General features: G+C 66.9%; 48 protein-coding genes (2 of these 48 running past the window's edge). 28 read left to right on the top strand and 20 right to left on the bottom strand.

Annotated elements, in window-relative coordinates; all coding sequences use genetic code 11:
• Nucleotides 1–316: the final stretch of a response regulator transcription factor gene (locus AC3WMR_RS20315; protein ID WP_492264587.1), read on the top strand. Its footprint begins 434 nt before the window's first position; only the last 316 of its 750 coding nucleotides appear in the window; its start codon lies off the left edge, out of view; the stop codon is at nt 314–316.
• Nucleotides 317–662: 346 nt separating this feature from the next.
• The gene (locus AC3WMR_RS20310) at nt 663–1,337 is read left to right on the top strand and encodes a response regulator transcription factor (protein WP_492264588.1); all 675 of its coding nucleotides are present in this window, start codon (nt 663–665) and stop codon (nt 1,335–1,337) included.
• Here AC3WMR_RS20310 and AC3WMR_RS20305 read toward each other — a convergent pair.
• From AC3WMR_RS20305 to AC3WMR_RS20245, 13 genes are read right to left on the bottom strand one after another with little or no spacing between them, the layout of a single operon-like run.
• Nucleotides 1,315–2,565, bottom strand: a complete 1,251-nt coding sequence (locus AC3WMR_RS20305; protein WP_492264589.1) for a glycosyltransferase WbuB — start codon at nt 2,563–2,565, stop codon at nt 1,315–1,317. The two genes, AC3WMR_RS20310 and AC3WMR_RS20305, sit on opposite strands and share 23 nt — an antisense overlap.
• A complete protein-coding gene (locus tag AC3WMR_RS20300) occupies nt 2,562–3,122 on the bottom strand; it encodes a putative colanic acid biosynthesis acetyltransferase (protein WP_492264590.1) in 561 nt (186 codons plus the stop codon). Before AC3WMR_RS20300 ends, AC3WMR_RS20305 begins: the two co-directional genes overlap by 4 nt.
• Complete coding sequence (locus tag AC3WMR_RS20295) at nt 3,119–4,006, bottom strand: glycosyltransferase family 2 protein (protein ID WP_492264591.1); 888 nt, start codon at nt 4,004–4,006, stop codon at nt 3,119–3,121. The genes AC3WMR_RS20300 and AC3WMR_RS20295 overlap by 4 nt, the downstream gene beginning before the upstream one ends.
• 13 nt (nt 4,007–4,019) lie before the next feature.
• Entirely contained in the window at nt 4,020–5,159 is a 1,140-nt protein-coding gene (locus AC3WMR_RS20290; RefSeq protein ID WP_492264592.1) for a glycosyltransferase, read from the bottom strand.
• Nucleotides 5,152–6,444: an O-antigen ligase family protein gene (locus AC3WMR_RS20285; RefSeq protein WP_492264593.1), complete on the bottom strand. Its 1,293-nt coding sequence runs from the start codon at nt 6,442–6,444 to the stop codon at nt 5,152–5,154. Before AC3WMR_RS20285 ends, AC3WMR_RS20290 begins: the two co-directional genes overlap by 8 nt.
• Before the next feature lie 26 nt (nt 6,445–6,470).
• Nucleotides 6,471–7,373, bottom strand: a complete 903-nt coding sequence (locus AC3WMR_RS20280) for a glycosyltransferase family 2 protein (protein WP_025140079.1) — start codon at nt 7,371–7,373, stop codon at nt 6,471–6,473.
• 20 nt (nt 7,374–7,393) lie between these two features.
• Nucleotides 7,394–8,710: a lipopolysaccharide biosynthesis protein gene (locus AC3WMR_RS20275; protein ID WP_492264594.1), complete on the bottom strand. Its 1,317-nt coding sequence runs from the start codon at nt 8,708–8,710 to the stop codon at nt 7,394–7,396.
• A 30-nt stretch (nt 8,711–8,740) separates the two neighbouring features.
• A complete protein-coding gene (locus AC3WMR_RS20270) occupies nt 8,741–9,694 on the bottom strand; it encodes a GDP-L-fucose synthase family protein (protein WP_492264595.1) in 954 nt (317 codons plus the stop codon).
• A 6-nt stretch (nt 9,695–9,700) separates the two neighbouring features.
• Nucleotides 9,701–10,810: a GDP-mannose 4,6-dehydratase gene (gene gmd / locus AC3WMR_RS20265; protein ID WP_025140082.1), complete on the bottom strand. Its 1,110-nt coding sequence runs from the start codon at nt 10,808–10,810 to the stop codon at nt 9,701–9,703.
• A gap of 10 nt (nt 10,811–10,820) precedes the next feature.
• Entirely contained in the window at nt 10,821–11,234 is a 414-nt protein-coding gene (locus AC3WMR_RS20260; protein ID WP_492264596.1) for a VanZ family protein, read from the bottom strand.
• A complete protein-coding gene (locus AC3WMR_RS20255; protein WP_492264597.1) occupies nt 11,221–12,651 on the bottom strand; it encodes a mannose-1-phosphate guanylyltransferase/mannose-6-phosphate isomerase in 1,431 nt (476 codons plus the stop codon). The genes AC3WMR_RS20260 and AC3WMR_RS20255 overlap by 14 nt, the downstream gene beginning before the upstream one ends.
• Entirely contained in the window at nt 12,648–13,184 is a 537-nt protein-coding gene (locus AC3WMR_RS20250) for a GDP-mannose mannosyl hydrolase (RefSeq protein WP_492264598.1), read from the bottom strand. The genes AC3WMR_RS20255 and AC3WMR_RS20250 overlap by 4 nt, the downstream gene beginning before the upstream one ends.
• Nucleotides 13,174–14,583 carry an undecaprenyl-phosphate glucose phosphotransferase gene (locus tag AC3WMR_RS20245; RefSeq protein ID WP_492264599.1) on the bottom strand — a complete coding sequence of 470 codons (1,410 nt, stop codon included), beginning with the start codon at nt 14,581–14,583 and terminating at the stop codon, nt 13,174–13,176. Before AC3WMR_RS20245 ends, AC3WMR_RS20250 begins: the two co-directional genes overlap by 11 nt.
• Nucleotides 14,584–14,830: 247 nt before the next feature.
• Between AC3WMR_RS20245 and AC3WMR_RS20240 the strand changes: the two genes are divergently transcribed.
• From AC3WMR_RS20240 to AC3WMR_RS20210, 7 genes are all read left to right on the top strand, one after another.
• Nucleotides 14,831–15,967 (top strand): polysaccharide biosynthesis/export family protein, encoded by a 1,137-nt coding sequence (locus AC3WMR_RS20240; protein ID WP_175196201.1) that lies wholly within the window; start codon nt 14,831–14,833, stop codon nt 15,965–15,967.
• A gap of 100 nt (nt 15,968–16,067) precedes the next feature.
• Nucleotides 16,068–18,329 (top strand): GNVR domain-containing protein, encoded by a 2,262-nt coding sequence (locus tag AC3WMR_RS20235; RefSeq protein ID WP_492264600.1) that lies wholly within the window; start codon nt 16,068–16,070, stop codon nt 18,327–18,329.
• Nucleotides 18,330–18,347: 18 nt separating this feature from the next.
• A complete protein-coding gene (locus tag AC3WMR_RS20230) occupies nt 18,348–19,751 on the top strand; it encodes a phosphomannomutase/phosphoglucomutase (RefSeq protein ID WP_175196203.1) in 1,404 nt (467 codons plus the stop codon).
• Nucleotides 19,752–19,764: 13 nt separating this feature from the next.
• A complete protein-coding gene (gene pgi, locus AC3WMR_RS20225; protein ID WP_492264601.1) occupies nt 19,765–21,438 on the top strand; it encodes a glucose-6-phosphate isomerase in 1,674 nt (557 codons plus the stop codon).
• A gap of 12 nt (nt 21,439–21,450) precedes the next feature.
• Nucleotides 21,451–22,503 carry a UDP-glucose 4-epimerase GalE gene (gene galE, locus AC3WMR_RS20220; protein WP_492264602.1) on the top strand — a complete coding sequence of 351 codons (1,053 nt, stop codon included), beginning with the start codon at nt 21,451–21,453 and terminating at the stop codon, nt 22,501–22,503.
• Nucleotides 22,504–22,697: 194 nt separating this feature from the next.
• Nucleotides 22,698–23,645, top strand: a complete 948-nt coding sequence (gene epsC / locus AC3WMR_RS20215; RefSeq protein ID WP_025140092.1) for a serine O-acetyltransferase EpsC — start codon at nt 22,698–22,700, stop codon at nt 23,643–23,645.
• Between the two features lie 33 nt (nt 23,646–23,678).
• A complete protein-coding gene (locus AC3WMR_RS20210) occupies nt 23,679–24,497 on the top strand; it encodes an NAD-dependent protein deacetylase (protein ID WP_492264603.1) in 819 nt (272 codons plus the stop codon).
• Nucleotides 24,498–24,665: 168 nt separating this feature from the next.
• On the opposite strand, the gene AC3WMR_RS20205 is transcribed toward AC3WMR_RS20210, so the two are convergent.
• The 3 genes from AC3WMR_RS20205 to gabT all read right to left on the bottom strand — a co-directional run bounded on the left by AC3WMR_RS20205 (nt 24,666) and on the right by gabT (nt 28,580).
• Nucleotides 24,666–25,520 (bottom strand): inositol monophosphatase family protein, encoded by an 855-nt coding sequence (locus AC3WMR_RS20205; RefSeq protein ID WP_492264604.1) that lies wholly within the window; start codon nt 25,518–25,520, stop codon nt 24,666–24,668.
• Nucleotides 25,521–25,724: 204 nt separating this feature from the next.
• Nucleotides 25,725–27,194 (bottom strand): NAD-dependent succinate-semialdehyde dehydrogenase, encoded by a 1,470-nt coding sequence (locus tag AC3WMR_RS20200; protein ID WP_492264605.1) that lies wholly within the window; start codon nt 27,192–27,194, stop codon nt 25,725–25,727.
• A 123-nt stretch (nt 27,195–27,317) separates the two neighbouring features.
• A complete protein-coding gene (gabT, locus tag AC3WMR_RS20195; protein ID WP_175196213.1) occupies nt 27,318–28,580 on the bottom strand; it encodes a 4-aminobutyrate--2-oxoglutarate transaminase in 1,263 nt (420 codons plus the stop codon).
• Between the two features lie 94 nt (nt 28,581–28,674).
• On the opposite strand from gabT, the gene pdxR reads away from it, so the two are divergent.
• Nucleotides 28,675–30,204 (top strand): MocR-like pyridoxine biosynthesis transcription factor PdxR, encoded by a 1,530-nt coding sequence (pdxR, locus tag AC3WMR_RS20190; protein ID WP_492264606.1) that lies wholly within the window; start codon nt 28,675–28,677, stop codon nt 30,202–30,204.
• 43 nt (nt 30,205–30,247) lie between these two features.
• Here the strand turns inward: pdxR and AC3WMR_RS20185 are convergent, their stop codons facing one another.
• The gene (locus AC3WMR_RS20185; protein ID WP_492264607.1) at nt 30,248–31,165 is read right to left on the bottom strand and encodes a DUF72 domain-containing protein; all 918 of its coding nucleotides are present in this window, start codon (nt 31,163–31,165) and stop codon (nt 30,248–30,250) included.
• Nucleotides 31,166–31,425: 260 nt separating this feature from the next.
• Here AC3WMR_RS20185 and AC3WMR_RS20180 point away from each other — a divergent pair, with 260 nt between their 5' ends.
• From AC3WMR_RS20180 to AC3WMR_RS20125, 12 genes are all read left to right on the top strand, one after another.
• Nucleotides 31,426–34,314 (top strand): type VI secretion system Vgr family protein, encoded by a 2,889-nt coding sequence (locus tag AC3WMR_RS20180; protein WP_492264608.1) that lies wholly within the window; start codon nt 31,426–31,428, stop codon nt 34,312–34,314.
• On the top strand, nt 34,307–35,173 hold the full coding sequence (locus AC3WMR_RS20175; RefSeq protein ID WP_492264609.1) for a DUF4123 domain-containing protein: 867 nt from the start codon (nt 34,307–34,309) through the stop codon (nt 35,171–35,173). Before AC3WMR_RS20180 ends, AC3WMR_RS20175 begins: the two co-directional genes overlap by 8 nt.
• On the top strand, nt 35,170–37,323 hold the full coding sequence (locus AC3WMR_RS20170) for a T6SS phospholipase effector Tle1-like catalytic domain-containing protein (protein WP_492264610.1): 2,154 nt from the start codon (nt 35,170–35,172) through the stop codon (nt 37,321–37,323). Before AC3WMR_RS20175 ends, AC3WMR_RS20170 begins: the two co-directional genes overlap by 4 nt.
• A 2-nt stretch (nt 37,324–37,325) precedes the next feature.
• Nucleotides 37,326–37,877: a DUF3304 domain-containing protein gene (locus AC3WMR_RS20165; RefSeq protein ID WP_492264611.1), complete on the top strand. Its 552-nt coding sequence runs from the start codon at nt 37,326–37,328 to the stop codon at nt 37,875–37,877.
• Between the two features lie 148 nt (nt 37,878–38,025).
• Nucleotides 38,026–40,122, top strand: coding sequence for an ATP-dependent helicase (locus AC3WMR_RS20160; protein WP_492264612.1), 2,097 nt, complete (start codon nt 38,026–38,028; stop codon nt 40,120–40,122).
• A gap of 118 nt (nt 40,123–40,240) precedes the next feature.
• A complete protein-coding gene (locus tag AC3WMR_RS20155) occupies nt 40,241–41,248 on the top strand; it encodes a magnesium and cobalt transport protein CorA (protein WP_492264613.1) in 1,008 nt (335 codons plus the stop codon).
• An 87-nt stretch (nt 41,249–41,335) separates the two neighbouring features.
• Complete coding sequence (locus AC3WMR_RS20150) at nt 41,336–41,992, top strand: thermonuclease family protein (RefSeq protein ID WP_492264614.1); 657 nt, start codon at nt 41,336–41,338, stop codon at nt 41,990–41,992.
• An 87-nt stretch (nt 41,993–42,079) separates the two neighbouring features.
• The gene (locus AC3WMR_RS20145; protein WP_492264615.1) at nt 42,080–44,317 is read left to right on the top strand and encodes an ABC transporter substrate-binding protein; all 2,238 of its coding nucleotides are present in this window, start codon (nt 42,080–42,082) and stop codon (nt 44,315–44,317) included.
• Nucleotides 44,314–45,291, top strand: coding sequence for an ABC transporter permease (locus AC3WMR_RS20140; RefSeq protein WP_492264616.1), 978 nt, complete (start codon nt 44,314–44,316; stop codon nt 45,289–45,291). The genes AC3WMR_RS20145 and AC3WMR_RS20140 overlap by 4 nt, the downstream gene beginning before the upstream one ends.
• Nucleotides 45,292–45,296: 5 nt before the next feature.
• On the top strand, nt 45,297–46,805 hold the full coding sequence (locus tag AC3WMR_RS20135; protein WP_492264617.1) for an ABC transporter permease: 1,509 nt from the start codon (nt 45,297–45,299) through the stop codon (nt 46,803–46,805).
• Nucleotides 46,805–48,496 carry an ABC transporter ATP-binding protein gene (locus AC3WMR_RS20130; RefSeq protein ID WP_492264618.1) on the top strand — a complete coding sequence of 564 codons (1,692 nt, stop codon included), beginning with the start codon at nt 46,805–46,807 and terminating at the stop codon, nt 48,494–48,496. Before AC3WMR_RS20135 ends, AC3WMR_RS20130 begins: the two co-directional genes overlap by 1 nt.
• 236 nt (nt 48,497–48,732) lie before the next feature.
• Nucleotides 48,733–49,890: an FAD-dependent oxidoreductase gene (locus AC3WMR_RS20125; RefSeq protein WP_492264619.1), complete on the top strand. Its 1,158-nt coding sequence runs from the start codon at nt 48,733–48,735 to the stop codon at nt 49,888–49,890.
• 120 nt (nt 49,891–50,010) lie between these two features.
• Here the strand turns inward: AC3WMR_RS20125 and AC3WMR_RS20120 are convergent, their stop codons facing one another.
• The 3 genes from AC3WMR_RS20120 to AC3WMR_RS20110 all read right to left on the bottom strand — a co-directional run bounded on the left by AC3WMR_RS20120 (nt 50,011) and on the right by AC3WMR_RS20110 (nt 54,258).
• Nucleotides 50,011–50,550, bottom strand: coding sequence for a MarR family winged helix-turn-helix transcriptional regulator (locus AC3WMR_RS20120; RefSeq protein ID WP_025140514.1), 540 nt, complete (start codon nt 50,548–50,550; stop codon nt 50,011–50,013).
• 28 nt (nt 50,551–50,578) lie between these two features.
• A complete protein-coding gene (locus tag AC3WMR_RS20115; protein WP_492264620.1) occupies nt 50,579–52,300 on the bottom strand; it encodes a collagen-like triple helix repeat-containing protein in 1,722 nt (573 codons plus the stop codon).
• A gap of 359 nt (nt 52,301–52,659) precedes the next feature.
• On the bottom strand, nt 52,660–54,258 hold the full coding sequence (locus AC3WMR_RS20110; protein ID WP_492264621.1) for a ShlB/FhaC/HecB family hemolysin secretion/activation protein: 1,599 nt from the start codon (nt 54,256–54,258) through the stop codon (nt 52,660–52,662).
• 600 nt (nt 54,259–54,858) lie between these two features.
• On the opposite strand from AC3WMR_RS20110, the gene AC3WMR_RS20105 reads away from it, so the two are divergent.
• The 6 genes from AC3WMR_RS20105 to cpaB form a co-directional block, all read left to right on the top strand.
• Nucleotides 54,859–55,689, top strand: coding sequence for an MHYT domain-containing protein (locus tag AC3WMR_RS20105; RefSeq protein ID WP_492264622.1), 831 nt, complete (start codon nt 54,859–54,861; stop codon nt 55,687–55,689).
• Between the two features lie 120 nt (nt 55,690–55,809).
• On the top strand, nt 55,810–55,986 hold the full coding sequence (locus tag AC3WMR_RS20100; protein ID WP_006390266.1) for a Flp family type IVb pilin: 177 nt from the start codon (nt 55,810–55,812) through the stop codon (nt 55,984–55,986).
• Nucleotides 55,987–56,147: 161 nt separating this feature from the next.
• Nucleotides 56,148–56,669, top strand: a complete 522-nt coding sequence (locus AC3WMR_RS20095; protein ID WP_492264623.1) for an A24 family peptidase — start codon at nt 56,148–56,150, stop codon at nt 56,667–56,669.
• Entirely contained in the window at nt 56,636–57,076 is a 441-nt protein-coding gene (locus AC3WMR_RS20090; protein WP_492264624.1) for a TadE/TadG family type IV pilus assembly protein, read from the top strand. Before AC3WMR_RS20095 ends, AC3WMR_RS20090 begins: the two co-directional genes overlap by 34 nt.
• A 1-nt stretch (nt 57,077) precedes the next feature.
• Nucleotides 57,078–57,569 (top strand): TadE family protein, encoded by a 492-nt coding sequence (locus AC3WMR_RS20085; RefSeq protein ID WP_492264625.1) that lies wholly within the window; start codon nt 57,078–57,080, stop codon nt 57,567–57,569.
• Nucleotides 57,566–57,671: the beginning of a Flp pilus assembly protein CpaB gene (gene cpaB, locus AC3WMR_RS20080; protein WP_492264626.1), read on the top strand. 851 nt of this gene lie beyond the right edge of the window; the window shows 106 of its 957 coding nt (coding positions 1–106); its start codon is at nt 57,566–57,568; its stop codon lies beyond the right edge, outside the window. The genes AC3WMR_RS20085 and cpaB overlap by 4 nt, the downstream gene beginning before the upstream one ends.

The raw sequence follows: 57,671 nt of genomic DNA, 5'->3' as shown, positions 1-57,671 counted from the left end.
TGAGCTGGACGATGGCGCCGCCAGGGGCTCGATGCCCATGAGCGCGGGGGCGCAGCTGTTGCAGATCACGCCGCGCCAATACGAGGTGCTGGTGCTGCTGGCCAGGGGCTATCCGATCAAGACCGTCAGCCGGATGCTCAACATCTCGGTGGCTACGGCCAAGACGCATGCCTGCACGCTGTACCAACGTCTGCACGTCAAGAACAAGGGTGAGGCGGTCTACGCGGCCTTGCAGCGCGGCGCGACGTTGGAATGGCATGAACCGAACGGCCGCGACGTGGATGCCGGTCAGCTTTACGGACGCAAGCTCGGATAGCGCAAGGGCGTATCGGCACCCCGGCCCGGCAGCCGGCCGCCCGCTATCTTTTTGCACCCGGCCATCCCGCCTAGGGCATCCAACGCAGCATCGGCGGTCGCCGTGCCGCGCCCTTCCTCCTCCAATCATCCTCCTGCACGAGATTCAGCGAACGTAGCCGCTGATAGCATGGGTTGTGTCCGCAAGCATGGGTTGAGATGGCGAATCACAATGCCCGCCAGAGCGATGCCACGCAGTGGACGAGATTCCCGTGAGTCTGGCAACGCACTAGAACCGCCGTTGCAGCGTGGCGCAGCCTGGTCATGGGAACCGTGTCTGGGCTCCGCGTCACAAGGTTCCCCCCGGGATGACAACCGTTCTAATCGAAGACTACGCTCTGCTTCGTGTCGCCATCCAGCATGTGCTGGAGCGTGTCCGGAACGCCGAGGAAATCCTGGCCATTTCGCCAGCCCATCTCCTTAATATGTCCAGTTCGATCAACCGGCCCGTGGAATTGCTGGTGGTCGGTTGCAGCGGCGTGGCCGAGCCGGACATCGGGCTGCTGTCGCAGGCCATGGCGCTGTTCATGCCGCGCCTGGTGCTGGTGCTGTATTCGGTGCTGGACCCGCACGTGATGGCCGCCTGCGCCCGCGCAGGCGTGGCGGGCTACCTGCCCAAGGCGTCCAGCCCGGATGCGCTGGCCGCGGCCGTGAGCCTGGTGCTGGCGGGTGGCGAATGCTATCCCCAGCCCAGCGGCCGGCCCATGGCGTCATCGACCGCGCCGCTACAGGAACTGCGGGAACTGACCCAGCGCCAGGAAGAGATCCTGCAGTTGTTGGTGCAGGGCAAGACCATGCGTGAGATCGGTCAGCAGGTCGGTATCTCGGTGGCCACCGTCAAGAGCCATGCCCGCACGCTGTACTGGAAGCTGAACGCACGCAATCAGGCCGAGGCGGCCTACATTGCGGTGCAGATGGGATTGGTGCGTAGCGGCAGCGCGCCCGCGCTGCCGGTGGGGGTCAAGGGCGGCGACGTGGAATGAGGCGGGCGGGGCCGCCGGCCACGGCGGCGAATTCCCGCTCGGCCGCGGCCAGCACGGCATCCACGTGCAGATGGTCCTGCGCATAGCGGCGCGCAGCGACGCCCAGCGTTTCCCGGATCTGCCCATTGCTGGCCAGCTTGCGCACGGCCTCGGCCATGGCGGGGGCGTCTTCGGGCGGCGTCACCAGCCCGCAGCGCGCCACCACCCCGGCCAGCTCGGTGCCGCGCGCCGCGCCGCAGACGACTGGGCGGCCGCTGGCCAGCATGCCGGTCAACTTCGACGGCATGACCAGGTCGGCCGCGCCGGCGCGCTGCGGCAGCAGATGGATATCCGCCGTGTTCAGCAGGGCGCCCAGCCGGTCGGCTGGCTGCAGGTCCAGGAAGCGTACGCGCGCCAGGCCCTCGCATTGGGCTTGCAGCGGGGCTTTTTCGGGACCCTGGCCGCAAAAGACGAACCAGAGCCTGTCTTCCTGCTCAAGCAGCCGCGCGACCTGCGCCAGCGTGCCCAGGCCCTGTTTGCCGCCCATGTTGCCCGAGTACAGCGCCACGATGGCGTCTTCGGGGATACCCAGCTCGGCGCGCAGGTGGTTGGCGGGGTCGGGCGTGATAGCGTTGACGTCGATCCAGTTGGGCAGCAGCACCGCGCGATCGGGGTCCACGCCCTTGTACAGCGCCAGGTCCAGCATGCGGCCGGAGATGGTCGAGACCCGGTCGAAGCGCCGCATCAGCCAGCGTTCGGCGCGCAGCACCGCGGCGCGCAGCCCGGCGCCCTTGAGCAGGCCCAGGTCGAAGGCCGCATCCACTTCGTAGTCCTGGATGTGCAGCCAGGCCTTGGCGCCGCACAGCCGCGCGGCCAGCCACGCGGCGGGCGCGCAGAACAGGGCGGGCTCGACCACCACGATCAGGTCGGGCCGGCCGGCCGCGGCGCGCAGCAGCGAGGGCAGGCTGGACAGCGCGAAGCTGGCCAGGTGCAGCAGGCGCTTGGCGCCGCCGGGCCGCTTAGGCACCCACAGCGGGGCGCGCCGTACGGTAACGCCGGCACGCGTTTCCTTGTGGTAGCGGCCGGCGCGATAGCCCTCGTGCACCTGCCATTGCGGATAGTAGGGGGGCGCGGTGACCACGCTGACCTCGTGGCCGCGGGCGGCCAGCCATTCGGCCAGCTCGGCGCTGTATTTGCCGATGCCGGTCAGTTCCGGCGCGTAGTTGATGCCGTACAGAAGGATCTTCATGCCGGCGGCGCCACGCGGGGCCTGACGGGCCGGCAGGGGTTGCCGTGGCACACCATGGCGGGCGGCAGGCTGCGAAACACGGAACTGCGCGCGCCCACCACGGCTTCGCGGCCGACGGTGACGCCGGGGCCGACGAACACGTCGGTGGCGACCCAGGCGCCGTCCTCGATGCGCACGGCGCGCTCGCGTAGCGGAAAGTCGGGCTGCGCCGCGTCATGATCGGCGGCGCACAGGTAGCTGCGTTGCGACACCACGGCATGCGCGCCGATATGCACCGGGCCCAGGCTGTATATCACCGCATCGTCTCCGATCCAGGCGTAGTCGCCGATGTCCACCTTCCAGGGGTAGGTCACCGTGACGCTGGGGCGGATCAGCACCTTCTTGCCCACCCGCGCGCCAAAGCGGCGCAGCAGCCAGCGGCGAAAGCCATAGGCCACCTGCGGCGACCAGCGAAACAGGGACCCCTGCACCAGCCACCACAGCTGCACGGTCAGCGCCGAACGGCCGCGTTGGCCGGGGGCAAGCGCGAACTGGTCCAGCCGTTGCAGCGCGCTCATTTGGCGGCCCCCGGCAGGGCGTCGCTGCGTGCCTGCCCGGCATCGGCCTGGCGGGCCTTGCGGATCTCTTCGGTCTTGATGCGGATCTGCCAGTAATACATGGCGCGGGCCACGGCATAGTCAAAGCCCGCGCGCCCGTCCAGGAAGCCCAGCCGCAGCACGTAGGAATGCAGGAACGAAATGGGCGCCTTGAACGGCATGGCCTGGAAGACGCGCTTGAGCAATGCGCGCGCGCCCACGTTGGCTTCGCGCGGGTCGTTCATCAGGCCCTTGATGCGCAGGTTGGCTTCCCAGTCGGAATAGCGGTTGTGCTTGTCGAAGTAGTGGTAGAGCGAATCGTGGTCGTTGTGCACCATGCGGGCGCGCAGCGCGAAGGTGTCGCCCTGCACCTGGGGCTGGTAGTGGCCTTCCACCTCCCACATGTGGGCCACGTCCAGGTCGTCGTAATCCAGGAAGCGCGAACGATCTCGGGCCAGCAGCGCCAGCTTGTAGACGCGGTGGCCATGCAGCAGCTTCTTGCCGCAGAACACGTAGTCGAACGGCACGAAGGCGCCGCCTGCGCCGGCCGCGAAGCGCGGCAACGCGGCCCGGATCTCGTCGGCCAGCGCCGGCGTCATTTCCTCGTCGGCGTCCACGTACAGCACCACGGGATGGCTGAAGGGCAGCTGTTCCAGGCACCACTGCTTTTTCTTGGGGTACTTGCCGTTCCACTGGAAGTTGGACACCTTGGCGCCCAGCGCCGTGGCCATGGCGCAGGTGGCGTCGGTGCTGTTGGAGTCGACCACGAAGACTTCGTCGAAGTCGGCCAGCGCCTTCAGGCACTTGGCAATGTTGCGTTCCTCGTTTTTCGTCATGACGACGACGGATACCGGTATCTTGGACATGGTGCTTTCCTGTTCAGGGCGCGCCGCGCCGCAGCAGCGGCTGGAACAGCGCGATGACATCGTGGCAATGCCGTTCGAGTGAAAAGGCGTCGGCGCGTTCGGGGCCCTGGGCGGCCAGCCGTTCGCGCATCTCGCCGTCGTAGGCCAGGCGGCGCACCGCAGCGGCCAGCGCCGCTGCGTCGCCCACCGGCACCAACAGACCGTAGCGGCCCGAGTCCAGGATCTCGGCCGGGCCATGCGGGCAATCGGTGGAAATCACCGGCACGCCCAGGCACAGGGCTTCGACCAGCACGTTGCCGAAGCTCTCGCGCAGCGAGGTCAGGGCAAAGGCGCCGGCGCCGGCGATCACGGGAAAGGGGTTGTCGATGTGGCCGGCCAGCGTGACCGGGCTGCGCGATGCACGGGCGTCGATGCGTTTTTGCAACGCCGCGTGCTCGGACCCTTCGCCCAGGATGGTGAAACGGATGCCCGGGTCGTCCAGCAGGGCGGCCGCGTCGATCAGGGTCGCGTAGTCCTTGACGGCTTCCAGGCGCCCCACGGCGACCACGTGGTACGGGGCCGCGGCGCCGTCGGGCGGCGTCGGCGCAGGCCAGGCAGCGCTTTGCTCGCGCACATCTTCCAGCGGCACGCCGTTGTAGATCGTGAGGACCTTGCCGCGAAGCGGCGGGAACATGCTGACCAGGTCTTCCTTGACCCCGCGCGACACGCCGACCACGGCGTCATGGCGGCGGTAGGTCTGGCTGACCAGCCAGCACTTCAGGCGCCGCATGCGCGAGGCGCCGTAATGAATGGCCGGGCTGCTGTGTTCGAAGGCTACCGTCGCGAACTGGCCGCGCAGCACCTTCTTGGCCAGCACCACCAGCATGTTGCACAAGAGGCCGTGCGAACACACCACCGCGGGCTTGTCGCGCCGGATCTGCGCGACCAGGCGCGCAAATGCCAGCGGCAGCTGCAGCCGCAGCGCGCCGGGCGATTCCAGCACCGGCAGCGCCCGCGTCACCCGCGGATTGGCGACCGGGTATTCGCGGTTGCGCGAACGCAGCAGGAACAGCGCGGCCGGCACGCCGCGCTGGGGCAGGGCATCGGCGATGAAGGCAACGCATCTTCCGACGCCGCCGTGCAGATCGGGCGCCACGAACAGGACATCAGGCATGGGGCATGACTCGCGGTAGCGCCCGGCGCTCGGTGTCCGGGCGGGGGCTGGGAACCACGGCGGCGGGCCGTGGCACGGGCATGGCGCGGGCATTGCGCATCAGCGACAGGCAATAGCACAGCAGGAAACCGGTGAAGGCGGTCTTGGGCGCATACGCCAGGCCACCGGAGAGCGAATCGACGAAGATGTACATCGGCGCGGTGGCCAGCAGGTAGCGCCGGTGCAGCTCCAGTCCGGGATGCGCATAGCGCCGGAACAGCGTCAGCAGCAGGATCAACAGCGGCGGCAGCATGATCATGATGGTGCCGACAATGCCGAACTTCATCAGGTAGAAGGCCCAGGAATTGTGGGCGAAGGTGCTGAGCTCGAAGCCGTTCTCGCCCATGACCCAGCTGCGAAAGCCCGCGCCCTTGCCGAACACGGGGCTTTCGGCGAACGAATCCATCTGGCCCTGCATCTCCTGGATGCGGGCGCCGTAGCTGGAATCTTCGTCCAGCCGTTCGACGCTGAAGACGCGATTGGTCAGGACGTCGAGGTAGCCGATGCTGGCGAACACCAGCAGCCCGGCCACCGCGGCCGGCGCGAAGATCATCACCACGCGGCGCCGGATGTCCGAGCCGGACGCGAGCATCACGGCCAGCAGCACGGATACCGCCAATTGCAGGTACTGGCTGCGGTTCAGCGAAAACACCAGCGCCAGCAGCATGTACAGCGTCAGCATATAGGCCTTGGGGCCCGTCACGTTCAACGTCTTGCGGAAGTACAGCAGCGACACCACGCCGAACGGAATCGCCCAGACGCCCAGCCGTACGTTGCGCAGCGGATTGGCGACGTTGAAGCCTTGCAGCTGTTCCAGCAGCATCAGCGTGGCAACGGCCAGGCAAGCCGCCACGATGTACTTCTGCAGCAGGGCGTACGCCGCGGGGCTGTCGATGTCCTTGTAGCAAAGGAACGGTGTGCACAGGAAGTAGAAGACGATGCGCAGGTCGCGGGCCACGTCGCCGGTTTCGATGCCTGGATGATGCAACGACACCAGCAGCAGGTAGATCACCGACAGGGTCTGCAAGCCCAGCAGCATGCCCAGCGCGCCGCGCGGCAAGGCGTAGGCGCCGGCGTCCGCCAGTCGCAGCATCTTGACGAACACGATGGCCACGAACAGCACGTCAAAGGGCGACAGCTTGAAGCTGCCCACGCCCAGGATGAAACGGTCATCGTTCAGGGCCAGCGCGGTGAACGCGAACAGCCCCAGCAGATGCAAGGTGGAAAGGCGGCGGTGCGGTTGCATGGCGTCTCCATGGCGGGTGGCAGGCGTCAATGCGCGGCCCAGTCGTCGCGCCCCAACAGCTTGGTGGTCAGCTTCTCGAACAGGTACGACAGGTCACCCTGGCGGGCGTGGGCGGCCACCTTGGACGCGCGGCACGACAGTTCGAACAGCTTGCCCAGGCCGGGTTCGGTGCGGCGGATGCGATCCACGATCTGAGAACGTTCTTCCAGCAGCACGTCCTGCATCAGCGCGGTCTTGGTTTCGTCGTGCGTGGTGTAGACGCCCATCGCGTCGGGCACGATCAGGTTCTTGCCGTCGCGCAGCAGCCGGCTCCAGAGCTCCAGGTCCATGCAGTAGCGCATGCTTTCCTGCAGCAATCCATGCTTGCGCAAGAGGTCGCGGCGGAAGATGGCGGCCTGGTTCGGAATCGACGCCTTCACCACTGTCAGCGTGCCGCGGTTGACGGGGGTGTAGTGGATCTTGCGGAAGATGCGGTTGTTGGCGTCGGCCACGAACAGGTTGCCGCTGACGATCGGCGCGCGTCCCTTGGCGGCTGCCGCGCCCAGCTTGCGCAGGGCGCCCGGGTAATACAGGTCGTCGGAATTCTGCCAGCCGACATAGTCGCCGGTGGCCCGTTCGAAGCCCTTGTTGATGGCGTGCGATTGGCCGCGGTCCGGCGCGCTTTCCCAATAGGTCAGGTAGCGCTCGTATTTGCGGATGATGTCCACGCTGCCGTCGGTGGAGCCGCCGTCGATGATGATGTATTCCAGGCGCGGATAGCCCTGGTTCAGCACCGAGATGATGGTGCGTTCCAGGAAGCGGGCCTGGTTGAACGAGGGCGTCACGATGGTCACCTTGGGCAACAGGCCCCCGGCGATCGGCGCGGGCGGGCGCAGCTCGCTGACGAAGTCGATGAGCTGACGCGAAAACTCGTTGTTACGCTTGCGCATATAAGACCTCAACATGATGGCTACCGGGTTGCCGCAGGCAATGCGCCCGGGTAGTCTGGTCGGGATTGACGGATGGCGAGGGCCACGCCGGCCAGCGTGATCGCCGCGTAAGCCATGCGGCCCCAGGCCGCGGCATGTTCTCCGGCGGCCTGCACCAGGGCCGCCATGACGCACAGCATGGCCAGGCCGCCCAGGCCATTGAGAATGGCCACCGCGCGGGAATTGCCCAGCCCGAGCAGCGAGAAGTGGGCGGCCGCATTCAGCGACAGCAGGCCCGACGCCACGATCAGCAGCCGGAACGTGCTCAGGTGGCCGTGAGCGACGGCATCGCCCAGCAACAGGTCCAGCAGCGGCTGGCTGACCGCCAGCACCGCCAGCGTGGCGCTGGCTGACAACGCCAGGTTCCACAGCATCATGCGGCGGATTTCGGCCTCGGCCGCGCCGGGGTAGGGCGGCGACACCGACAGGCGGCTGACGCGCGGCATGGCCTTCTGGAAGATCGCCACCGATGCGGTGTGGATCATCTGGCCCACCTGCACGCCGACGGTATAGATCGCCAGCGCCGCCGGCCCCATCAGGCTGCCCACCAGCACCCGGTCGACCGAGCCGAAGGCCAGCGCGCTCAGGCTGTTCAGCCACGACCAGCGCGAAAACCGGAAGGCATCGGCCATGGCGCCGCGATCGCGCACCGGGCGCACCAGCACGCGGCCGTAGCGGCGGGCGAATACGCGCATCTTCACCGAACCGGCCAGCAGCAACCCCACGGCCTGGGCCAGTCCGGTCCAGGTGGGCGAGGCGGTCAGCCAGGCCGTGGCGCAGGCCAGCGCCATCGTGCCGCTGCGGCTGACGACCTCGCACAGCGCCGTGGCGCGAAAGTCTTCCCGGCCCTTCAGGCAGCCGGACATCAATTGGTCGTACTGCTGGGTCAGGTAGATGGCCAGCGCCGGCATCGCCAGCAGCGTCACCGCCACGCCGCCAAAGGTGGCCGCCGGCCAGCCCAGGTCCACCGCCAGCCACAGCACCATGGCCACCAGCGTCACCACGCCCAGCGCGCAGCCGATCAGCGACATGGCCACGCCGGCCGCGCGCAGCGCGCCGCCCGGTTCGTGCATGCGTTCGGACACCAGCTTGGTGGCGGTGACCGCGGCGCCCAGATTGGCGGCGTTGCCGAAGCCGGCCAGCGCGATGATCATGGAATACTGGCCGAAGCCCACCGTGCCCAGCTGGCGAAACAGCAAGGGCAAGGCCACCAGCGCCGCGACCGGGCCGATGCCGTATTCCACCAGCCCCCAGAACGAGGCATTGCCGGCGATGTGCTTCCTGATGAATCGGACCATCGGATAGCCTGTCTTCTGTGGGCGTGGCGCTCAGGCCACGGGCAGCGGATGGCGTGCCTGCTCGCGCAGGAAATGGCCATAGGCCAACGTCACGCCATGGTGCAGCGAAATTTCCGGCTTCCAGCCCAGCGCCCGCACCCGTGACGAATCCAGCAGCTTGCGCGGGGTGCCGTCGGGCTTGCTGGTGTCGTACACGACGGCGCCCTGGAAGCCCACCACCTGCGCCACTACCCGGGCCAGGTCGGCGATGGACAGGTCCTGCCCGGCGCCGATGTTGTAGATGCCCTCGGCGGACGGCGATTCCATCAGCATCAGGCAGGCCTGCGCCAGATCGTCCACGTACAGGAATTCGCGCAGCGGCGTGCCGGTGCCCCACAGGGTCACGCTGTCCTGGCCGGCCTCGCGGCCTTCATGGAACTTGCGGATCAGCGCGGGCAGCACGTGGCTGCTGTGCAGGTCGTAGTTGTCATGCGGGCCGTACAGGTTGGTCGGCATGGCGCAGATGAAGCGGGCGCCATGCTCGCGCTGGTAGGCCTCGCACAGCTTCAGGCCGGCGATCTTGGCAATGGCGTAGGGCTCATTGGTGGCTTCCAGCGGGCCGGTCAGCAGCGCGTCTTCGCGGATCGGCTGCGGCGCCTCGCGCGGATAGATGCACGAGGACCCCAGGAACAGCAGCTTGCGCACCCCGGCCGCGTAGGCGGCCCTGATCACGTTGCACTGGATCATCAGGTTGCGGTACAGGAAGTCCACCGGGTGGTTCTGGTTGGCCAGGATGCCGCCGACCTTGGCCGCCGCCAGGTACACCACGTCCACTGGGGTGGTGGAAAAGAAGCGGTGCACCTGGTTCTGGTTTTCCAGGTCCAGCTCGGTGTGGCTGCGCGTCAGCACGTTGCGGTAGCCGCGTCGTTGCAGCTCGCGCACCAGCGCGGCCCCCACCATGCCGCGGTGGCCCGCCACGAACACGCGTTGGTCCAGGTTGGTCATGGCGCACTACTCCTTGTAGGCGTAGATTTCGTAGCCGTTCTGTTCCACCAGCGCATCGCGCCGGGCGTCCTTCAGGTCGCTCTCGACCATTTCCTTGACCAGCTGCGCGAAGGTGGTGCGGGGCGACCAGCCCAGCTTTTCGCGCGCCTTGGTCGGGTCGCCCAGCAGGGTCTCGACCTCGGTCGGGCGGAAATAGCGCGGGTCGACGCGCACGATGACCTGGCCAGGCTTGATGTCGTGCACCGGGCTGAACAGCACCGTCGCCGTCTCTTCCAGCCCTTCGCCTTCCCAGGCGAGCAGGATGCCCAGCTCGCGCGCCGCCGTATTGATGAACTCGCGCACGCTGTACTGCATGCCGGTGGCGATCACATAGTCTTCCGGCGTGTCCTGCTGCAACATCAGCCACTGCATCTCGACGTAGTCGCGGGCGTGGCCCCAGTCGCGCAGCGCCGACAGGTTGCCCAGGTACAGGCATTCCTGCAGTCCCAGCACGATGCGCGCCAGGCCGCGGGTGATCTTGCGGGTCACGAAGGTTTCGCCGCGCTTGGGCGATTCGTGGTTGAACAGAATGCCGTTGCAGGCATACATGCCATAGGCTTCGCGGTAGTTCACGCTGATCCAGTAGGCGTACAGCTTCGCGGCGGCGTAGGGGCTGCGCGGATAGAAGGGGGTGGTTTCCTTCTGCGGCGTTTCCTGCACCAGGCCGTACAGCTCCGACGTCGACGCCTGGTAGAAGCGGGCCTTGTCTTCGAGCTTCAGGATGCGGATCGCCTCCAGCAGGCGCAGTGTGCCCAGGCCGTCGGCGTTGGCAGTGTACTCAGGCTCTTCGAACGACACCCCGACGTGGCTCTGCGCGGCCAGGTTGTAGATCTCGTCGGGTTGCACCGACTGCACGATACGGATCAGGCTGCACGAGTCCGTCATGTCGCCATGGTGCAGCACGAAGTTGCGCGGCTGGTCGTGGGGGTCCTGGTACAGGTGGTCGATGCGCGCGGTGTTGAACAGCGAGGCGCGCCGCTTGATGCCATGGACTTCATAGCCCTTGGCCAGCAGGAACTCGGCCAGGTATGCGCCGTCTTGCCCGGTAACGCCGGTAATCAGTGCCCGTTTTGGCATGGTTTTATCCTTAAGACTTAGTCATTGCACGAAAAGAGCCGAAGGCTGCGGAACCGATGTTCAACGAGATTACTGTCGCACCCGCCGCAGAGATATCGGCCAAAAGGTCTAAGAGTTCAGCTTGGCGATAGGCAAAAAAGGATTGGATCCATTCGTCCAGCGCACCCAGCGCCGTCACCACCAGCAGGGCCGTCAGCCCGGGCCGGCGCTGCACCGAGGCATAGATCAGCAGGGTCAGAAAGGCGTAGGCGGCCAGGTGCAGCCGCTTGTCGCCGAAGGTGTCCGACATCTGGGCCGCCAGGCCCGGCAGGTTGCCCACCGTGATCAGCACGCCGAAGAACGCAGCGGCGGCAGGCAGGCAGTAGCGGGCCACGCCCGGACGCCAAAAGGATGAGGCCGCGTCCCGCGCGTCATACCCGGCCATACATGTCCTGGAAACGCACGATGTCGTCTTCTCCCAGGTAGGCGCCGGATTGCACCTCGATGATTTCGAGCGGGATCTTGCCGGGATTCTCCAGGCTGTGGACCTCGCCCAGCGGGATGTAGGTCGACTGGTTCTCGGTCAGCAGGTACTGCTTGTCGCCGTTGTAGATGCGGGCGGTGCCCGACACGACGACCCAGTGCTCGGCGCGGTGGTGGTGCATCTGCGACGACAGCCGGGCGCCAGGCTTGACCGTGATGCGCTTGACTTGATAACGGGGGCCGTGGCCCACCGAGTCGTACGAGCCCCAGGGGCGCTGCACTTCGCGGTGATGGTTCATTTCCGACCGATGCTGGGTCTTGAAGACTTCGACCAGCCGCTTGACGTCCTGCGACCGCGTCTTGTGGGCCACCAGCACGGCGTCGGCCGTCTCGATCACCACGATGTCGTCCAGCCCCACCGAGGCCACCAGGCGGCTGGTCGAATGGATGAGGCAGTTGCGCGAGTCCTCGACCATGACGTCGCCGGTGGTGGAATTGCCTTCCGCCGTCTTCTGGGCAATGCCCCAGACCGCGTCCCAGGCGCCGACGTCGCTCCAGGAGGCCGCCAGCGGAATGACCACGGCGCTGTCGGTGCGTTCCATGATGGCGTAGTCCATCGAGTCGCTGGGGCAGGCCTCGAAGGCAGGGCCGTCCAGCTGGAACAGCGCGCTTTCGCCGTGGCCGGCGCTGACGGCCAGGCGCACCTGGGCCAGGATCTTGGGCGCCAGCCGTTCCATTTCTGCCAGGAAGACCGAGGCCTGGAAGGCGAACATGCCGCTGTTCCAGTAATAGCCGCCGTCTTCGATGAAGCGCTGGGCGACTTCCGGCGACGGCTTCTCGACAAAGCGGCGCACCCGGCGGGCAGGGGCCAGGTCATCGGGTTCGGCGGATTGAATGTAGCCATAGCCGCTCAGCGGCGCCGTGGGGGTGATGCCGAAGGTCACCAGCGCGCCCTGGCGAGCCGCCTGGTAAGCCTGGGCAAAGGCCTCGGCCAGCACCGGGCCGTCTTCCAGCACGTGGTCCGACGGCATGATCAGCATCACCGGGTCTTCGCCGTCGCGCATCGCCCGCAGGGTGGCCGCGGCAATGGCCGGGGCGGTGTTGCGGGCAAAGGGTTCCAGCACGATCTCGGCGTCCTGGATGTCCAGCTCCAGCGCCTGTTCGGCAGCGATGTAGCGGTGCGCCTCGTTGCAGACCAGCATCGGCCGAGCCTGGGCGCCGGCCGACCCCAGCCGCCGCAGGGTGTTCTGCAGCAGGCTGCGGTCATCGGTCAAACGGATGAATTGCTTGGGCAACAGCTCCCGCGACAACGGCCACAGGCGCGAGCCCGAGCCGCCGCAAAGGATGACAGCCCGGTACGGGGGATGGGGGTTGGTCATGGCGCTGACTCCTTGAAGTAGGCCTGGGTGTACGGGTGCGCGCCGGGATCGGCGGCAATCGCCGCCGGCGGCTGCCAGCGGTAGCGTCGGTGCTGCCCCAGCGGCAGGCTGGCGGTATCCAGCGCCAGCTGGGCTTCGTAGGCGAGAACGATGTAATGGGTGGAGCGGCCGTTCTCGCCGGCAAAATTGGTGCCATAGAAGTGTTCGTACACGCCGCGTGGCCGCCAGGCCTGCGGCGGCAGCGTCAGGCCCAGTTCTTCGCGGGCCAGCCGGCGTAGCGCCTGGGCTAGCGTTTCGTCCTTGCGCACGCGTCCGCCCGGCACGAACCAGGCGCCCTGGGCGGGCGGATTGCAGCGCAGGCCGGTCAGGTAGCGCCCGGCGGGGTCGCGCAGCAAGAGGTCGATGGACACCAGCGGCAGCATCTGCACCGCCCGGCGAAAGTCATCCTCGGGCAACAGGCCAGGGGCGGGACGTGGGGCAGGGCGGGCGCGCACGCCGGCCAGGGGGGGCCAGCCCAGCGGTTCAGTAGACATTTCGGCCCGTCCATCCGGAGATCGCCGTGCGGGCGATGATCATCAGGTCCATCCGGAACGTCCAGTGCTGGATGTAGTAGATGTCGTGCTCGACCCGGTCGCTCATCTTGCGCAGCGTGTCGGTCTGGCCGCGCAGGCCGTTGACCTGCGCCCAGCCGGTGATGCCCGGCTTGACGCGATGCCGCATCATGTAGCGCTGCACCAGGTCCTTGTACAGCTCGTTGTGCTCCAGCGCGTGCGGGCGCGGGCCGACCACCGACATGTCGCCGCGCAGCACGTTCAAAAACTGCGGCAGCTCGTCCAGGCTGGTGCGGCGCAGGAAGCCGCCGATGCGGGTGATGCGGGCATCGTTGCGTGTGGCCTGGGTGACCACGCCGTGTTCCTGGTGCACGGTCATGGTGCGGAACTTGTAGACATGGAAGACCTTGCCGTCCACGCCCAGGCGCGGCTGGGTGAACAGTACCGGCCCGCGCGACGTCAGCTTGACCAGGCACGCCACGCCCAGCATCAGGGGCGACAGGCCGATCAGGGCGCAGAAGGCAAAGCTGCGGTCGAAGGCCTCCTTGGCCAGGCCGCGCACGCCAGCGGCCGGCAGGCTGTTCAGCTGAATGGCGGGCAAGCCGAGGAACTCGCCGATGCGGTGCCCCAGCAACTGAATCGACATCACGTCGGGAATCCAGCGGATGTCCACCAGGTCGTTGCGCAGGTGATACAGCACTTCGCGCAGTTCCTGGCCGGCCTCCATCGGCAGCACGATCCACACTTCGCGCACGTTGTGTTCGCGCACGAAGCCGTGCAGGGCGTCCAGTTGATGCAGCCGCCGCACCTGCGGGGGGAGGCTTTCGTGCGGTTCGGCGTAGATGCCCGCCACTTCGTAGCCGGCCTCGCGATAGCGTTCGACCCGGCGCCAGAGGTCATGGCCCAGCGCGCCGAAGCCCACCAGCAGCACGCGCTTGCGGTTCAACCCGCGATCGCGCGCCGCGCCCAGCACGGCGTAGACCGCCAGGCGTACGCCGGCCAGCGCCAGGGCGGCCGTGCCGAACCAGGTAGCCGCCCACATGCGCGATACCGCGGCGCTCTGATGCATGAGAAAACTGACCAGGATGCCCAGTGCGAACACGGTGGCCCACGCCGCCAGGCTGCGCACCACCAGGTCGGTCAGCATCCGTCCGCGCCACGATACGTACAGGCGGAAGGCGGGAAAGAGCGCGATGACGCCCAGGCCGCACAGATAGATCAGGAACAGGTGGATCTGCGGCGGGTCCGCCAGCGTCTCGTCCGCGAACTTCAGTTCGGTGACGGCCAGGCCGCAGATGACGACGATTGCGGCGTCCAGCATGCGGTACAGATAGCTGGAACGATTGAATCTTGCCGACGTGTCCGATTGGGACGAATCCATCGCGAACTCCTGGGTGGGGGGAGTCGCCCTGCGGCCGCAAGGAAAACAACGGTGCACCGCCGCAAAGCATGTGGCTACCGTGGGAATCTTATTGAGTGCAAGGGCCACCCGAAACCTCCAAACGATGTAGGAGAAGGCTTAGGGCATCCGTCGAATGTGCGGGGCTTGGAAAAGAGAGTGGAATGTCGCAACCCGTTACGCATCGGGCTCCTTTCCAAGCAACGAAGTCATTCACTGTGGATTTGCCATGACGACATTTTTCGGAACGTTGAGCCGAGCCATTGCTGCCATCGCGCTCGTGTCCTCGCTGGGCGCTTGCGCCCTTTCTCCCGGCATGACCTTCGACGCCAAGCATCGCGTCGACCCGCTCGACCCGAATTCGGTGGCGGAAATCCGGGAAATCACGCCCAGCCTTGTGCTGGCCGACAACCGCGCCCGCCAGGCGCTGCTGGATAACGACGGCGTTTCCAAGCTGGTCGACAAGACCGAGCCGTACCGCATCGGGCCCGGCGACATCCTTTCGATCGTCGTGTGGGATCACCCCGAGCTCGTCCTTCCGACGCAAACCTACGCCATCGGGACTGGGGTGACCGAACTAGCCTTCGGGGATACCGCATCGGGCATTCCGGGCTATACGGTCTCATCCACTGGATATATCCAATTTCCCTATACAGGACTGCTGAAAGTGGCGGGCTTGACGGAACTTCAGGCGCGCAATCTCATAGTGAACAGTTCGGGTAAATACATCCAGGATCCGCAGATCACCGTTCGGGTGCTGGGCTACCGCAGCAAGCGAGTCTACGTCGAGGGTGAAGTCAAGACGCCGGGCACCGTCGCGATCAACGACATTCCCATGACCCTGTTGGAAGCGATCAATCGCGCGGGAGGCATCCTGCCCACGGGCGATCGCAGCAGCGTCTATGTCATTCGCGAAGGCAAGCCGACCCGCGTCAACCTGCCTGCCCTGATCGACCGTGGGCAAGACCTGAACCAGGTCATGCTCAAGTCGGGCGACATCGTCCGGGTGACGCCGCGAGACGACAGCAAAGTGTTCGTGACGGGGGAAGTGACTACGCCCGCCTCGATTGTGATGAGGGATGGAAGGCTGACGCTGAACGAAGCGCTGGGTGTGGCCGGAGGACCCAACCAGCTGACTGCGGACTCGTCACAGGTGTTTGTGGTGCGCAGTACCGAGCAGGCGACGCCGCTGGTGTTCCATCTGAACGCCGCTTCGCCGCAGGCTTACGCGGTGGCGGAGAAGTTCGAGTTGCAACCCAAAGACGTCGTGTTCGTGGATACAGCGGCCCTGGTGCGGTGGAACCGCTTCATCAGCAACCTGTTCCCAAGCGCGCAAACGGTGCAGACCGTGCATTCCATCAAGTAATCGACCCGGGGCCCGCCCGGCGCCGCTGGGCGCGCGCGGGCCCCGACCCACGCCTTTGGGGGCGCCGCGACCGCGGCGGCGCCTATTCTTGGAGAGCTGCATGTCGTTGCCTATCGAATCGTTCGAGCCCTCCGTCCCGGCTCGCCAGCAGGAAACCCCGCTGTCCTCGCACGTGGACGCCATCTTTTCCAACCGATGGCTGATCATCGCCATGACGCTGATCGCGCTGTTGGGCGCCGTTGCCTACGTCATGGTGACGCCATCGGTCTACCAGGCCGACATCATCGTCCAGGTGGAGGAGGAACTGCCGCAAGGCCAGAGCCGTAGCCTGTTGGGCGACGTCTCGGCCATTTTCGACACCAAGGCCGAGACCTCCGGCGAAATGGAAGTGCTGCGTTCGCGCATGGTGGTGGGGCCGGCCGTCGACAAGTTCATGCTGTACATCCATGCCAAGCCGCGCTACTTCCCGGTGGTGGGCGAATGGCTGGCGCAGCGCCATGAAAGCCTGCCGTATCCGTCCAGCCTGCCGCGCGGCGGCTATGCCTGGGGCGGTGAAGCCATCTCGATTTCGCAGCTGGACGTACCCAATGAATGGCTGGGCAAACCGTTACGCGTGACGACCCAGGGCGAGGGGGCCTACACGCTGTTCGACAAGGTCACCGGGTCGACCTTCAAGGGCACGGTGGGCAAGCCGGAACATTTCCTCTTGCCGGGTGGCGGGGCGATGGATGTGCACATCGACGCGCTCAGCGGCCGCCCGGGCACGGAATTCACCGTGTCGCGCAGTTCGCGCCTGGCGGCCATCGAGGACGTGCAGTCGCGCCTGGGCATCTTTGAACGCGGCCGCACGTCGGGCGTGATCGGGGTCACGATGGAAGGCAATGATCCCATGCTGACCACCGCCGTGCTGAACCAGATCGGCCAGGAATACGTGCAGCAGAACGTCAACCGCAAGTCGGCCCAGGCCGAGAAGTCGCTGGCGTTCCTGGACAAGCAATTGCCGCAGCTCAAGCAGGAACTGGATGCGGCCGAAACCAAGTACAACTCGCTGCGCAACAAACGCGGCACCATCGATCTGAGCGAAGAGGCCAAGCTGATCCTGGCGCAATCGGTCGACGCCCAGACCAAGGTGATGGAACTGCGCGCCAAGCGCCAGGAACTGATCACCCGGTTCGCGCCGACCCACCCCAGCATCGTGGCCATCGACCGCCAGATCGCCTCCTTGACAGGTGACGTCAACCGCATCGGCAACAACATCAAGCAGTTGCCCGACCTGGAGCAGGACGTGGTGCGTCTGGTGCGCGACGTCCGCGTCAACACCGAGCTGTACACGGGGCTGCTGAACAACGCCCAGCAACTGCGCCTGATCCGCGCGGGCAAGGTCGGCAACGTGCGCATCCTGGATGCCGCGGTGCAGCCGGACAAACCGGTGCGCCCCAAGGCCGCCATCATCATCGGCGTGGCCACGGCCATCGGCCTGATCTTCGGCGTGCTGTGCGCCTTCGTGCGCAACGCGCTGTTCGGCGGCCTGTCCGAGCCGGACGACGTGGAACGCTACACCGGCCTGCCGGTGCTGGCCGCCATTCCCCATAGCGACCTGCAGGACAAGCTGTGGCGCCGCAGCCGGCGCAAGAACGCCATGGTGCCGGCGCTGCTGGCGCAAAGCCAGGGCAATGCGCCGCCCATCGAAAGCCTGCGGTCGTTCCGCAACGTGTTGCAGGCGTCGCTGCGCCAGTCGGCCAACAACATGGTCATGTTCACCGGCCCGGTGGCGGGCGTGGGCAAGTCGTTCCTGTCGGCCAACTTCGCCTTCATCCAGGGCGGCGTGGGCAAGCGCGTGCTGCTGATCGATGCCGACTTCCGCAAGGGCCAGCTGAACCGCTATTTCGGCGTGCCCAAGGAAGACGGCCTGTTCGAAGTGCTGTCGGGCACCATCCCGCTCGAACGCGTGCGCAAGCACAGCGTGTCCGAAGGCGTGGACTTCATCGCCACGGGCGCCGTCACCTTCGATCCGTCGGAATTGCTGGCGTCGCCGATCTTCGGCCAGACGCTGCGCGAGCTGTCCAGCCAGTACGACATGGTGATCCTGGACACCGCGCCGGTGTTGTCCTCGCCGGATGCGGCCGTGGTCGGCACGCATGCGGCGGCGGTCATGGTGGTGGTGCGGTCGGGCATGAATACCGTGGGCGAAATCCGCGAGACGGCCAAGCGGCTGATCCAGGCGGGGGCGCCGGTGGACGGGGTGCTGTTCAACGGCCTGAAGTTGATGCCCGAGCGGTTCGGCTTCCGGTCCAAGTACGGCGGCTACCGCTATTCGCGGGCGGCGTACTACGGCGATTTCAAGCAGAACGGCCCCAAGTAACCTCCGCGGAGAACTGGCATGCATGGAACTTTTGGCTGGGAATCCCCGCAGATCCTGGATGCGGTCTTCAAGGCTTACGACATACGCGGCACGGTGCCGGACGAGATCGACGCGCGCTTCGCCCATAGCCTGGGCATGGCGGTGGGCGTGCGGGCGCGTGATCTGGGCGCGCGCGCCGTGGTGGTGGGGCGCGATGGCCGCCTGAGCAGTGTGGAACTGGCGGCGGCGCTGCAGGCCGGGCTGCGCTCGGCCGGCATGCACGTCATCGACATCGGCATGGCGACCACGCCGATGGTCTATTTCGCCGCGCGGCTGATGGACACCGGCGCCGGCATCGCCATCACCGGCAGCCACAACCCGCCGGCCTACAACGGCTTCAAGATCGTGCTGGATGGCGCGTCGCTGTATGGCGAGGGCATCACGGCGCTGCGCGACGCCATGCGCCTGCCGATCGAATCGGCCAGCGTGGCGGGCGGGCGCACCCAGATGCAGATGCAGCCTTGCTATGCGGCGCGGCTGCTGGGCGACATCCGCATGACGCGGCCGATGAAGATCGCCATCGACTGCGGCAGCGGCGTGGCCGGCGCGGTGGCGCCGGCGCTGTTCCGCGCGCTGGGCTGCGAGGTCACCGAGCTGTTCTGCGAGGTCGACGGCTCGTTTCCCGGCCACCATCCGGACCCGGCCGACCCGCAAAATCTGCAGGACCTGATCTATTGCCTGCGCTATTCCGATTGCGAGGTCGGCCTGGCGTTCGACGGCGACGGCGACCGGCTGGGCGTGGTCAGCAAGTCCGGCCAGATCATCTGGCCCGACCGGCAACTGATCCTGTTCGCCCGCGACGTGCTGGCGCGCAACCCGGGCGCCGAGATCCTGTACGACGTCAAATGCAGCCGGCACGTGGCCCGCGCCGTGGTCGAAGCGGGCGGCAAGGCCACCATGTGCCGCACTGGCCATTCGCTGGTCAAGGCGAAGATGCGCGAAACCGGTGCGCTGCTGGCCGGCGAGATGAGCGGCCACATCTTCTTCAAGGAACGCTGGTACGGCTTTGACGACGGCTTGTATGCCGCCGCCCGGCTGCTGGAGATCCTGTCCGCGGCGCCGGACCCCTCGGCGCTGCTCGAAAGCCTGCCGCAGTCCTGCGCCACCCCCGAAATCAAGCTGGAAACCGCCGAAGGCGAACACGTCGAACTGGTGGAGGCATTGCGTGCCAACGGGGAATTCCCCGGCGCACTGTCCATCAACGACATGGATGGTGTGCGGGTCGACTACGCCGACGGCTTCGGCCTGGCGCGGCCGTCCAACACCACGTCGACGGTGGTGCTGCGTTTTGAAGGAGACACCGTGGCCGCCCTGGCCCGCATCGAGGAGGACTTTCGCAATGCGTTCCGGCGCATTGCACCTCATATCCGTTTACCGTTCTAAGGAGCATCACGCGATGGGAAAGGCGAATTTTGCGATAGAGGCCCCGGCCGATAGCGAGATGGCAGGGCTGGCCGACAGCCCCGAATGGCAGGCGTACGCGCAGGCGGCGGTCGACGCGCCGCTGGATGCGAGCGCGCTCAAGGTGATCGAGGCCGCGGGCCTGTGCGTGGACCTGACCATGCAACGGCAATCGCCGGCGCTGGACGCGGCCGCCCTGGCGCTGCTGCGCGCCCGCGGGCTGGACGCGGCTCGCCAGGCGCTGTTCGCGGGTGGCCCGGTCAACTGGACTGAAGACAAGCCCGCCTGGCACACGGCGCTGCGAGCCGGCCGCACCCGCGAGCAACCGGATGGGCAGGACGAAGATTCGGTCTGCGAATACGCGCGCATGGCCGACTTCGTGCGCCGCACCGACCAGACGGCCGATTTCTCGACCGTGCTGCACATTGGCATCGGCGGCAGCGACTGGGGGCCGCGCCTGGCCATCCAGGCCTTTGGCGGCGCGGGCCAGCGCCGCCAGATCCGCTTCGTGTCCAATATCGACGGCCATGCCTTCCATGACGCGGTGGCCGGGCTGGACCCGCGCCGCTGCCTGGTGGTGGTGTCGTCCAAATCCTTCACTACCACCGAGACGCTGCACAACGCCCGCGCCGCCATCGCCTGGCTCAAGCAGGGTGGCGTGGCCGACGTGTCCACGCACCTGGCGGCGGTGACCGCCAACGTGCCCGCGGCCCGCGCGCTGGGCGTGCCGTCCAGCCAGGTATTTCGCATGTGCGACTGGGTCGGCGGACGCTATTCCGTCTGGTCGGTCGCCGGCCTGTCCATTGCGCTGACGGTCGGCGCCGAGGTGCTGATCGGCATGCGCGCCGGCGCCGAAGCCATGGACCAGCACTTCCAGCAGGCGCCGCTGGCGTCCAACGCGCCGGTGCAGCTGGCGCTGGCCGGGCTGGTCAACTGCAGCGTGCTGGGCCATACCTCGCTGAACATCGCCGCCTACAGCGCCCGGTTGCTGCACCTGGTGACCTACCTGCAGCAGCTGGAAATGGAATCGCTGGGCAAGCGCGTCGCCGGAGACGGCTTTGATGTCGGCGTGCCCACGGCTCCCATCATCTGGGGCATGCCGGGCACCGACGGCCAGCACACCTTCTTCCAGTGGCTGCACCAGAGCGCCGAGGGCGCGCCGGTGGATTTCATCGCCAGCCTGCAAGGGCATGCCGATAGCCCGGACGCCCATCGCATGCTGCTGGCCAACTGCCTGGCGCAGCGCCAGGCGCTCTTGCGCGGCAAGTCGCTGGAACAGGCGCTGCTGGACGTCGCCCATGTCGACGACCCGGACAAGGCGCTGAGCCTGGCCCGCCACCAGGTGCATCCGGGCGGGCGGCCGTCCACGCTGATCGTGCTGCGCCAGCTGGATCCGCGCGGCCTGGGCGCGCTGCTGGCGCTGTACGAGCACAAGGTGTTCGTGCAGAGCGTGGTCTGGGGCATCAACCCCTTCGATCAATGGGGCGTGGAACTGGGCAAGCGGCTGGCCACCGGCATCGAGCGCGAACTGGCGGTGCCTGTGTCGGCCGGCGTGGTCGACTGGGGCCATGATGCCTCGACCTCGTACTGGATCGACCGCTACCGCGGCCATGCGCAGGCGCCGCGTCCGCGCCATGCCTGGGTGCCCGGCGTGGCTGCCCATCTCTGACGGAGCCTGGCGATGGCGGACATGCGGGTATTGGTCACCGGCGGCGCGGGCTACATCGGCGCCCACACGCTGGTGGCGATGCTGGCCGCGGGCCAGCGGCCGCTGGTGCTGGACAACTTCAGCAACGGCAGCCCCGAGGCGGTGCGGCGGGTCGAACGCCTGTGCGGCGCGCGGATTCCCCTGATCGAAGGGGACATCCGCCAGCCCGGCCGGGTGCAGGGCTTGCTGGCACAGGCGGCGGCCGACGGCGACCCGGTGCAGGCCGTGCTGCATCTGGCCGGCTGCAAGGCGGTGGGCGAATCGGTGGCCGACCCGCTGAAGTACTACGACAACAACGTGGCGGGCTCGCTGGCGCTGCTGCGCGCCATGCGCGAAACCGGCGTGGCGCGGCTGGTGTTCAGCTCGTCCGCCACGGTCTACGGCGAACCCCAGTCGCTGCCGTTCACCGAAGCGCACCCCCTGGCCCCCGCCAACCCCTACGGCCGTACCAAGCTGATGGTCGAGCAGATGCTGCGCGACCTGTGCGCGGCCGAGCCCGCTTTCGGCGCGGTGACCTTGCGCTACTTCAACCCGATCGGCGCGCATCCCAGCGGCCAGATCGGCGAAAGCCCGCGCGACGTGCCCAACAACCTGTTCCCCTTCATCACCCAGGTGGCGGTGGGGCGGCGGCCCTTCCTGAGCGTGTTCGGCGACGACTACGCCACTGCGGATGGCACCGGCGTGCGCGATTACCTGCACGTCATGGACCTGGCCCAGGGGCACGTGCGGGCCCTGGCCTATGCGGCCGGCCATCCTGGCTTTGTCGCGGTCAACCTGGGCACGGGGCAGGGCACCAGCGTGCTGGAACTGGTGCGCGCGTTCGAACGGGTCAACCAGTGCCGCATTCCGCTGCGCACCGTGGCCCGCCGGCCGGGCGACATCGAGCGTATGTGGGCCGACCCGGCGCTGGCCGCCTCGCTGCTGGGCTGGCGCAGCCGCCATGGCGTGGACGCCATGTGCGCCGACGGCTGGCGCTGGCAGCAGGGCAACCCCGAAGGCTACGACGCCGATCCCCCTGCGGCATAACCCCAACAGCCTGTCGGACGAATTCCGCGAATGCCGCGCAAGCGGTTACAGTTGACGGATATATTGCGAAGCAGCATCGCCGCGCGGCCCGGCCGTCATCCGGCGATGCACCGTCAGCGAGGCACCCTCATGTTCGATTTCCATCCCTTGGCCGGCCTGCGCGCCGGCTTGTCCACCCCGGCGGGGCGGCCCCTATGAGCGGCCCGACCTATCTGCCGCCCGCCCACTGGAACCTGGACAGCATCGTGTCCGGCCTGCGCGAGGCCCGCGTCGCCTGGCGCGGCCCCCGCGGCCGCCTGCGCGAAGACGCCGGCCTGCGTGAATTCCCGTCCCAGGAAAGCCTGCGCCAGATCATCAAGGACCTCTGTGGCGCCTTGTTCCCGATGCGCCTGGGCCCCATCGACCTGCGCGAGGAAGTCGAAGACTTCTACGTCGGCCACACCATCGGCGCGGCGCTGGATGCCTTGCTGCACCAGGTCGGGCTGGAGCTGCAATACGTCGGGCGCCACGATCCGGCGTTGCAGGCCGATACCCAGCAACGCGCCATCGAGATCGTGCGCCAGTTCGGCGCCGAGCTGCCGCGCGTGCGCGCCGCGCTGGACCTGGACGTGACCGCCGCCTACCAGGGCGACCCGGCCGCGCACAGCGTCGACGAAGTGCTGCTGTGCTATCCCGGCGTGGCCGCCATGATCCACCACCGCCTGGCCAACGTGCTGTACCGCCTGGGGGTGCCCATGCTGGCGCGCATCGTGGCCGAGATCGCCCATGCCGACACCGGCATCGACATCCACCCTGGCGCCACCATCGGCCGCAGCTTCTTCATCGACCACGGCACCGGTGTCGTGATCGGCGAAACCGCCATCATCGGCGACCGCGTGCGGCTCTACCAGATGGTCACGCTGGGCGCCAAGCGCTTCCCGCCGGGCGAAAACGGCGAGCTCAAGAAAGGCCTGGCGCGCCATCCGCTGATCGAAGATGATGTCGTGATCTACGCGGGCGCCACCATTCTGGGGCGCGTCACCATCGGCAAGGGGTCGACCATTGGCGGCAACGTCTGGCTTACGCGCAGCGTGCCGCCGGGCAGCAACGTCACCCAGGCCAGCCTGGTCAGCGACATGCCGGATTGCGGCCTGGGCGGCTGACACCCGCGTTGCGGCGGTCGATAGGGAGCCACGATGGATACACGAGTTTCGGATCTGGCCGCGCTGCGCGGCTTCGTCGACCGCCACCCGCGGCTGTTCGTCCTGACCGGGGCGGGCGTCAGCACCGATTCCGGCATTCCCGACTACCGCGACACCGATGGCGAATGGAAGCGCAAGCCGCCCATGACGTTGCAGACGTTCATGGGCGACGACCTGGCGCGGGCCCGCTACTGGGCCCGCAGCATGGTGGGCTGGCGCCGTTTTGGCCAGGTGCAGCCCAATGCCTCGCACCGCGCGCTGGCGCGGTTGCAGCACCGCGGCCTGGTGTCCATCCTGGTCACGCAGAACGTCGACGGCCTGCACGAGGCCGCCGGCAGCCGCGACGTGGTCGACCTGCACGGCCGGCTGGACGAAGTGCGCTGCATGCACTGCGATTGGCGGGGAGGCCGCCAGGCCTGGCAGGAAACCCTGCACGAACGCAATCCCGACTGGATCGCCTTCGAAGCCGATGACGCGCCCGACGGCGATGCCGACCTCGATGGCGTGGATTTCGCGTCGTTCCGCGTGCCGCCCTGTCCGCGCTGCGGCGGCATCGTCAAACCCGACGTCGTGTTTTTCGGCGAAACCGTGCCGCGCGACCGGGTCGACCGGGCCAACGCCGGCCTCATGGCCGCCGACGCGGTGCTGGTGGCAGGTTCGTCGCTGATGGTCTATTCCGGTTACCGGTTTGTGACGGCGGCATCCCGCAATGGCATGCCGATCGCCGCCATCAACCTGGGCCGCACCCGGGCCGACAACCTGCTCACGCTCAAGGTCGAACTGCCCTGCGCGGTGGCGCTGGACGCCTTATAACGGGGACAGAGAGCGGCCGGTTTTTGACCGGTTTAACCAAGTCCCTGCCCTGTAAGGGTTTTTTCTCGCGGTTACAGAGCTTTCCATAGGGTTGTCCACAGATACTGTGGATAAATCCTAGGGATAACCCCGATTTTTAGCGGCTTTTAAGACCGTGATCGCCGGGATTCAGCCCTCGGCGTCCTGGATGGCGTCGCCCATCAGGGCCTTGCGGGCCGCGTGCCAGCTGCCCGCGTCCGGGGCATACAGCAGGCCGCCGCTGCGGTGGGTGGGCTTGTAGGGCGACCCGTCAAAGCGCGCCGCGTAACCGCCCGCTTCGCGGTGCAGCAGCCAGCCGGCGGCGTGGTCCCACGCGGTCAGCTGGTTGTACAGCGCCACGTGGCTGTGGCCGGCGGCCAGCATGCGGTATTCGTGCGCAGCGCAGCGCAGGCTGGCGGTGCTGCCCAGCCGCGACAGGTTGCCGTTGACGGTCGTGCGCAGCGGCTCGGGCAGCGCACCGGTGGAAATCAGGCCGTCCATGTCTTCGGGCGGCGCCGGGGCGGCCACGGCCAGCGCGGCCTGCTTGCCGTTTTCATATTCCATCCACGCGCCTTCGCCGCGCACGGCCAGCGCGCTGTCGCGATTGACGGGGTCGTAGATCACGCCGGCGATCACGTCGCCGCGATGACAGGCGGCGATCATCATGCCGAACAGCGGCAGCCCGGCGACATAGTTGCGGGTGCCGTCGATGGGGTCGATCAGGAACGCCAGGTCGGCGTCCACCAGCATGTTCAGCAGCGCCGGGTTGCGGGTCGAGGCTTCTTCGCCGATCAGCACGGCGCCAGGGTGCAGCTTGGACAGGCGCGCGGCGATCAGGCGTTCGGCGGCCTCGTCGGCGTCGGTGACCAGGTCGCGCGGCGAGGTCTTGTCGCGCACGGACCCCTCGGGCAGGTTGCGAAAGCGCGGCATGACTTCCGCCTGCGCCGCGTCTGCCAGGATGCTCGCCAGCCGGCGGGTGTCCTCGCGGGTAAATGATCTGCTCATAATCGCTCGTCCAGGGAACGCGCAAATCTATCACGCCTGGGCGGCAATTGATCGCGATTTATAACCGTATGAACTTAAAGGGAATTTTGTACCTGTGCAGGAGTTATCTGCCAAGTTGTCCACACTTCCTGGGGATAAACGGGACCCGAGCCCCGTTTATCCGGCCAGGACGGGCGCCGAGCGGCGCCCGCGGGGTGCCTGGGCTCAGGCGCCCAGGTCGACGCAGAGGTACTTGATCTCCAGGTACTCTTCGATGCCGTACTTCGAGCCTTCGCGGCCCAGGCCCGATTGCTTGACGCCGCCGAACGGGCCGACTTCATTCGAGATCAGGCCGGTGTTGATGCCGACGATGCCGTATTCCAGCGCTTCGGATACGCGCCAGATGCGGGCGTAGTCGCGGGTGAAGAAGTACGCGGCCAGGCCGAAGATGGTGTCGTTGGCCATGCCGATGACTTCGTCTTCGGATTCAAAGCGGAACAGCGGCGCGACCGGGCCGAAGGTTTCTTCGGTGGCAAAGCGCATCGACTGCGTCACGTCGCGCACCACGGTCGGTTCGAAGAACGTGCCGCCCAGCGCATGCGGCTTGCCGCCGGCAATGACCTTGGCGCCGTGCGAGGTGGCGTCGGCGATGTGTTCCTGCACCTTTTCCACCGCGCTGGCGTCGATCAGCGGACCTTGCGTCACGCCGTCGCCGAAGCCGTCGCCCACCTTCATGGCGTTGACCTTGGCCACCAGGCGCTTGGCGATTTCCTCGTACACGCCGGCCTGCACGTAGATGCGGTTGGCGCACACGCAGGTCTGGCCGGCGTTGCGGTACTTGGACGCCAGGATGCCGTCCACGGCGCGGTCCAGGTCGGCGTCGTCGAACACGATGAACGGCGCGTTGCCGCCCAGTTCCAGCGAAAGCTTCTTGATGGTGGGGGCGCATTGCTCCATCAGCGTGCGGCCGACTTCGGTCGAACCGGTGAAGCTCAGCTTGCGCACCACGTCGCTTTCGCACAGCGCGGCGCCGATGTCGCGCGAGCTGCCCGTGATGACGTGGAACACGCCGGCCGGCACGCCGGCCTCTTCAGCCAGCACGGCCAGCGCCAGCGCGGTCAGCGGGGTCTGTTGGGCGGGCTTGACGACCATGGTGCAGCCGGCGGCCAGCGCCGGGCCGACCTTGCGGGTGATCATCGCGGCCGGGAAGTTCCAGGGCGTGATCGCAGCGGTCACGCCGATGGGCTGCTTGAGCGCCAGCAAACGCTGGCCGGCCTTGGGGCTTTGCAGCACGTCGCCGTCGATGCGCTTGGCTTCTTCGGCGAACCACTCCAGGAACGACGCGGCGTAGGCGATCTCACCGGCGGCCTCGGTCACGGGCTTGCCCTGTTCCGAGGTCATGATGGCGGCGAGATCCTGTTGGTTCTGCATCATCAGCTGGGACCATTTCAGCAGGATCGCGGCGCGTTCCTTGCCGGTCTTGGCGCTCCAGGCGGGCAGGGCGGCTTGCGCGCTGGCGATGGCCTGCTCGGTTTCCTTGCGGCCCAGCTTGGGCACGGACACGATGGTCTTGCCGGTGGACGGGTTGTCGACGGGGATCGACGGGCCATTGCCCGCGGCAACCCACTTGCCGTCGATGTAGCAAGCGTCACGCAGCAGTTCGGGACGCGAAAGGGGGTGAGTCAAAGACGTCATTGCAAAAGTCTCCTGGATAGGAACGCGGCCGCCGGGGCGGAATTGACGCGGGCGCAGCGGAAATCCGCTACGCCCGCAATCGCCGTGCCTGACGGCCGGAAAACCGGATGATCGGATCGGCGCTCAGGCGGCGAGGGATTCAGTCAGGATGGCCAGCGCGCGATCGAACTGGGCATCGGGAATGGTCAAGGGGTACAGGAAGCGCAGAACGTTGCCGTACACCCCGCAGCTTAGCAAGATCAGGCCGCGTTCCAGGGCACGGGCTTGGACGCGCTTGACGGCTTCGGCGTCGGGCTTGCCATTGGCGTCGTTCAGTTCCAGCGCCACCATCGAGCCCAGGCCGCGCACGTCGGCGATGCCGGCCACCTTGCCGCGCAGGCCTTCCAGGTGGGCACGCAGCTTGTCGCCCAGGGTGACCGAGCGTTCGCACAGCTTTTCTTCGGCGATCACGTCCAGCACGGCATGGGCCGCGGCCACCGCCAGCGGGTTGCCGGCGTAGGTGCCGCCCAGGCCGCCCGCGGCCGGGCCGTCCATGACGTCGGCGCGGCCGACCACGCCCGAGATCGGGAAGCCGCCGCCCAGGCTCTTGGCCATGGTGATCAGGTCGGCCTGCACCGAGTGGTGTTCCATCGCGAACAGCTTGCCGGTGCGGCCAAAGCCGGTCTGCACTTCATCGGCGATCAGCAGAATGCCGTGTTCGTCGCAGACCTTGCGCAGCGCGGTCATGAGTTCGGGCGGGGTGATGTTGAAGCCGCCTTCGCCTTGCACCGGTTCGATGATGATGGCCGCCACGCGCTTGGGGTCGATGTCGACCTTGAACAGCAGGTCCAGCGCCTTGAGCGAATCGGCCACCGTGATGGCTTGCGTGGCGTTGGGGAAGGGCACGTGGTAGATGTCGCCCGGCATCGGGCCGAACGACAGCTTGTAGGGGGCGACCTTGCCGGTCAGCGCCATGCCCAGCATGGTGCGGCCATGGAACGAACCCGAGAAGGCGATGACGCCCGAACGGCCGGTGGCCGAGCGCGCGATCTTGACGGCGTTCTCGACGGCTTCGACGCCGGTCGTGAAGAAGGCGGACTTCTTCAGGCCGTCGATGGGGGCCAGGCGGTTGATGCGTTCGGCCAGCGAGATGTAGCCCTCGTAGGGCACGATCTGGTAGGCGGTGTGCGTGAAGTTGTCGAGCTGGGCGCTGACGGCGGCCTTGACCTTGGGGTGCAGGTGGCCGGTGTTCAGCACCGCGATGCCGCCCGCGAAATCGATGTATTCCTTGCCGTTGGCGTCCCACAGCGTGGCGTTTTCGGCGCGCACGGCATAGAAATCGCACATGACGCCGACGCCACGCGGCGTGGCCAGGGAACGGCGGGTATTCAGGTCCTGATTCTTCATCTCAGCCTCGGATGGCAGTGGGCGGGAAAAACCTTATTTAATGCTACTATGGCCCCATTGTTGGGAACCACTTTTATAAATCAGGTAGAACCAATTGCGGTCCATCGTCGGGGATTTGCTGCTGCTGCGCCTGGCCGATGCCGCCGGCGGGCCGATGAACAAGCGGCTCTATCATGGCATTCGCCAAGCCATCCTTGATGGTTCCATTGCCGCGGACTCGCGCCTGCCCGCCTCGCGCGACCTGGCCGCCGAACTCGGCATTGCCCGCAACACCGTGGTCCACGTCTACAGCCAGCTGCTGGCCGAAGGCTACACCCGCAGCCGCCAGGGCAACGGCACCTTCGTCAACGCCTCGCTGCCCGATTCCTACCTGGCCAGCGGCCGCCAGTCGCGCCGCGCGCCCACGCCGCAGCCGCGTCCGGCGCTGTCCGCGCGCGGCGCCGCCATCGTCGACGGCGTGTCGGCCTCGCCCTACCAGTGGGGCGCGTTCATGCCCGGCGTGCCCGACCTGACCGAATTCCCCCACAAGAAATTCGGCCGCATCTTTTCCGCGCTGTGGCGCAACCCCACGCCCGACCTGCTCACCTACGCCTACGGCGGCGGCCTGCCGGCGCTGCGCGAGGCGTTGGCCGAGCACCTGGCGCTGACGCGCTCCATCGACTGCGACCCCGACCAGATCCTGATCACCGAAGGGTCGCACCAGGCCATCGACCTGGCTACGCGCATCCTGGGCGAAGCGGGCGAAACCGCCTGGGTCGAAGACCCGGGCTATTGGGGCGCGCGCACGGTGCTGCAGGCCAACGGCCTGCGCACGGTGCACCTGCCGGTCGACGAAGAAGGCATGCGGCTGCCGGAAGGCGGCGCCTTGCCTGGCGGCGCGCCGCCGCGCTTCATCTTCGTCACGCCGTCGCACCAGTATCCGCTGGGGCCGGTCATGTCGCTGGCGCGTCGCCGCCAGCTGCTGGCCGTGGCGCACCAGCACGGCAGCTGGATCATCGAAGACGACTACGACAGCGAATTCCGCTTTTCCGGCCGGCCCATCGCGTCGCTGCTGGGGCTGGAGCCCGATGCGCCCGTGATCTACATGGGTACCTTCAGCAAGACGCTGTATCCGGGCCTGCGGGTGGGCTATCTGGTGCTGCCCAAGCCGCTGACCGCCGCGTTCCAGGCAGCCCACGCCGAGCTGTACCGCGAAGGCCACCTGATGACGCACGCGGCGTTGGCCACCTTCATCGCCGAAGGCCACTACGCCGCCCACATCCGCCGCATGCGCATGCTGTATGCCCGCCGCCGCGCCATGCTGGTCAACCTGATCGAACGGCGCCTGGGGCCCGACTGGCTGCACCGCGACGCCAGCCTGGCGGGCCTGCACCTGGTGCTGACCTTGCCGGCGCACATGGACGACCTGCGCGTGGTGGACGTGGCGCGCCGCAAGGGCGTGCTGACCCGTGCGCTGTCGCGCTATTACGTGGGCGACGAAGGGCGCCGCCCCGGACTGCTGCTGGGCTATGCCTGCGTGCCCGAGCACGACATCGCGCGCAAATTCGAAGTGCTGCTGGAAAGCCTGGCGGAAGTGGCGCGCACCACGCCGACGCCGCTGGCTCTGGCTGAGGTGGGCGGTTAGGGGCTGTCGCCGCCGTGCCGTGCCTGGCGCAGCGCGACGCCTTTCACAGCAAGCCGCTTTGCGCGGCGGGGCCATCCAGCGCGGCCTTGAACGCCGCGGCATTGCGCATGCCCTGGTCTTCGTAATTGGTGTTGAACACCGCGTGCGCCTGCGCGCTCTGCTGCGCCACCTGCTGGAAACGGCGCACCAGTTCGGCCAGTTCCTCTTCCGAATATTCGTACTGGAAACGGCCCGACGACGCGCTGCCCGATGCATTCCAGGTGGCCGTGTTGCGCCCGTGCAGGCGCAGCAGCGTCAGGTCGGGATGCGTGCATTCCCATACCGCGGGCACGCTGTTGTCAAAGCCTTGCGGCGCATCGACCACGGTATGCACCACCCCCCATTCGCGTTCCATCGCCAGCGTGGCCGCCGTGGCTGCGGGCGTGGCAAACCAGCTGCGATGGCGAAACTCCACCGACACCAGATGGTCTTCCAGGCGCCGCACGCAGTCGGCAACCAGCGCCATGCCGCGCGCATCGCGCTGGACCCACGGCGGAAACTGAAAATGCACCGCGCCCAGCTTGTCCGCCATGCGCAGCGGCTCCAGCGCCAGCGTGTAGCGGCGCCATAGTTCGTCGCGCAGGTCGTCGGGCATGCCGCGGTGGTAGATCACCGGTTCGGGCCAGTCGCCCAGTTCCTGGCGGATATCGGCCGGCAATGCCGTCAGCGGCGTCTGGTGGCCGGTGAACAGCCGGTACGCCTTGATGTTGAAGACGAAGTCGTCCGGCGTGCGTTGCGCCCACAGGTAGGCGTTTTCCGCGCTGGGCAGGGCGTAGTAGCTGGAATCCACCTCGGCCAGCCTGAAACGCGAGGCATAGAAGCGCAGCCGCGCTTCGGCGCTGTTGGCGTGGGGCGGATAGAAGCGGCCGCAGGCCAATAGCGTGGGGTCGGTCCAGGAAGCGGTGCCGGCAAGCAGGCGCATGGCGTGGGGCAAGCACCGCGGGGGCGGCACGACGGATAGGAAGCATTCGATTTTTTCATTCTCGTGCCGTTTTTTCAATTTTTGTTGCAACTTGAGCGACGTTGGTTGTCATTGACGCCAGATCGTCGTGGTATTTCTTCCTGTCCGCCGGGGATGTTGACCCCGGGGCGTATCGACACTCGTTGTCGGCGCGCAGGTGCAATGCGACATGGGAGATCCCTGATGCTGTCATTGGTGCTATTGCGTGTCGGGCTGCCCCAATGAGCGGCCTGTTCAATTCCGACGCCCGCCTCTACCGCCTGCAAGGCGAGGGTGCGCTGGCGTCGCTGCATGTCGAAGGCTGGACCGGCCGCGAGGCGCTGTCGGGTGTGGCGCAGCTGCGCGTGGTGGCCCTGTCGGAGGACGCCGGCCTGTCGTTGCAGGACATGATCTCGCGCCCGCTAACACTGTGGACCACGCGTGCCGACGGCAGCCAGTTAGGCCGCAGCGGCGTGGTGCGCGAAGCGGAACTGCTGGCGGGTGACGCGGGGCTTGCGCGCTACCGGCTGACGGTGGCGCCGTGGCTGTGGCTGGCCACGCAGCGACGCGCCAGCCGCCTGTTTGAAAACAAGCCGGTGCTGGACATCGTGCGCCACGTGCTGGACACGTACGAAGGCTATGTCTACCGCATCGCGGCCGACGTCGAAGGCGCGCTGGCCGACCTGGCCCCGCGCCCCTACACCACGCAGTATCGCGAAACCGACTACGCCTTCGTGAGCCGCCTGTTGGCCGAGGCCGGCCTGGGCTGGACCGTGCTGGAAGATGCCGGGGTGCCGGCGCGCCACGTGGTGCAGATTTTTGCCGACAGCCGCAGCCTGGCCGAAGACGCGGAATCGGCCAGCGGCGGCGTGCGGTTCCAGCGCGCCAGCGCCACGGAGTCGCGCGACACCGTGCAGGCCCTGGTGCGCCAGCGCCGCCGCACGCCCGACAGCATCACCGTGCTGGGCTGGCACGACAGCGGCAAGCGCGCGGTCGCCGCGCAGGCGCTGGTCAACGCGGCCAGCGGGCAGGACGATGCGGCGGGGCTGGACTGGTACGACGTTGCCGGCCACGGCGGCTTTGCCAACGAGGCCCAGGCCCGCCGCCAGGCGGAACTGGCGCGCGAGGCCGTGCGCGCCCGCGCCGAGACCTTCGCCGGGCGCGGCGTGGTGCGCACGTTCCGCTCGGGCACGCGCTTCACGCTGCAGGACATGTCGTCGCTGGGGCCGACGGGCGAAGCGGGATTCGAGCCGGTCTTCGCGCTGGACTGGATCGAGCACGTGGGCATCAACAACCTGCCGCCCGACACGCGGGCGTCGCTGGCGCAGCGCCTGGGCGGGCTGGAGGCGTACCTGACGCTGGACGGCGAGGCGGTGGCCGCGCCGCAAGAGACCCTGCGCGGCGATGATTCGACGTGGGACGAGGCCTCGATCTCCCCCGACCCCGCCGTCCTCGCCAAGGCCCGCGAAGTCGGCTACGCCAATCGCTTCGAAGCGGTGCGCTGCGACCGTCCCTGGCGTCCCGCCTTGCCGGCAACGCGCGGCGCCCGCCTGGGCGGCGCGCCCTCGGTCCATGGCGTGCACACCGCCGTGGTCACCGACGCCGAAGGCGGCACGCAACCCAGGCAAAGCGACGAGATCCTGCGCAACAAGCGCGGCGACGTGCGCATCAGATTCCATTGGCAGGCGGGCAGCCAGGACGGCGAGGCCAGCAGCCGCTGGGTGCGCGTGGCGCAGCGCCAGTCGGGCGCCGGCATGGGCATCAGTTTCGTGCCGCGCATCGGGCAAGAGGTGCTGGTGCGCTTTCTGGACGACGACATCGACCAGCCCATCGTCGTGGGTGCGCTGTACAACGGCCGCGGCGAAGGCGGCACGCCCGCCACACCCGGCGGGCGCGCAGGCAGCGCGGCCGATACGCAGGTCTACGCCGCGGCGCGCGACAACGCGCCCAGCGCCCAGGCCAACCTGGCCGCGGGCAACGCGCCGGCCTGGCACGGCGCGGCCGCAGGCGAAGACAACCACCGCAACGCGGCCGCGCTGACCGGCTTCAAGAGCAAGGAATTCGGCGGCGCGGGCTACAACCAGATCGTGTTCGACGACACCGACGGCCAGCTGCGCATGCAGGTCAAGAGCAGCCAGGACGCCTCGGAACTGAACCTGGGCCATCTCATCCACCAGGCCGGCAACTACCGCGGCGGCCTGCGCGGCGTGGGCGCCGAACTGCGCACCGATGCCTACGGCGCCGTGCGCGGCGGCGCGGGCGTGCTGCTCAGCACCTACAGCGCCACCGGCGGCAACGCCAGCGCCGTGGGCGATGCGGCGGGTGTACAGGCGCTGGCCAGCCAGACCGAGCAGATGGCGCGTTCGCTGGACGGCGTGGTGGGCGCCCACCAGGGCCTGCGGCTGGCCACGGCGCTGGGCACCAAGGGCCCGCAGGCCAGCGTGCTGGATGGCGAGAAGGCGCCGCTGGCGGCCATGCACCGCGCGGTCTCGGGCACGGTCGCGGGCGACAGCCTGGAAGGCGCGCGCGGCGATGCCGCGGCCAGGCACACGCAGGCCGCGCAGGGCAAAGTGCCGCACCCCACCGATCCCGTCGTGCTGATGGCCGCGCGCGCCGGGCTGGCGCAGGTCGCGGCCAAGCACCTGCAAGTGACGGCCGGCGAGGCCGTGCACTGGTCGGCCGGCAAGGACCAGAACCTGGCGGTGATGGGTGCGCTGCGCCTGCACACCGGCCAGGGCCTGGGCATCGTCGCGGGCCTGCAGCAGGGCGGGGCGGACTCGGGGCTGGACCTGATCTCGGCCAAGGGCAACGTCGACGTGCAGGCCCAGCACGACATCCTGCGGGTACAGGCGCAGAAAGACATCACCATCGGCAGCGCGCAAACCGCGGTGGAATACGCCGCGCCCAAGCGCATCCGCATCGCGACGGCGGCGGGCGCCAGCATCGTGCTCGAAGGCGGCAACATCACCGTCACCGCGCCGGGGCGCATCGACGTCAAAACGGGCAACAAGCAATTCGCCGGCCCCGACCGCTTGCCCTATCCGTTTCCGCAAATGCCCGAGAGCGTCTGCGTCAGTTGCGCCGAGCAAGCCGCGGCGGGCGGCCAGGCCATGACGGTGAAGAATGCTTGAGGACCGCGATACCTGGATCGATCCGGCCAGCCCCGCCGTCGGCCAGGCGCTGTACGACGCGGCGTGGATCCAGCCGCGGCCGGTCGAGCGCTACGTGCTGCTCGATGCCAGCTTTGCGCCAGGGCTGCCCGCCCGGCTGGCGCGCTGGCTTGAGGCCGAAGACTACTGCTCGCTCTATGCCGGACGCTACGAAGGCGAAGGCCTGGACCAGGTCGCGCCCTACCTGCTGCGCCTGCCGTGGGTACCCGCGCTGCGCCAACCGCTGTGCGACAGGTTGATGGCGCTAGCGCGGGGCAAGCCCATGCTCAGCCTGCTGTTCAGCGAGGCCACGCTGGAACAGCTGGCCGACCACCTGCGCGCGCAGATCGAGGCCGTCGGCGCCGATGGCCGCGCCTATCTGTTGCGCCTGGCGGACACGCGGGCGCTGGCGGCGCTGCTCGACGTGCTGACGCCCGCGCAACGCCAGCGCCTGCTGGCAGGCATCTCGCGCTGGGCCTATGTGGACCGCTCGGGTGAACTGCATTCGATCGAAGGCGGCTCGCCCGCCGCGCCAGGCATCGCGCCGGCGCCCTATCGGATCGACGCCGATCAACAGCGCCAACTGCAGCAGCGGGCCCTGCCGGACGCCATCCTGCGCTTCGTGCAACTGCGCGCCAGCCTGTTCGGCGAGCTGGCCTGCAGTCCGGCCGCGGCCCATCGCCTGATTGACGAAGGCGTGCAACGCCTGGCGCGTCGCGGCGTGGACCACGACGCGCTTGCCTATCGTCATGCACTGACGCTGCTGCGCCGCCACGGCCTGCTCAGCCTCACCCATTCCGCACTCACGCCCGATGCCTCCCGCCTGGAGCCGCAATCATGACGTTCAAGTTCCGCTTCGCCGGCCCGTGCCGCGAAATCCCCACGGACCTGGATTTCCAGGAGCAACGCAAGGCCTGCCAGAAGATGGGCGAAAAGGCCGGCACGGATTGCTCGATCGAGTTGTTCTTCGGATTTTTCTTTGATGGCACGCGCAATAACATGTATGTGTCGGACAAAGCGCGAGACAACACGCAGACGAACGTGGCGAGGTTGCATAACGTATTTGACGATAAGAAAGACCCCAGTTACAGCGCGCGCCAACACCGCTTTCGTACCTATGTCGAAGGCGTGGGCACTCCATGTATCGATAAGGTGGGTGATCCGGGAACTGGCGTGCATGCGCAGGCGGGAGCGGCGGCGGGATGGGGTGGAGAAGGCCGCATCAATTGGGCACTGCTGGAATTTCAGAACAACCTGTATTTGCACTTCGTACCGAATAGCACTTTGACAGATTCGCTAAGGCAGGACACGCGAACGCTGGTTCGGGAAATGAGCACAGATATGTCGATGTCCGGTTTGCAGATAGAAGAGCTGGCGAAGGGCGCCACTCTTCCTTTTGCGTCCTCCGCTGGAGCAACGCCTGGCGATGCGGCGGACATCGCGATTCGACGCGCCCAAGGTCTGGGTTCATCTGCTTTGAGAGTTTGGAGCGTTCACAAAGCCAAACCGAACAATATGGCACGCTATTCCGTGTTGTCACGTCGTAACCGTGAGATGCGGCAGATGCTGTCTGGTTACCTATCCACAAACCCAAAAGTAGAGCGCATTCGAGTCTCCATCTTTGGCTTTTCTCGCGGTGCGGCCGAGGCACGCGTGTTTGCCAATTGGCTCAAGGATGCCTGCGATGTGCCCGAAGGAATGTCTTTCTATACCCCTCGCGGCGACGGCGTCTTGCGCCTTGGGGGTATTCCTGTCGTCATTGATTTCATGGGGTTGTACGACACAGTGGCCTCGGCCGGCATTGCGCAGTCGGCGCCTGGTGAATTGTGGGACGGCCATGGCGCGTGGGCAAGCAAGGAAGACATGGAAATTCCGAGCATGGTCACTCGCTGTGTCCATATGGTCGCAGCGCACGAAGTACGAGGATCATTTCCGCTGGACTTGATCGATGGCCGCGGCTACGAAGAGATCGTCTATCCGGGGGTGCATTCAGACGTCGGCGGCGGCTACAAGCCCGCAGAGCAAGGCCGAGGGATGACGGACAGCGATAAGCTGTCGCAAATTCCTCTGTGCGATATGTATCGGGAAGCCGTGAAGGCAGGCGTGCCCTTGAGGTTGCACACGGCGCCTGCACGCGACAAGGCTCGGTTTGACGTGTCGTCCAACCTGCGCACCGCATTCAATGCCTACGTCGAGAACACGCGAGATATATCTAGTGAGCAATCATCGACCCGTCGAATCATGTACAACCACTACGTTCAGTATGTGCGCTGGCGACGCCTTCGGGTTGATCGGGGGCCTGAGTGGTTGGGCGGAATTCCCAGTGCGCTGCGGGCCAAATCCAACAATCCTCAGGACTACGAGGATCTGGTGCAAGCCAATAACGAGTTGCTGCTGGAGGTGCAAACGCTGACTGCGAACAATGCGCTTGAACGCAGTTCCGTGCCGAATGCGATGCCGGGTGCCGAAGGCGCTCGGCTATATGACAGTGTCATGTTGGTATTGCGAGGCAACAAAGAGAAGATATGGTTGGATCAGATGCGCACGGTCTGGAATCTTCCTGGCAAGCCCGTCGCGGCGGTGATCGATCTGTTGGACAATTATGTGCACGATTCAAGGGCCTGGTTCAAGCCTCTTGGAAAGGATGACGACGTGTGGATGAGTATCCAGCGTGATCGTCTCAAACAACTGGACCAACGTGAAAGGCTGGCCGAACAATATGTATCGACCGGTCGGGCTGATCTGGCGTGGCCACTGATGCCCAGCAAGGAAGAGCGGGCAGAGTTGGTTGCCTATCGAGCAAATCCCAATGCCGTGCCGTTGCAGGCCGGTGGACGGGAGTTCTACTCTCAATGGGGCTATTTGCGCTGGCGCTCTGTCTACACCAATCCTCAGGCTCGGGCGCAACGGGAGGCGCAGCAGGACCGGGAGAATACGCAGCGTGCTCTGCAGAATATGCCAATAAACTTCAACGCTATTCCGCGATTCTGAGTATGCAGAAAATCAATTTTCCGATCAGCCTGTTCACTCGACTTCGCTCGCTTCGTTGGGGATGCTCTTTAGCTTTTTGCATGGCGTTGATAGGGCAGCCTGTGGCTGGTTGGACGCAGTCTATGCCTATTCCCGCAACGCTTGGCGTGCGGTTAGGCATCATCAATTATCTTGACGAAGGTTTGAGCCCCGTCTTCATCAATCGTGCATGGGCGGGAAGTGCTCGAGCGCAGGCTTACACATCCAGCACTTGCTGCATTGCCATTGCGACCCAGTGGAAGCCGGGAATGACAATGAGGGTGGAGTGGAATTCTGATTCGATGTTTTATCGTGGCGAGAATGATCTATTGGTTCGCGATGTTCCGGTCATGCCATACGAGCCGTTTCACGATGGTTATGTCTGGGCCATTTTTCTGCCTGGTGGAGAGGTGCGGCTGCAACCATCACGCGCTCGTCCTGGCGCGGAAGGCTTTTTGTTGGGACTGCCTCCACCCGGCGAGGCGACCGAGGCGCAATTGAAGCAGTTCATCGAAAAAACCCAGCCCAAGCCTTGACCCCTGTGCGACCGGCCGCTGCTGCGCCCCCCGTCCGCATCCCCGCCAGGCGCCACCCCGGCAAGCGGCCCACGGCTGTTATGATGCCTGGATATATAACCAGTTGTCAGGCCGGCCCCGCCGCGCCTGGCCGCCAGCCCCGCGCGCCATGTCCGACCCGACCCTTCCGCCTTCCAACAGCCGTCCCGATCCGTTGGCCGACCTCAATCCCGCCCAGCGCGAGGCCGCTGAATTCGGGGTGGCCGGCGCGGGCGACGACGGTCCCTTGCTGGTCATTGCCGGGGCCGGGTCGGGCAAGACCAACACCCTGGCCCACCGGGTCGCCCACCTGATCCTGAACGGCGCCGACCCGCAGCGCATGCTGCTCCTGACCTTCTCGCGCCGCGCCGCCCAGGAAATGGAGCGCCGCGTCGGTTCTGTGCTGCAGCGGGTCATGAACCTGCGCGGCACCCAGCAGGCGCCCTCGCTGCCGTGGGCCGGCACCTTCCACGCCATTGGCGCTCGCCTCTTGCGCGATTGCGCCCAGCGCATCGGCCTGTCCGAGGCCTTCACCATTCACGACCGGGGCGATGCCGAAGACCTGATGGGCATGGTCCGGCACGAGCTTGGCCTGTCGTCCACCAAGTCGCGCTTTCCGCTCAAGGGCACCTGCCTGGCGATCTACTCGCGCGTGGTCAACAGTCAGACGCCGGTGGCCGACGTGCTGCACAGCGTGTTCCCGTGGTGCGCGCAGTGGGAAGACGAGCTCAAGAACCTGTTTCGCGCCTATGTGGCGGCCAAGCAGGACCAGCAGGTGCTCGACTACGATGACCTGCTGCTCTACTGGGCCGAAATGATGGGCGACCCGGCCATCGCCGCCGACGTCGGCGGGCGTTTCGACCATGTGCTGGTCGACGAATACCAGGACACCAACCGCCTGCAATCGGCCATCCTGCTGGCCATGAAGCCCGATGGCCGCGGCCTGACCGTGGTGGGCGACGACGCCCAGTCCATCTACTCGTTCCGCGCGGCCACGGTGCGCAACATCCTGGATTTCCCCACGCAGTTCCCCAAGCCCGCCCGCGTCATCACGCTGGACCGCAACTACCGTTCGACCCAGCCCATCCTGAACGCGTCCAACGCCGTCATCGGCCTGGCGACCGAGCGCTACGCCAAGGACCTCTGGACCGACCGTTCGTCGTCGCAGCTGCCCGAGCTGGTCACGGTCAGCGACGAAGGCGGGCAGGCCCGCTGGGTGGCCGACCAGGTGCTGGCGCAGCGCGAGGGCGGGGCCACGCTCAAGTCGCAAGCCGCGCTGTTTCGCACGTCCAGCCACAGCGCGGCGCTTGAGCTGGAACTGACCCGGCGCAATATTCCGTTCGTCAAATTCGGCGGGCTGCGCTTTCTGGAAGCGGCCCACGTCAAGGACCTGCTGTCGCTGCTGCGCTGGGCAGAAAACCCGCGCGGCCGCATGGCGGGCTTCCGCGTGGCGCAGTTGCTGCCCGGCATCGGCCCGGCCACCGCCGGCAAGCTGATGGACGCCATGGCGCAATCGGCCGAGCCGCTGCGCGCCTTGCGCGAGTTCAAGCCAGGCGCGGCGGCCCAGGCCGAGTGGGGCGCCTTTGCCGACACCTATGCCGCGCTGGCCGACCCCGGCCTGCGCTGGCCCGCGGACGTGGACTTGGCCCTGCGCTGGTACGCCGGCCAGCTCGAACGCCTGTACGACGATGCCCGCGTGCGCAAGACCGACCTGGACCAGCTGGTGCGCATCGCCGCCGGCTACCCGTCCCGCGAGCGTTTCCTGACCGAGCTGACGCTGGATCCCCCGGACGCCACCAGCGACGAGTCCGGCGCGCCCTCGCGCGACGAGGACTACATGATCCTGTCCACCATCCACTCGGCCAAGGGGCAGGAATGGAAGGCGGTGTACGTGCTGAACGTGGTCGACGGCTGCATTCCGTCCGACATGAGCACCGGCACGGCCGAGGAAATCGAAGAAGAGCGCCGCCTGCTGTACGTGGCCATGACGCGCGCCAAGGAACGCCTGCAACTGATCGTGCCGCAGCGCTTCTACGTGCACCAGCAGACCGGCATGGGTGACCGCCATGTGTACGGGTCGCGCACCCGCTACATCACCAACGCCATGCTGCCGCTGTTCGACCACCTGCCCAAGCTGCCGGACCTGCCCGGCGGGCCGCGCGAACCCAAGGCGCCCCAGGCGCCGCAGGTGGACGTCGCCAAGCGCGTGCGCAACCTGTTCGCCTGACCTTCGTTTCCGGCCAGTCGGGGCCTGCCGCGGCAGCCTGCCGTCAGGCGCCGTGGGCTATCATCGCCCCATACCGATACGCTGTTTCCGCAAGGGCTCGCATAGCCGGAGGATGCCTATGTCTACTGAAGAAAATGCCGCCACCGATCCTCACAACGGCGAGGTCGTGGCGTCCATTGCCTATGTGAACGGCCGCCGCGACCGCGAGGTGCCCATCGACGAGGTGGGCCAGTATGTCAACCAGGACCGCAGCATGCTGTGGGTCGGTTTGCGCAACCCCCGCCCCGAGCTGCTGGCCCAGGTGGCCCGCGAGCTGGGCGCTTGCGACAAAAACCAGGAAGAGATGCTTGAGCCGCACCGCCGGCCCAAGATCATCGACTACGGCAACATGGTGCTCATCGTCGCCATCACGGTCGAAGTCGAAGCCGAACGCCCCATCTTCGGCGAAACCCAGTTCCTGATCGGCGAAGGCTTCCTGGTCACCGTGCGGCGCGGCGCCACCGCCGGCCACAGCCCCTTGCGCGAACGGCTGGAAGCCTCGCCCGACCTGCTCAAGCGCGGCAGCGACTACGTGGCGTCCGAACTGCTGGACTGGCTGGTGGACCGCTACGTGGCCGCCGCCGGCAAGATCGAATCGGTGGTCGAGGGCGCCGAGCAGAAGCTGCTGATCCGCGGCGCGAAAGATTCCGACATCCGCAAGCTCTACCGCCAGCGCCGCGACCTGCTGCGCATCCACACCGTCGTGTCGCCGCTGGTCGAGATCAGCCGCCGCCTGGCCCGGGTCGAGATGTCGGCCGTGGACGAGCACGCCCGCCCGTATTTCGGCGAAGTGGCCGACCGCGTGTCGCGAGTCGATGAACTGTTCAACGCGCTGCGCGAATCGCTGGCCTTCGCCTTTGAAGCCAGCCTGATGATCGGCCAGGCCGCGCAGAACGACACCACCCGCAAGCTGGCGTCCTGGGCCGCCATTCTGGCGGTGCCCACGGCGATCGCCGGCATCTATGGCATGAACTTCAAGTTCATGCCCGAACTGGAATCGCCGCTGGGCTATCCCATCACTCTGGGGGTGATCGTCTCGGTCTGTTCGTTCCTGTACTGGCGGTTCCGCAAGTCGGGCTGGCTGTAGCCGCGTCAGGGGGGGGCACCGCGCCTTGCCTGCGCCGCCCGGGCTTGTGGCACACTGCCTCTCGTTTCCCTATCCGGAGCCCGGCTCGTGCGCGGCAAATCTCCCTTTGGCGGCGCCAGCAAGCTGACCGCCCTGATCGTCGCCCTGGTCCTGGCCGCGGCCGGCGCCCTGGTCAACTGGCTGCAGCCGTCGGGGCAGGGCGGCCAGCGGCCCGGCGCCAGCGCACCGGCCTCCCAAGGCAAGCCCGGCGCCGCGCCCGCGGGCGGCGCGCCGGCCGGCAGCTATACCCTGACCGGCATGATCGTCAACGTCGCTGATGGCGATACCGTCACGCTGCGCGCGCCCGACGGCCAGCGCCGCATTCGCCTGGACAGCATCGACGCGCCCGAAGAGGGCCACGGCGCCGACCAGCCCGGCCAGCCCTACGCCGAGGCCGCGCGCAAGAACCTGGCCGACCTGGTGGCCGGCAAGACGCTTACCGCGCAGTGCTACGAAAAAGACCAGTATGGCCGCGACGTGTGCGCGCTGATCCTGGACGATGGCCGCTCGGCCAATCGCCTGCAGGTCGAGGCCGGCTATGCCTGGGCCTACACCGCGCGCCAGGGCGCCTATCTGCACGACCAGGCCATGCCCGGCCTGCAACGCCAGGCCAAGGCCGCCGGCCGCGGCCTGTGGGCCGGCAAGGACCCCATGCAACCCTGGAAATGGCGCTACGACTGCTGGCGCCAGCGCCAATGCGGCTGACCCGCCCGGCCCTAAGGGGATGCCTGGGTACTGGGGCAGGGGCACCTTTGCTATCCTCTGTCGCACTGAATAGAAGGAAAGGTTTCCATGCTTGCTTTGAAGCGGCTTTGGGCGGCGGCCATGCTGCTGTTGCTGGCGTTGGCGGGCTGCTCCCAGGAAAGCAGCCCCATCAACAGCCCGTACCCGTCCGGCGCCGAAGGCCAGAACACCCTGTATTCCGCCTTCGTCAAGCGTTCGCCCAAATACCTGGACCCGGCCAGCTCTTATTCCGGCGACGAAACTCCTTATACCTACAGCATCTATGAGACGCTTTACGGGTACCACTACCTCAAGCGGCCCTACGAGCTGATTCCGCGGGCCGCGGCGTCTATCGACCCGCCGGTCTACCTGGATGCGCAGGGCAAGGTCCTGCCGGCCGACACGCCGGGCGAGCAGATCGCCGAAAGCGTCTACGACATCAAGATCAAGCCGGGCGTGCGCTTTGCGCCGCACCCCGCCTTCGCCCGCAAGACCGACGGCAGCTACGACTACTTCCCGCTTGCGCCGGAAGACCTCGAAGACAAATACGCCATTCCCGACTTTCCCCGCACCGGCACGCGCGAGCTGGTCGCCGACGACTACGTCTACGCCTTTCGCCGCCTGGCCAGCCCGCGGGTGGTGTCGCCCATCTATTCGCTGATGGCCGAATACGTCAGCGGCCTGAAGGACTACGGCGACCGCCTGCGCCAGCGCGACCAGGCCTTGCGCCGCGACCTGCCCGGCGGCGCGGGCGCTTCCTGGCTGGACCTGCGCGAGCCCGACGGCTTCACCGGCGTGCAGGCGCTGGACCCGCACACGCTGCGCATCCGCGTCAACGGCAAGTACCCGCAGTTCAAGTATTGGCTGGCCATGACCTTCACGGCGCCGGTGCCCTGGGAAGCCGACCGTTTCTACAACCAGCCCGGCATGGCTGAGCACGACCTGTCGCTGAACACCTGGCCCGTCGGCACCGGCCCGTACATGCTGGCCGAATCGCTGCAGAACCGCCGCCACGTGCTGGCGCGCAACCCCAACTTCCACGGCGAGCCCTATCCCTGCGAAGGCGAGCCCGGCGACAAGGCGGCCGGCCTGCTGGCCGACTGCGGCAAGCCCACCCCCTTCATCGACCGCGCGGTATTCAGCGTCGAAAAAGAGGCCATTCCGCTGACCGGCAAGTTCATGCAGGGCTATTACGACGTGCCGCAGATCGAGCGCGGCGAGTACGGCGTGGCCATGCTGGTGGCCGCGGGCGACAGCCAGGACAAGGCGCGCAAGTACCAGGAACATGGCATCCGCCTGCCCACCACGGTCGAAACCGCCAACTGGTACATGGGCTTCAACTGGCTCGACCCGGTGGTGGGCAAGGGCGACACGCCCGAGCAGGCCGAAAAGAATCGCAAGCTGCGCCAGGCCATCAGCATCGCGTTCGACTGGGAAGAATACGTGGCGGTGTTCGAGAACAGCCAGGCGTCCGTGGCCTACGGCCCGGTGCCGCCCGGCGTGCTGGGCTACCGCGAGCCGCCCGAAGGCGTGAACCCGGTGGTCTACGACCTGGTCGACGGCAAGCCGGTGCGCAAGTCGGTCGACGTGGCCAAGCGCCTGCTGGCCGAAGCCGGCTACCCCGACGGCCGCAACGCCGTGACCGGCGCGCCCCTGGTGCTCTACTACGACTCGATGCAGGGGGGCGGCTCGAATCCCACGTTTGACTGGATGCGCCGCCAGATGACCAAGATCGGCGTGCAGATGGACGTGCGCGCCACCGACTACAACCGCTTCCAGGACAAGATGCGGCGCGGTTCGGCGCAGATCTTCCTGTGGGGCTGGAACGCCGACTACCCCGACGCCGAGAACTTCCTGTTCCTGCTATACGGCCCCAACGCCAAGGCCAAGGATGGCGGCGAAAACGCCGCCAACTACGACAGCCCCGAATACAACCGCCTGTTCGAGCAGATGAAGTTCCTGGACGACGGCCCTGAAAAGGAAGCCCTGATCGCCCGCATGGTTGCCATCGTGCAGCGCGACGCGCCCTGGATGTTCGGCTACTTCCCGATGTCGGGCGGCGCCTACCAGCAGTGGGTCGGCAACGCCAAGCCCACCCAGATGGTGCGCAACACGCTGCAGTACATGAAGATCGACCCGGCCCTGCGGCAAAGCAAGATCGACGAATGGAATTCCCCCATCTGGTGGCCGCTGGGTCTGTTCGCGTTGCTGATCGCGCTGGCGATCTGGCCGTCGTACCTCGCGCTCAAGCGGCGTGAAAGGCAGACCGCGTTCGGCCACGGTCCGCGCAAGGAGCATCAATCATGATCGGCTACATCATCCGCCGGCTGCTGTATGGCGTGCTGATCCTGATCGGCGTGAACCTGTTCACCTTCATCCTGTTCTTCGCCGTGAATACCCCCGACGACATGGCGCGCCTGGCCATCGGCGGCCAGCGCATCAGCCAGGACGCGGTCGAGAAATGGAAGGTCGAACACGGCTACGACAAGCCGCTGTTCTACAACACGCAGGCCAGCGGCTCCGCCCAACTGACCGACACCGTGTTCTACCAGCGCTCGGTGCCGCTCCTGGTGATGGACTTCGGCCGGTCCGACGGCGGGCGCGACATCGGCCGCGAAATCCAGACCCGCATGGGACCCAGCCTGGCGCTGGCCGTGCCCACCTTCTTCCTGGGCCTGTTCGCCAGCATCGTCTTTTCGCTGACGCTGGTGTATTTTCGCGCCACCCGGCTGGATTTCTGGGGCGTGGTGGTCTGCGTGATATTGCTGTCCATTTCCAGTCTGTTCTACATCATCGCGGGGCAGTGGCTGTTCGCCAAGATCTTGCAGCTGGTGCCGTTCTCGGGCTTCGAGGGCGGGCTGGACATGGTCAAGTTCCTGGCGCTGCCGGTGCTGGTGGCGATCGTGTCGCGGCTGGGGCCCGAAGCCCGCTTCTACCGCACCCTGTTCCTCGAGGAAATCGGCAAGGACTACGTGCGCACCGCCCGCGCCAAGGGGCTGGCCGAGCGCGTGGTGCTGTTTCGCCACGTGCTGCGCAACGCCATGCTTCCGATCCTGACCAGCACCGTGGCCGCCTTGCCGCTGCTGTTCATGGGCAGCCTGATCGCCGAGTCGTTCTTCGGCATCCCCGGGCTGGGCAGCTACACCATCGACGCCATCAACGCACAGGACTTCTCCATCGTGCGGGCCATGGTCTTCCTGGGGGCGTCGCTGTACATCGTGGGGCTGATCCTGGCCGATATTTCCTACACGCTGGCTGATCCCCGCGTTCGATTCGAGTAGCCGCCATGCCCCAATTCGTATTCCTCTGGACCGACATTGCGCTGTGGCTGATGGTGCTGGGCGCGCTGACCTACGCCTGGCGGGTGCGCCGCAGCCCGAACCTGCGCTCGACCTGGGCGCGCGTGGCGCGCGATACGCCCGCCATGTGTTCCGCCGTGGTGCTGGCGGCGTTTGCCGTGGTCGGCCTGCTCGACTCGGTTCACTACCGCCCCTTGCTGCCGCCCGCGCCGGGCGTTGCCGCCGATGCGCCGCGCGTCTATGCGCCGGCCGTCAAGTCGGCGCTGGACGGCTTGTTGAGTGGCTCGGTGCTGACGCGGCCCGAGAAAACCTATTCCAGTCCGCTGGCCGTGCGCCAGTTCACCAAGGAAACCCTGCTGGTCGATGACAAGCCGGTGCGCGATTTTCCGCGCCTGCGGGCGGCGGGCACGCACCTGGCCGACCCCGACCGCGATTACGCGGGCGACCTGTCCCGACGGCTGGGCCTGGGTCTGGCAGCCGGCCTGGCCGTGGCGCTGGCCGGCACGGGCCTGCTGTTCGCCGGCCTGGCCCGGCGCGCGGGCGCGTCTGCGGCAGCCCAGGCGCTGTTCGGCGGCCATTCGGATGTGCCCTGGCGCGCCATGGCCATCACCTTCACGCTGCTGTGCCTGGCGGCCGGGGCGCTGGCGGGGCTGTCCACCGGCTACCACGCGCTGGGCACCGACCGCATCGGCAACGACGTGCTGTGGCAGGCCCTCAAAAGCATTCGCACCGCGCTGGTCATCGGCAGCCTGACCACCCTGGCGATGCTGCCGCCGGCCATCGTGTTCGGCATCGCGGCCGGCTATTTCAAGGGCAAGGTCGACGACGCCATCCAATACCTCTACACCACCATCACCTCGATTCCCGGCGTGCTGCTGGTGGCCGCCTGCGCGCTGATGATGCAGGTCTACATCGATAACCACGCCGACCTGTTCGATACGTCGGCCGCACGGGCGGACCTGCGCCTGTTCCTGCTCTGCATGATCCTGGGCCTGACCGGCTGGGCCGGCCTGTGCCGCCTGCTGCGCGCCGAAACGCTCAAGCTGCGCGAGCTGGAATACGTGCAGGCGGCGCGGGCCTTCGGCGTGTCGCACTGGCGCATCATGACGCGCCACCTGCTGCCCAACGTGGCCCACCTGGTGCTGATCACCGTGGTGCTCGAGTTCTCGGGACTGGTGCTGTACGAGGCCGTGCTGTCCTACCTGGGCATTGGCGTGGACCCCAGCATGAATTCCTTTGGCTCGATGATCGATGGCGCGCGGTTGGAAATGTCGCGCGACCCCATGATCTGGTGGAACCTCATGACCGCCTTTCTTTTCATGCTGGCGCTGGTGCTGGCGGCCAACCTGTTCGCCGACGCCGTGCGCGACGCCTTCGATCCGCGCACCCGCCGCTACAAGCCGAGCCGCCTGCCGGGCCTGGGCCTGTTCGGCCGCCGCCCCGACGCCGTGCTGGCCGCCGACGCCCGTTCATCCAAGCCCGGAGACGCCCCGTGATGCACGACACCCCTTTGCTGGCCGTGCAGGGCCTGGACGTCGACATCGTCGGCGAAAGCGGCATGACGCATGCGGTCAAGCGACTGCAACTGGCCATTTCGCAGCGCCAGACCTTTGCGCTGGTCGGCGAGTCCGGCTGCGGCAAGAGCATGACGGCGCTGGCATTGCTGCGCCTGCTGCCGGATGCCGGGCGCATCGTTGGTGGCCAGATCGAACTGGACGGCGAAGACCTGAACCGCCTGCCTGAAAGCGCCATGCGCGGCGTGCGCGGCGGGCGCATCGGCATCATCTTCCAGGAACCCTCCACCAGCCTGAACCCCGTCATGCGGGTGGGCGATCAGATCATCGAAACGCTGGTGGCGCATACGCCGCTGCGCGGTGCGGCCGCACGGGCGCGGGCCATCGACTGGCTGCGCCGGGTCGGCATTCCCGAACCGGAACGGCGCGTGGACGACTACCCGTTCCAATTCTCGGGCGGCCAGAAGCAGCGCGTCATGATCGCGATCGCCCTGGCGGCCGAGCCGCTGCTGCTGATCGCCGACGAACCCACCACCGCGCTGGACGTCACCGTGCAGGCGCAGGTGCTGGACCTGCTGGCCGACATCCAGCAGGAAATGGGCATGGCCGTGCTGCTCATCACCCACGACCTGGCGGTGGTGAAGAACGTGGCCCATCACGTGGCGCTGATGCGCGGCGGCGAGATCGTAGAAAGCGCCAGCGCGGAAGAATTCTTCCGCGCGCCCAAGCATCCCTATGCGCGCCAACTGTTCGACGCCATTCCTACCTTCGAAAAGCGGGGCGTGCCGCTCAGCCAGCCGGGCCGCGACGCCCAGGCGCAGGACCGGGCCGTCGGCCCGCGCCGGATGCGCGATCCCGGCGTGGTGCTGGACGTGCAGGACCTGAAGGTGCATTACCCCGTGCGCAAGGGACCCTTGCGGCGCGTGGTGTCGTGGGTCAAGGCCGTCGACGGCGTCACCTTCACGCTGCGCGCCGGTGAAACGCTGGCGCTGCTGGGCGAATCCGGCTGCGGCAAGACCACTACCGGCAAGGCGCTGCTGCGCCTGATCGACGGCGCCCATATTTCCGGCCGCGCCATGCTGCAAGGGCAGGACCTGCTCTCTGCCGACCGCGGCCGCTTGCAGCGCCTGCGCCAGGACATCCAGATCGTGTTCCAGGACCCCTACGCCTCGCTGGACCCGCGCATGCGGGTGGGCGACATCCTGGACGAAGGCCTGGAGTCCCTGCGCCGCGGCATGAGCGCGCAAGATCGCGCGGCCCATGCCGCCCGGCTGATCGAACGCGTCGGTCTGCCGGCCAATACGCTGGCGCGCTATCCGCACGAGTTCTCGGGCGGCCAGCGCCAGCGCATCGCCATCGCGCGGGCCCTGGCGGTGGAACCCAAGGTGCTGATCTGCGACGAGCCGACCTCGGCGCTGGATGTCTCGGTGCAGGCGCAGATCCTGGACCTGCTGCGCGAATTGCAGGATGAACTGGGTATCGCCTATCTCTTCATCACGCACAATTTCGGCGTGGTCGAATACCTGGCGGACCGCATCGCCGTCATGGAAGGCGGGCGCATCATCGAACTGGGCGAGGCCGACGCCGTGCTGCACGCGCCGCGCCAGGACATGACCCGGCGGCTGCTCGACGCCGTGCCGCGCTTGCAGTTCGGCCCCTTGTCCGCCGACTGAAGCCGCAGCCCCCGCGTGCGCCGGCGGGCGAGGGGCTGCGATTTCGTGCAATACTGTCGTTTCGAACTCCGCGAAAAACGACCTTCCGATTCATTCGGCCCCGCGCCTTCCGGAAAGTCGCGCACACGTCACCCCGCACTTGCGTCAGGTTGGCCAGCGATCCCCCCGACATCCCGTCGGACCGTCACGAGCAGCAGCGCCCACAACGCGCCTTGCCCGTACTACCGGAACGCGCCATGAACCTCGCCATCCCCGCAGCAAACTCCCTGTCCCGTGCCCGTATCGCCATTGTCGGCGCCGGCCTGGGCGGCCTGACGCTCGCACGCGTCCTTCACCTGCACGGCATCTCCGCCACTGTATTTGAAGCCGACGTCTCGCTCGATGCCCGCAGCCAGGGCGGCTTGCTGGACATCCACGCGTACAACGGCCAGATCGCCCTCAAGGCCGCCGGCCTGCTCGAGGCCTTCCTGGCCCTGGCGCTGCCCGGCGAGGACGCCAAGCGGGTCGTAGACCGCCATGGCCACATCCTGTTCGATCGTCCTGGCCAGGCCCAACCCGCCCGGCCCGAAATCGACCGGGGCGCGTTGCGCCGCTTGCTGGTCGCGTCCTTGCCTGACGGCACGATCCAATGGGGTCACAAACTTACCCACGCCGACGCCTTGGGCGATGGCCGGCACCGCCTGGCATTTGCCCAGGGCGCATCGTTCACCGCCGATCTCGTGGTGGGCGCCGATGGCGCCTGGTCACGCATCCGGCCGCTGCTGTCGGCGGCCATGCCGACGTACGTCGGCACCACCTTCATCGAAACGCGCCTGGTCGATGGGGACCGCCGCCACCCCGCCACGGCACGACTGATCGGCAGCGGCACCCTGATGGCCGTCGAGCCCGGCAAAGGCATCCTGGGCCATCGCTACGCCAACGGCACCCTGCAAGCCTACGTGGCGTTGAGTCGGCCGCAGGCCTGGGTCAGCGCGATCGACTTCACCTGCCGGCCGTCTGCCCTGGCGCGGATCGCGCAGGAATTCGACGGCTGGGCTCCCGCATTGCGCGCACTGGTGACCGAAGGCGACGCCGACCTCATCGTCAGGCCGCTGCATGCCTTGCCGGTCGCGCATCAGTGGGCGCGGGTGCCCGGCGCCACCCTGCTTGGCGATGCGGCGCACCTGATGTCACCGTTCGCGGGGGAGGGCGCCAACCTCGCCCTGTACGACGGCGCCGAGCTGGCCCATGCGCTGTGCGCGCATCCTGCCGATATCGAGGCCGGCCTGGCGGCTTACGAGCAGGCCCTGTTTCCCCGCAGCGCATCGGCCGCCACGTTGACGGCCCGCAACCACGAATGCTTCTTCGGCCCGCACGCACCGGCCAGCGTGGCGCAGCTGTTCGCTGCGCATTGACTCCGCCCGCCGCTGGCGCATCGCGGGATCCCGTGCCGGCGTTCGGGCTGTCCAAAGAAAACCGCGCCCCGGTCCTTGCGGATCGGGGCGCGGTGCGTGGGCCGCCTGCGCGGCCGGATGTCACTCGTGAGCGCTGCGTGTTTCCAGCCACACCAGGGTGTCGTGCCGCAGGGCGCGTACACATTGCGCCAGGAAGGCATGCACCACTTCCAGCTCGGCGGCGTCGTAGCGGCGCGCCATCAGCACCACCGCTTCAGCCACCCACTGGCGTTCCTGGGCCAGTTGCTGGCACGCTTCCTCCACCGGCCGGATCACGATCATCCGGCGGTCCAGCGGGTGGCGGCCCCGCTGCACGTACCCGGCCGCTTCCAGGCGGTTGATCAAGGCGGTGGCGCCGCCGGAGCTGATGCCCATCAACTGGGCCAGCTGGCCCGTGGGCAGGGCATCGAACTCCATCACCAGTTCCAGCGCTTTCAGATCCGCCAGGGGGATACCCAGTTTCTCCGCCAGGGCCGACTGGCACGCCGCGTTATACACGGCGAACTGCCGACCCAGCATCAGGGCGATATCGTCAAGCATTCCGGGCCGCAGATCGTTGTTGCGAGATTCAGGCATCACGGTCACATGCTCGTGGTGAACGATGGTTTCTTGTTGCAGCATGGCTTCGCTCCCTCACGGATCCAGTGGATTACTTCTTGCCCGACAGGCCACCGAGCAGGCCGCCCAGCAAGCCGCCGTTGTTGGCGCCGTTGGTGGTGCCCCCGCCAACCGCGGCCGTCACCCCGCCCAGCAATCCACCCAACAGGCCACCGTTGTTGGCCGTGCCCGAGGCGCCTGCGCCGGCGCTGGCTCCAGCACCTGCGCCTGCAGCTCCCGCTCCTGCGCTGACGGTCGCTCCGCCGGTCACACCGCCGAGCAAGCCGCCAAGCAGGCCGCCATTGGCTCCCGCCGCACCGCCCGCCGCGCCGCCAGCCGTACCCGTCACACCGCCGAGCAGGCCACCCAGCAAGCCGCCGTTGGCGCCGGCCGTGCCACCCGTGGTGCCGCCGGTCACGCCGCCGAGCAGGCCACCCAGGAGGCCGCCGTTGGCCGCGGTGCCGCCCGTGGCGCCGCCCACGCTGCCGGTCACCCCGGCAAGCAGGCCGGTCACCGGCGCCAGCAAGCCGCCATTGGCGCCCGTGGTGCCGCCGGTCACACCGCCCAGGATGCCGGTGATCGGGCTGAGCAGGCCGCCGTTATTGCCGCCCGTGGCACCGCCCAGACCCAGGCCGCCGGTCAGGGAGGCGACGGCGCCGGTGGCGTTGGCCAGGGTGGCGCCGAGCGGGTTGGGGTTGCCCGGGGTGGCGTTGAGCAGGCCGCCCGCGCTGCTGACCGCACCGCCCAGGCCTTGCAGCACGCCATTCAGGCCCGCCACATTGCCGCCAGGCAGCTGGTTGCCCAGGTTGCTGACCGTGCCGCCCAGGCTGTTCAGGATGCCGGCCACCGGTGCGCCCAGCTTGGTGGTGGCGCCAACTTGCTGCGTCAGGCCGACCACGGTGCCCGCCACGGGGCTGGCCGTCGGGTCCAGCGCCGCGCCGATGCCGCCCAGCATGGGCTGCAGGCCCAGCGGCAGGACGTTGTCGACCGTCTTGCCGACGTTGCCCAGCGCCGGTTCCAGCAAGGGCTTGGACGGGCCGTCGAGCACGCCGCCGGTCACGCCGCCCACCAGTTGGGTCACGGGGTTCAGCAGGCCGCCATTGCCGGACAGCCCACTGGTCAGGGCGCCCACCGCGTTGGTGGCGTTGCCGAGAATGGTGGTCAGCGGTTGCGGATTCTTCGGGTCGGCATTGAGCAGGCCGCCAGTGCTGGCGACCGTCTTGCCCAGGCCTTCGACCAGACCGCCGACGCCGGCGCTCAGGCCGCCGGGCAGGCCGGTGCCCTTGACCGTGGTGCCCAGGCCTTCGACCAGGCCGCCGACTTGCTTGACCGTCCCGTCCACGGGTTGGCCCAGGCCGGTCGTGGCGCCCACTTGCTGGGTCAGGCCGACAACCGTATCGACAACCGGCTTGACGGTGGGGTCCAGCGCCTTGCCGACGCCGCCCAGGGTCGTGCCCAGATTCAACGGCAGGGTATTGTCGACGGCGTTGCCGGTATTACCCAACGTGGTTTGCAGCAGGCCGGTGGTGACCGGATTGACCGGAGGATTCGGATCGCTCGGACCGCCCGGGTTATTCGGACCGCCAGGGTTGCCCGGATTGCTCGGACCGCCCGGATTGGTCGGAATATCGGTGCCCGGCAAACCAGCCGAAGGACCGCTCTTGTGGCCACCGCCTCCGCCGCCGCAGGCAGCCAGCGAGCTCATCAGAGCGGCCGCCAGAACGGTGGAAGTCAGAATACGTTGTACGCGCTGCGTTTCAATCTTGGCATTCATGGCGAGCTCCTGTGGGGGAAGTGTCAGGCGTCGAAACTGCCCGATACGTCTCTACATGCATAAACCGTGCCAATATTTTTCGAATGCCGTGCCAGTTTGCTTTCAGCGGGTTTTTAGGATTATAAAAATTCAATAAAATCAACGACTTAAATTTGATTTAGAGGGTTTATACCAATATTGAGAATCCCCCATTTTTACGATCACGCGGAGCCTGCGAATGTTACGTCTGGCCGTTGATTGCCCGTTACGTTACGGGCCACGTTACGTAACGCGGTGTGTGGAACAGGCAAAAAAAAGCGCCCGTCGGAACGGGCGCCTTGGGTATCCGAGGGGGCAATCATGCGATTGCCACGGCCCGGTCAGAACGCGTCGTAATACAGCGAATAGTTGGCGTTGAAACGCACGTCGCGGTCGTTGTTCACCGTCGCCGAGCCGATCGGCTTGGCCACGTTGAAATCAAACAGGTAGTACTTGTCGTCGGTGAAGCGCAGGCCCAGCGCTACCGATGACAAATGCCGCTGATTCAGTTGCTGCAGGCCCTTGTTGTTGTAATAGGTACGGGCAAAGTCGATCAGCGCGTACGGCTGCACATTCGACAGGTATTCCCAGCCGATGCCGAACCGACGATTCACTTCGGCCGAAACGCCCACGCCCTTGTCGCCGCTTTGCTCGCCTTGCGGATAACCCATCGCAAAGCGCCAGCTGCCGAACGACACCTGTTCGGATGACGGCAATATATTGCTCGAGTACTGCGCCGCGCCGGAAAGCGTCAGGCCGAACTGCGCCGGCAGGGCGAAGGTCTGCTTGGCATTCAGGTTGTAGCGGGTGAAGTCCAGGTCCAGGATCGGCACGGCCGAGTAGCCGTAGTTGGTGTTGATCTCTTTCTTGGCGCCGGCGGCATCGAATCCCTTGGCCACGGCCAACGTCACGTCGGAGGTCGCGGCCTCGGACACCTGGATGTAGCGCATTTCCAGGTTGGCGGCGCGCACCTGCGCGTCCTGCTGCAGCCAGCGGTCGGATTCCTTCGCGTCGTAGCGGTCCTTGGAATTGGCGGCATAGACCCCCAACGTGCCGGTCAGCGAACGGGTGTTGTTCAGCAGGAAGGGATAGCTCACGCCGATGCCGATGCGGTCGTTCTTGACCCGGCGCTGGAAGCCCAGGTATTCGATGGCATCGTCCTTGGGCTTGGCGTCGTAGTGATAGCCGTCGACCTTGACCGCCAGGCCGTCATTGCCGATCGGCACGCGGATCTCGCCCGACACGTACTTCACGTCGTCCGTGTTGAACGGAATGGATGCCGTCAGCTTGACCTGTTCGCCCAGCGGCGTAAGGCTGTTGGTGGCGGCATTCACCAAGGGCTGCATACCGGTGCCCAGGTCCGCCACGCCGCCGGTCAGGCTGACCGGCTGGCGCGACGCTGTCAGCAGCAACTCCGTCGCGCCGTCGGCGCGCCGCGGCAAGTCCAGCGCGGGCGTGAATTTCACGCCCGGCACCGTGCGCATCAGGTTCAGCACCCGCTCGAGCGTCGCCTGCTTCAGCGGTTTTTCCGCTTTCAGGGGCTCGGCCAACGATTCCAGGCGGTCCTGCGCATTGCCGATATCGCCTTCGATGCGCACCGTGCCGATATAGCCTTCCACCACCGTCACCACCACCAGGCCGTTGGCGAAGGTCTGGTTCTGCACCAGCGCGAACGACAGCGGATAGCCGCGGTCTCGGTACAACTGCGTGATCTTGTCGACCTGCTGCACCAGCTCGCCCAGGCTGATTTCCTTGCCGGACAAGGGCTCGAGCAGGGCGGACACCTCTTCGAACGGCATGGCATGCACGCCCGTCACGTCAAAGTGCCGGGGCACGATGCGCTGGGCCAGCCGCGCCTGCAGCGCCAGTTGCTCGGGCGTGGCGGTCTGGACAACGGGCGGCGGCTGCGTGGCGCCGGGCGGGCGTTCGATCTGCGGCATGGAATCGACGGGGTTGCCCCGCAACGGACCGTCGGCGTGCGCTGTGCCTGTGGCGGCGAGCGTGCAGATAAGGGCGAGGTATAGCGGACTTGCGGGAAGCGTACGTCTCATGCCTTGTTGTCTCTCATTTGCCGCAGGCGCCGTTAAAACAGCATTCGATAAATACCTGAATAACGCTTGAATATACGGGGACGCTATATATGTAAAGACCATCGCGTGCCGCTCAGGCGGTATGTTGCCAGCGCGGCAGGGCAATGACAAATTATTTCATTGTGACTGGCCGGAAACGTGGATATAACAACATAGCGAAATAGACGGCAATTCTGGAACCCCAAAATTCAGGGTTTATCGGTATGCAAAAAAATGACCTCTACGAATTTCCGAGTATTCGTTACAAGTAAGCTGTCGCACTGTTGCGAATACTGGTATAAACCCTGATGTGTATTAATTGTTAATAGATAAGACTATATAAACGTTTCAAAACACATCGGGTTTACAGGCTATCGGGAGTCCGCAGATGGACCAGGATGACCGCAAGACAATCGTCGAACAAACCTCGGCCTCAAACGGCGTCTGCCGCCTGATTCACAGGGGCCAGGCATGAACCCGGGCGATATCGTTCCGCTCTCCTTCCACGGCGGACTGGTCGCGCTGTCGTTCCTGATCGCGGTGCTCGGCTCGTACGTGGCCCTGCTCGCCGCCGTCGGCATTCGCGCCGAAATGCAGGACGGCGAAATCCGCATCGGTTACATCATCATCGGTGCGTTGGCCATGGGCGGCGTAGGTATCTGGAGCATGCATTTCATCGGCATGCAGGCACAGAACTTGCCGTTCGAAGTGGGTTACCAGCTCGGATTGACCGCGGTCAGTTTCCTGGTCGCCGCCGGTTTTTCCGGTTGGGCTTTCTGGTATGTGGGCCGTGACCGCTTCACATTTATGCGCTGTCTGGTGGGTGGTCTGGCCGCGGGCCTGGGTGTTGCCGCCATGCATTATGTAGGCATCAGCGCCATGCGCATGCCGGCCGTATTTATGTGGAACCTGCCGATGGTTGTTTTATCGGTATTCATAGCGGTTATTGCCGCGTCAGCCGCATTGTGGCTGGCTTTCAATACGCAGAATGAGTTTCAGCGCGCCGGAGCGGCCGTTTTGATGGCGGTTGCGGTGTGCGGCATGCATTACACGGGGGCGGCAGCCGGCACGGTCGTCTGCGTCACCCCGCGGGATTCATCCAGCATGCAGATCGGTGGGCTGATGCTGCCGTATATCGCGTTCGCGCTGTCGGCCATCATGCTGCTGGTGATGCGCTGGCATTTGCAGCGTGCCTCGCGCCGTTTCCGCGCGCGTCTGGCGCAACGCATTGATTCGATCATTGAATCGGCCCCCGTCGTGGAGCCGGGCAGAACCCCAGGTTCCACGCTGGGACCGGGTTAGCAGTACCCCGGAAGACGCGCGGGTGAGGAACACGCCAGCGCGCCGGTTGTACCGGGCTTAGGGGGCCAGCGCCGTCCTTGCGGCGAGGCTCAATTATCCAGCGAGACTCAGGAGCTCGACATGAAAGCGAAACTTGCGCAGTTCTGGAACGACGAAGAAGGTATTACCGCCCTGGAATATGGGCTGATCGCGGGCACCATCGCGGTGGCGCTGGTGGCGGCTTTGGCGACATTCACGGGCGCGCTAAGCGGCCTGTTCACGTCGCTGCAGGCCAAGCTCGCCAACGCGTCCAAGTGAGACCGAAGGCCCCGGCCGCCTCGGCGCGCCTGGCTCCCGCCAGGCAGCCCCGGTTGGCCGGGCCTGTCGCCCCGCTCGGCACGGAGCAGATGTTGAAGGAGACGGTGTCCCACCGGGCGGACACCCGGTAGTCCAAACCGAAACCGTCAGAAGGTCCTGCCTTGTATCCAGGGGAAGTGCTGTGGTGGCTGTTGTTCGCATGCTGGAATCTGGTGTTGATCTACACCGATCTGCGCTATCGCCGCGTACCCAACACGCTCATCGTCGCGGGATTCGCGGGGCAGGCGCTGTGGCTGCTGGCCGCCTGGCTCGCGCCGGCATGGGCTTATCCGCCACGCTGGGCCGGCTGGTCCATGGCGCTGGCGGGCTTCGCACTGGCATTGCCGTTCTTTCCGCTCTGGACCCGACGCCTGATGGGCGCGGGCGACGTCAAGGCGATCGCCGTGCTGGGGCTGCTGGCGGGTTTTGCGCCGCTGGTGCTGACACTGGTGTTTGCCAGCCTGCTGGCCGGGCTGCACGCCTTGCTCTACCTGTTTGTTTCCCGAAGCTGGGCATTGCCGCTTCGGGCTCGCCAGATTCCGTACGGCACCTATCTGGGCGCCGCCGCGCTCAGCGTGGTGTTTATTCCCTTGAATTCGGACTGGTATTCGTGGTGTTTTTCCTGGTGTTCTACGCGATCCTGACCTACGCCCTGGTCTTCACCGCGCAGCATTCCGTGACCCTTGCCGCCCAGGATGGCGCGCGCAAGGTGTTGCAGTGGCAGCCGGGCGCCACCTCGCTGACCGTGCGCGCCAACGCCGGGCGCGATATCGCATTGGATCGCTCGGGCTGGATCACCACCATGTCCTCGGCCACCGTAGCGGTGGCCGTGTGCGGTGCGACCGGCACGCTCAGCAGCACCGGCGGGGGTACGTGCAGCGGTCTGCCTTTGACGGCCGACCAGATCGAAGTGACGGTCAGCTATCCCTACGGCGCCAATCCCCTGATTCCGAATTTTCCCTTCCTGGCACAGGCGTTGATGCCGCCCACCAGCGTGCTGACCGCGCGCGCCACGGTTCACCTGGGCAATTCGCTGGACGGGAGCAACTGACATGGCTGCGCGCGCCAACCTGGACCCCTCGCGCAACCGCCAGACCGGCCAACGCGGCATCGCCACGCTTGAGTTCTCGCTGATGGTGACGATGCTGCTGATGTTCGTCTGCGCCGTCGTGGGCTATGGCGTGCTGTTCTGGATGCAGCAGCAGTTGGCCTCCGCCGCGTCGGAAGGCGCGCGGGCGGCCGTGTACGCGCGCTTCGCGGGCCAGGCGGACGTGCCGGGCTCCGCCTGCACGGCGGCCATGAGCGTGTTCGGCACCGGTTCGGCGGTTGCCTGCGCCACCACCAGCGCGCCTTGCACCTGGAGCGGCTCGGGCGGCCAGGCGGCCCAATGCGCCACGGTCGCCATGACATTCAACGTGCAGGCCTGGCCGGTGCTGTCGACCTTCCAGGCTTTCATCGCCATGTTGCCCGGGACGGACAAGAACTGGATTCCGACCCGGCTGTCGTCCAAAGCCATCGTGCAAATCTCTCAAGGGACACCATGAGCAGTCTGAGCAAAATCGTTGCGGGCGTGTTGTTGGCGGCGGGCCTGGTGCTGGCGTTCGTGGCGTGGCGCCTGGCCTCCGAGCCGCCTGCGCCTGCTCCGA

It is taken from the genome of Achromobacter sp. FW305-C-28, from assembly GCF_058783235.1.
Note: the sequence above shows the minus strand (reverse complement) of the source record. Positions and strands in the feature narration are given on the sequence as shown.

Excerpts from the sequence above, each read along its gene's own strand:
- AC3WMR_RS20310 (WP_492264588.1), top strand. The coding sequence starts at position 663 with ATGACAACCGTTCTAATCGAAGACTACGCTCTGCTTCGTGTCGCCATC.
- AC3WMR_RS20305 (WP_492264589.1), bottom strand. The coding sequence starts at position 2,565 with ATGAAGATCCTTCTGTACGGCATCAACTACGCGCCGGAACTGACCGGC.
- AC3WMR_RS20300 (WP_492264590.1), bottom strand. The coding sequence starts at position 3,122 with ATGAGCGCGCTGCAACGGCTGGACCAGTTCGCGCTTGCCCCCGGCCAA.
- AC3WMR_RS20295 (WP_492264591.1), bottom strand. The coding sequence starts at position 4,006 with ATGTCCAAGATACCGGTATCCGTCGTCGTCATGACGAAAAACGAGGAA.
- AC3WMR_RS20290 (WP_492264592.1), bottom strand. The coding sequence starts at position 5,159 with ATGCCTGATGTCCTGTTCGTGGCGCCCGATCTGCACGGCGGCGTCGGA.
- AC3WMR_RS20285 (WP_492264593.1), bottom strand. The coding sequence starts at position 6,444 with ATGCAACCGCACCGCCGCCTTTCCACCTTGCATCTGCTGGGGCTGTTC.
- AC3WMR_RS20280 (WP_025140079.1), bottom strand. The coding sequence starts at position 7,373 with ATGCGCAAGCGTAACAACGAGTTTTCGCGTCAGCTCATCGACTTCGTC.
- AC3WMR_RS20275 (WP_492264594.1), bottom strand. The coding sequence starts at position 8,710 with ATGGTCCGATTCATCAGGAAGCACATCGCCGGCAATGCCTCGTTCTGG.
- AC3WMR_RS20270 (WP_492264595.1), bottom strand. The coding sequence starts at position 9,694 with ATGACCAACCTGGACCAACGCGTGTTCGTGGCGGGCCACCGCGGCATG.
- gmd (WP_025140082.1), bottom strand. The coding sequence starts at position 10,810 with ATGCCAAAACGGGCACTGATTACCGGCGTTACCGGGCAAGACGGCGCA.
- AC3WMR_RS20260 (WP_492264596.1), bottom strand. The coding sequence starts at position 11,234 with ATGGCCGGGTATGACGCGCGGGACGCGGCCTCATCCTTTTGGCGTCCG.
- AC3WMR_RS20255 (WP_492264597.1), bottom strand. The coding sequence starts at position 12,651 with ATGACCAACCCCCATCCCCCGTACCGGGCTGTCATCCTTTGCGGCGGC.
- AC3WMR_RS20250 (WP_492264598.1), bottom strand. The coding sequence starts at position 13,184 with ATGTCTACTGAACCGCTGGGCTGGCCCCCCCTGGCCGGCGTGCGCGCC.
- AC3WMR_RS20245 (WP_492264599.1), bottom strand. The coding sequence starts at position 14,583 with ATGGATTCGTCCCAATCGGACACGTCGGCAAGATTCAATCGTTCCAGC.
- AC3WMR_RS20240 (WP_175196201.1), top strand. The coding sequence starts at position 14,831 with ATGACGACATTTTTCGGAACGTTGAGCCGAGCCATTGCTGCCATCGCG.
- AC3WMR_RS20235 (WP_492264600.1), top strand. The coding sequence starts at position 16,068 with ATGTCGTTGCCTATCGAATCGTTCGAGCCCTCCGTCCCGGCTCGCCAG.
- AC3WMR_RS20230 (WP_175196203.1), top strand. The coding sequence starts at position 18,348 with ATGCATGGAACTTTTGGCTGGGAATCCCCGCAGATCCTGGATGCGGTC.
- pgi (WP_492264601.1), top strand. The coding sequence starts at position 19,765 with ATGGGAAAGGCGAATTTTGCGATAGAGGCCCCGGCCGATAGCGAGATG.
- galE (WP_492264602.1), top strand. The coding sequence starts at position 21,451 with ATGGCGGACATGCGGGTATTGGTCACCGGCGGCGCGGGCTACATCGGC.
- epsC (WP_025140092.1), top strand. The coding sequence starts at position 22,698 with ATGAGCGGCCCGACCTATCTGCCGCCCGCCCACTGGAACCTGGACAGC.
- AC3WMR_RS20210 (WP_492264603.1), top strand. The coding sequence starts at position 23,679 with ATGGATACACGAGTTTCGGATCTGGCCGCGCTGCGCGGCTTCGTCGAC.
- AC3WMR_RS20205 (WP_492264604.1), bottom strand. The coding sequence starts at position 25,520 with ATGAGCAGATCATTTACCCGCGAGGACACCCGCCGGCTGGCGAGCATC.
- AC3WMR_RS20200 (WP_492264605.1), bottom strand. The coding sequence starts at position 27,194 with ATGACGTCTTTGACTCACCCCCTTTCGCGTCCCGAACTGCTGCGTGAC.
- gabT (WP_175196213.1), bottom strand. The coding sequence starts at position 28,580 with ATGAAGAATCAGGACCTGAATACCCGCCGTTCCCTGGCCACGCCGCGT.
- AC3WMR_RS20185 (WP_492264607.1), bottom strand. The coding sequence starts at position 31,165 with ATGCGCCTGCTTGCCGGCACCGCTTCCTGGACCGACCCCACGCTATTG.
- AC3WMR_RS20180 (WP_492264608.1), top strand. The coding sequence starts at position 31,426 with ATGAGCGGCCTGTTCAATTCCGACGCCCGCCTCTACCGCCTGCAAGGC.
- AC3WMR_RS20175 (WP_492264609.1), top strand. The coding sequence starts at position 34,307 with ATGCTTGAGGACCGCGATACCTGGATCGATCCGGCCAGCCCCGCCGTC.
- AC3WMR_RS20170 (WP_492264610.1), top strand. The coding sequence starts at position 35,170 with ATGACGTTCAAGTTCCGCTTCGCCGGCCCGTGCCGCGAAATCCCCACG.
- AC3WMR_RS20165 (WP_492264611.1), top strand. The coding sequence starts at position 37,326 with ATGCAGAAAATCAATTTTCCGATCAGCCTGTTCACTCGACTTCGCTCG.
- AC3WMR_RS20160 (WP_492264612.1), top strand. The coding sequence starts at position 38,026 with ATGTCCGACCCGACCCTTCCGCCTTCCAACAGCCGTCCCGATCCGTTG.
- AC3WMR_RS20155 (WP_492264613.1), top strand. The coding sequence starts at position 40,241 with ATGTCTACTGAAGAAAATGCCGCCACCGATCCTCACAACGGCGAGGTC.
- AC3WMR_RS20145 (WP_492264615.1), top strand. The coding sequence starts at position 42,080 with ATGCTTGCTTTGAAGCGGCTTTGGGCGGCGGCCATGCTGCTGTTGCTG.
- AC3WMR_RS20140 (WP_492264616.1), top strand. The coding sequence starts at position 44,314 with ATGATCGGCTACATCATCCGCCGGCTGCTGTATGGCGTGCTGATCCTG.
- AC3WMR_RS20135 (WP_492264617.1), top strand. The coding sequence starts at position 45,297 with ATGCCCCAATTCGTATTCCTCTGGACCGACATTGCGCTGTGGCTGATG.
- AC3WMR_RS20130 (WP_492264618.1), top strand. The coding sequence starts at position 46,805 with ATGCACGACACCCCTTTGCTGGCCGTGCAGGGCCTGGACGTCGACATC.
- AC3WMR_RS20125 (WP_492264619.1), top strand. The coding sequence starts at position 48,733 with ATGAACCTCGCCATCCCCGCAGCAAACTCCCTGTCCCGTGCCCGTATC.
- AC3WMR_RS20120 (WP_025140514.1), bottom strand. The coding sequence starts at position 50,550 with ATGCTGCAACAAGAAACCATCGTTCACCACGAGCATGTGACCGTGATG.
- AC3WMR_RS20115 (WP_492264620.1), bottom strand. The coding sequence starts at position 52,300 with ATGAATGCCAAGATTGAAACGCAGCGCGTACAACGTATTCTGACTTCC.
- AC3WMR_RS20110 (WP_492264621.1), bottom strand. The coding sequence starts at position 54,258 with ATGCCGCAGATCGAACGCCCGCCCGGCGCCACGCAGCCGCCGCCCGTT.
- AC3WMR_RS20105 (WP_492264622.1), top strand. The coding sequence starts at position 54,859 with ATGAACCCGGGCGATATCGTTCCGCTCTCCTTCCACGGCGGACTGGTC.
- AC3WMR_RS20100 (WP_006390266.1), top strand. The coding sequence starts at position 55,810 with ATGAAAGCGAAACTTGCGCAGTTCTGGAACGACGAAGAAGGTATTACC.
- AC3WMR_RS20085 (WP_492264625.1), top strand. The coding sequence starts at position 57,078 with ATGGCTGCGCGCGCCAACCTGGACCCCTCGCGCAACCGCCAGACCGGC.